Source organism: Pedococcus sp. P5_B7, assembly GCF_054049895.1.
In genome coordinates, this window is record NZ_JBFULM010000002.1 from 1,137,200 (window position 1) to 1,194,870 (window position 57,671).

The 57,671-nt window shown below is 70.9% G+C and carries 50 protein-coding genes (2 of these 50 running past the window's edge); 4 read left to right on the forward strand and 46 right to left on the reverse strand.

Annotated features, from left to right (window positions below):
* The 9 genes from ACXJKD_RS08340 to ACXJKD_RS08380 all read right to left on the reverse strand — a co-directional run.
* Positions 1-672 carry the 5' portion of a carbohydrate ABC transporter permease gene (locus ACXJKD_RS08340; protein ID WP_457254005.1) on the reverse strand. The gene continues 210 nt to the left of window position 1, outside the view, so the window shows 672 of its 882 coding nt (coding positions 1-672); it begins with the start codon at positions 670-672; its stop codon lies beyond the left edge, outside the window.
* A complete protein-coding gene (locus ACXJKD_RS08345) occupies positions 669-1,883 on the reverse strand; it encodes an ROK family protein (protein WP_457254007.1) in 1,215 nt (404 codons plus the stop codon). Before ACXJKD_RS08345 ends, ACXJKD_RS08340 begins: the two co-directional genes overlap by 4 nt.
* A 121-nt stretch (positions 1,884-2,004) precedes the next feature.
* Entirely contained in the window at positions 2,005-2,532 is a 528-nt protein-coding gene (locus ACXJKD_RS08350; protein ID WP_457254008.1) for a DinB family protein, read from the reverse strand.
* A 25-nt stretch (positions 2,533-2,557) separates the two neighbouring features.
* On the reverse strand, positions 2,558-3,202 hold the full coding sequence (locus ACXJKD_RS08355; RefSeq protein WP_457254009.1) for a response regulator transcription factor: 645 nt from the start codon (positions 3,200-3,202) through the stop codon (positions 2,558-2,560).
* Positions 3,190-4,737, reverse strand: coding sequence for a histidine kinase (locus ACXJKD_RS08360; protein ID WP_457254010.1), 1,548 nt, complete (start codon positions 4,735-4,737; stop codon positions 3,190-3,192). Before ACXJKD_RS08360 ends, ACXJKD_RS08355 begins: the two co-directional genes overlap by 13 nt.
* A gap of 59 nt (positions 4,738-4,796) precedes the next feature.
* On the reverse strand, positions 4,797-7,934 hold the full coding sequence (locus ACXJKD_RS08365; protein ID WP_457254011.1) for a hypothetical protein: 3,138 nt from the start codon (positions 7,932-7,934) through the stop codon (positions 4,797-4,799).
* On the reverse strand, positions 7,904-8,263 hold the full coding sequence (locus ACXJKD_RS08370) for a response regulator (protein WP_457254012.1): 360 nt from the start codon (positions 8,261-8,263) through the stop codon (positions 7,904-7,906). The genes ACXJKD_RS08365 and ACXJKD_RS08370 overlap by 31 nt, the downstream gene beginning before the upstream one ends.
* A gap of 144 nt (positions 8,264-8,407) precedes the next feature.
* Positions 8,408-9,709, reverse strand: a complete 1,302-nt coding sequence (locus tag ACXJKD_RS08375; protein ID WP_457254013.1) for a D-arabinono-1,4-lactone oxidase — start codon at positions 9,707-9,709, stop codon at positions 8,408-8,410.
* On the reverse strand, positions 9,706-10,851 hold the full coding sequence (locus ACXJKD_RS08380) for an alanine racemase (protein ID WP_457254014.1): 1,146 nt from the start codon (positions 10,849-10,851) through the stop codon (positions 9,706-9,708). The genes ACXJKD_RS08375 and ACXJKD_RS08380 overlap by 4 nt, the downstream gene beginning before the upstream one ends.
* A gap of 147 nt (positions 10,852-10,998) precedes the next feature.
* On the opposite strand from ACXJKD_RS08380, the gene ACXJKD_RS08385 reads away from it, so the two are divergent.
* Complete coding sequence (locus ACXJKD_RS08385; protein ID WP_457254015.1) at positions 10,999-13,023, forward strand: PhoX family protein; 2,025 nt, start codon at positions 10,999-11,001, stop codon at positions 13,021-13,023.
* A gap of 158 nt (positions 13,024-13,181) precedes the next feature.
* On the opposite strand, the gene ACXJKD_RS08390 is transcribed toward ACXJKD_RS08385, so the two are convergent.
* From ACXJKD_RS08390 to ACXJKD_RS08470, 17 genes are all read right to left on the reverse strand, one after another.
* On the reverse strand, positions 13,182-14,183 hold the full coding sequence (locus tag ACXJKD_RS08390; RefSeq protein ID WP_457254016.1) for a polyprenyl synthetase family protein: 1,002 nt from the start codon (positions 14,181-14,183) through the stop codon (positions 13,182-13,184).
* 116 nt (positions 14,184-14,299) lie between these two features.
* Positions 14,300-15,898 carry an NADH-quinone oxidoreductase subunit NuoN gene (gene nuoN / locus ACXJKD_RS08395; protein WP_457254017.1) on the reverse strand — a complete coding sequence of 533 codons (1,599 nt, stop codon included), beginning with the start codon at positions 15,896-15,898 and terminating at the stop codon, positions 14,300-14,302.
* On the reverse strand, positions 15,898-17,427 hold the full coding sequence (locus tag ACXJKD_RS08400; RefSeq protein ID WP_457254018.1) for an NADH-quinone oxidoreductase subunit M: 1,530 nt from the start codon (positions 17,425-17,427) through the stop codon (positions 15,898-15,900). The genes nuoN and ACXJKD_RS08400 overlap by 1 nt, the downstream gene beginning before the upstream one ends.
* Positions 17,427-19,376: an NADH-quinone oxidoreductase subunit L gene (gene nuoL / locus ACXJKD_RS08405; RefSeq protein ID WP_457254020.1), complete on the reverse strand. Its 1,950-nt coding sequence runs from the start codon at positions 19,374-19,376 to the stop codon at positions 17,427-17,429. The genes ACXJKD_RS08400 and nuoL overlap by 1 nt, the downstream gene beginning before the upstream one ends.
* Before the next feature lie 13 nt (positions 19,377-19,389).
* Positions 19,390-19,689 (reverse strand): NADH-quinone oxidoreductase subunit NuoK, encoded by a 300-nt coding sequence (gene nuoK / locus ACXJKD_RS08410; protein WP_344129611.1) that lies wholly within the window; start codon positions 19,687-19,689, stop codon positions 19,390-19,392.
* On the reverse strand, positions 19,686-20,456 hold the full coding sequence (locus ACXJKD_RS08415) for an NADH-quinone oxidoreductase subunit J (protein ID WP_457254021.1): 771 nt from the start codon (positions 20,454-20,456) through the stop codon (positions 19,686-19,688). Before ACXJKD_RS08415 ends, nuoK begins: the two co-directional genes overlap by 4 nt.
* Complete coding sequence (gene nuoI, locus ACXJKD_RS08420) at positions 20,453-21,145, reverse strand: NADH-quinone oxidoreductase subunit NuoI (RefSeq protein WP_457254022.1); 693 nt, start codon at positions 21,143-21,145, stop codon at positions 20,453-20,455. Before nuoI ends, ACXJKD_RS08415 begins: the two co-directional genes overlap by 4 nt.
* A complete protein-coding gene (gene nuoH, locus ACXJKD_RS08425) occupies positions 21,138-22,508 on the reverse strand; it encodes an NADH-quinone oxidoreductase subunit NuoH (protein ID WP_457254174.1) in 1,371 nt (456 codons plus the stop codon). The genes nuoI and nuoH overlap by 8 nt, the downstream gene beginning before the upstream one ends.
* Positions 22,509-22,543: 35 nt before the next feature.
* Positions 22,544-25,018, reverse strand: coding sequence for an NADH-quinone oxidoreductase subunit G (locus tag ACXJKD_RS08430; RefSeq protein WP_457254024.1), 2,475 nt, complete (start codon positions 25,016-25,018; stop codon positions 22,544-22,546).
* Positions 25,015-26,328: an NADH-quinone oxidoreductase subunit NuoF gene (gene nuoF, locus ACXJKD_RS08435; RefSeq protein ID WP_457254025.1), complete on the reverse strand. Its 1,314-nt coding sequence runs from the start codon at positions 26,326-26,328 to the stop codon at positions 25,015-25,017. Before nuoF ends, ACXJKD_RS08430 begins: the two co-directional genes overlap by 4 nt.
* Complete coding sequence (gene nuoE / locus ACXJKD_RS08440; protein WP_457254026.1) at positions 26,325-27,218, reverse strand: NADH-quinone oxidoreductase subunit NuoE; 894 nt, start codon at positions 27,216-27,218, stop codon at positions 26,325-26,327. The genes nuoF and nuoE overlap by 4 nt, the downstream gene beginning before the upstream one ends.
* A complete protein-coding gene (locus tag ACXJKD_RS08445) occupies positions 27,218-28,576 on the reverse strand; it encodes an NADH-quinone oxidoreductase subunit D (RefSeq protein WP_457254027.1) in 1,359 nt (452 codons plus the stop codon). The genes nuoE and ACXJKD_RS08445 overlap by 1 nt, the downstream gene beginning before the upstream one ends.
* Positions 28,576-29,484: an NADH-quinone oxidoreductase subunit C gene (locus ACXJKD_RS08450; RefSeq protein WP_457254029.1), complete on the reverse strand. Its 909-nt coding sequence runs from the start codon at positions 29,482-29,484 to the stop codon at positions 28,576-28,578. Before ACXJKD_RS08450 ends, ACXJKD_RS08445 begins: the two co-directional genes overlap by 1 nt.
* On the reverse strand, positions 29,481-30,110 hold the full coding sequence (locus tag ACXJKD_RS08455) for a NuoB/complex I 20 kDa subunit family protein (RefSeq protein WP_457254030.1): 630 nt from the start codon (positions 30,108-30,110) through the stop codon (positions 29,481-29,483). Before ACXJKD_RS08455 ends, ACXJKD_RS08450 begins: the two co-directional genes overlap by 4 nt.
* An 18-nt stretch (positions 30,111-30,128) precedes the next feature.
* Positions 30,129-30,491, reverse strand: coding sequence for an NADH-quinone oxidoreductase subunit A (locus ACXJKD_RS08460; protein WP_056924312.1), 363 nt, complete (start codon positions 30,489-30,491; stop codon positions 30,129-30,131).
* A gap of 109 nt (positions 30,492-30,600) precedes the next feature.
* Positions 30,601-31,935, reverse strand: a complete 1,335-nt coding sequence (locus tag ACXJKD_RS08465) for a geranylgeranyl reductase family protein (RefSeq protein WP_457254031.1) — start codon at positions 31,933-31,935, stop codon at positions 30,601-30,603.
* Between the two features lie 156 nt (positions 31,936-32,091).
* A complete protein-coding gene (locus ACXJKD_RS08470) occupies positions 32,092-32,790 on the reverse strand; it encodes a demethylmenaquinone methyltransferase (RefSeq protein ID WP_457254032.1) in 699 nt (232 codons plus the stop codon).
* Positions 32,791-32,866: 76 nt separating this feature from the next.
* Here ACXJKD_RS08470 and ACXJKD_RS08475 point away from each other — a divergent pair, with 76 nt between their 5' ends.
* Both ACXJKD_RS08475 and ACXJKD_RS08480 read left to right on the forward strand, forming a co-directional pair.
* A complete protein-coding gene (locus ACXJKD_RS08475) occupies positions 32,867-34,159 on the forward strand; it encodes an isochorismate synthase (protein ID WP_457254034.1) in 1,293 nt (430 codons plus the stop codon).
* 2 nt (positions 34,160-34,161) lie between these two features.
* Positions 34,162-34,812, forward strand: coding sequence for an HAD family hydrolase (locus ACXJKD_RS08480; protein ID WP_457254035.1), 651 nt, complete (start codon positions 34,162-34,164; stop codon positions 34,810-34,812).
* Positions 34,813-34,878: 66 nt separating this feature from the next.
* On the opposite strand, the gene mmsB is transcribed toward ACXJKD_RS08480, so the two are convergent.
* The 18 genes from mmsB to ACXJKD_RS08570 all read right to left on the reverse strand — a co-directional run bounded on the left by mmsB (position 34,879) and on the right by ACXJKD_RS08570 (position 55,902).
* On the reverse strand, positions 34,879-36,294 hold the full coding sequence (gene mmsB / locus ACXJKD_RS08485) for a multiple monosaccharide ABC transporter permease (RefSeq protein ID WP_457254036.1): 1,416 nt from the start codon (positions 36,292-36,294) through the stop codon (positions 34,879-34,881).
* Between the two features lie 2 nt (positions 36,295-36,296).
* Positions 36,297-37,829 (reverse strand): multiple monosaccharide ABC transporter ATP-binding protein, encoded by a 1,533-nt coding sequence (mmsA, locus tag ACXJKD_RS08490; RefSeq protein ID WP_457254037.1) that lies wholly within the window; start codon positions 37,827-37,829, stop codon positions 36,297-36,299.
* A gap of 98 nt (positions 37,830-37,927) precedes the next feature.
* Positions 37,928-39,016: a multiple monosaccharide ABC transporter substrate-binding protein gene (chvE, locus tag ACXJKD_RS08495; protein ID WP_457254038.1), complete on the reverse strand. Its 1,089-nt coding sequence runs from the start codon at positions 39,014-39,016 to the stop codon at positions 37,928-37,930.
* A gap of 99 nt (positions 39,017-39,115) precedes the next feature.
* Positions 39,116-40,624: an L-arabinose isomerase gene (gene araA, locus ACXJKD_RS08500; protein WP_457254039.1), complete on the reverse strand. Its 1,509-nt coding sequence runs from the start codon at positions 40,622-40,624 to the stop codon at positions 39,116-39,118.
* Positions 40,621-41,316, reverse strand: coding sequence for an L-ribulose-5-phosphate 4-epimerase (locus tag ACXJKD_RS08505; RefSeq protein ID WP_457254040.1), 696 nt, complete (start codon positions 41,314-41,316; stop codon positions 40,621-40,623). The genes araA and ACXJKD_RS08505 overlap by 4 nt, the downstream gene beginning before the upstream one ends.
* A complete protein-coding gene (araB, locus tag ACXJKD_RS08510; protein ID WP_457254041.1) occupies positions 41,313-42,980 on the reverse strand; it encodes a ribulokinase in 1,668 nt (555 codons plus the stop codon). The genes ACXJKD_RS08505 and araB overlap by 4 nt, the downstream gene beginning before the upstream one ends.
* Before the next feature lie 135 nt (positions 42,981-43,115).
* Positions 43,116-44,129, reverse strand: a complete 1,014-nt coding sequence (locus tag ACXJKD_RS08515; RefSeq protein ID WP_457254042.1) for a LacI family DNA-binding transcriptional regulator — start codon at positions 44,127-44,129, stop codon at positions 43,116-43,118.
* 40 nt (positions 44,130-44,169) lie between these two features.
* Positions 44,170-45,957 carry a 2-succinyl-5-enolpyruvyl-6-hydroxy-3-cyclohexene-1-carboxylic-acid synthase gene (menD, locus tag ACXJKD_RS08520; RefSeq protein ID WP_457254043.1) on the reverse strand — a complete coding sequence of 596 codons (1,788 nt, stop codon included), beginning with the start codon at positions 45,955-45,957 and terminating at the stop codon, positions 44,170-44,172.
* Positions 45,958-45,993: 36 nt separating this feature from the next.
* A complete protein-coding gene (locus ACXJKD_RS08525) occupies positions 45,994-47,451 on the reverse strand; it encodes a PGAP1-like alpha/beta domain-containing protein (protein WP_457254044.1) in 1,458 nt (485 codons plus the stop codon).
* Entirely contained in the window at positions 47,448-47,756 is a 309-nt protein-coding gene (locus ACXJKD_RS08530; protein WP_457254045.1) for a hypothetical protein, read from the reverse strand. Before ACXJKD_RS08530 ends, ACXJKD_RS08525 begins: the two co-directional genes overlap by 4 nt.
* A 91-nt stretch (positions 47,757-47,847) precedes the next feature.
* Positions 47,848-48,609, reverse strand: a complete 762-nt coding sequence (locus tag ACXJKD_RS08535; RefSeq protein WP_457254046.1) for a VOC family protein — start codon at positions 48,607-48,609, stop codon at positions 47,848-47,850.
* Positions 48,606-50,069, reverse strand: coding sequence for a M20/M25/M40 family metallo-hydrolase (locus ACXJKD_RS08540; protein ID WP_457254047.1), 1,464 nt, complete (start codon positions 50,067-50,069; stop codon positions 48,606-48,608). The genes ACXJKD_RS08535 and ACXJKD_RS08540 overlap by 4 nt, the downstream gene beginning before the upstream one ends.
* Entirely contained in the window at positions 50,066-50,788 is a 723-nt protein-coding gene (locus tag ACXJKD_RS08545; RefSeq protein WP_457254049.1) for an esterase family protein, read from the reverse strand. The genes ACXJKD_RS08540 and ACXJKD_RS08545 overlap by 4 nt, the downstream gene beginning before the upstream one ends.
* Positions 50,789-50,814: 26 nt before the next feature.
* Positions 50,815-51,963, reverse strand: a complete 1,149-nt coding sequence (locus ACXJKD_RS08550; protein WP_457254050.1) for an alpha/beta hydrolase — start codon at positions 51,961-51,963, stop codon at positions 50,815-50,817.
* Entirely contained in the window at positions 51,960-52,970 is a 1,011-nt protein-coding gene (locus ACXJKD_RS08555; RefSeq protein WP_457254051.1) for a hypothetical protein, read from the reverse strand. Before ACXJKD_RS08555 ends, ACXJKD_RS08550 begins: the two co-directional genes overlap by 4 nt.
* A gap of 12 nt (positions 52,971-52,982) precedes the next feature.
* Positions 52,983-54,206 carry an ATP-grasp domain-containing protein gene (locus tag ACXJKD_RS08560; protein ID WP_457254052.1) on the reverse strand — a complete coding sequence of 408 codons (1,224 nt, stop codon included), beginning with the start codon at positions 54,204-54,206 and terminating at the stop codon, positions 52,983-52,985.
* A 63-nt stretch (positions 54,207-54,269) separates the two neighbouring features.
* Positions 54,270-55,274, reverse strand: a complete 1,005-nt coding sequence (locus ACXJKD_RS08565; RefSeq protein WP_457254053.1) for an o-succinylbenzoate synthase — start codon at positions 55,272-55,274, stop codon at positions 54,270-54,272.
* 61 nt (positions 55,275-55,335) lie between these two features.
* Positions 55,336-55,902 (reverse strand): CHRD domain-containing protein, encoded by a 567-nt coding sequence (locus ACXJKD_RS08570; RefSeq protein ID WP_457254054.1) that lies wholly within the window; start codon positions 55,900-55,902, stop codon positions 55,336-55,338.
* 274 nt (positions 55,903-56,176) lie between these two features.
* On the opposite strand from ACXJKD_RS08570, the gene ACXJKD_RS08575 reads away from it, so the two are divergent.
* Positions 56,177-56,659 carry a glutathione peroxidase gene (locus ACXJKD_RS08575; protein ID WP_457254055.1) on the forward strand — a complete coding sequence of 161 codons (483 nt, stop codon included), beginning with the start codon at positions 56,177-56,179 and terminating at the stop codon, positions 56,657-56,659.
* On the opposite strand, the gene ACXJKD_RS08580 is transcribed toward ACXJKD_RS08575, so the two are convergent.
* A complete protein-coding gene (locus ACXJKD_RS08580; RefSeq protein WP_457254056.1) occupies positions 56,656-57,099 on the reverse strand; it encodes a VOC family protein in 444 nt (147 codons plus the stop codon). The genes ACXJKD_RS08575 and ACXJKD_RS08580 overlap by 4 nt on opposite strands.
* 10 nt (positions 57,100-57,109) lie before the next feature.
* Positions 57,110-57,671, reverse strand: partial view of a hypothetical protein gene (locus ACXJKD_RS08585; protein ID WP_457254057.1) — the 3' portion only. The gene runs 380 nt beyond the window's last position; only the last 562 of its 942 coding nucleotides appear in the window; its start codon lies beyond the right edge, outside the window; it ends in the stop codon at positions 57,110-57,112.

Genomic DNA, 57,671 nt, shown 5'->3' on the forward strand with positions numbered 1-57,671 from the left:
GTTGATCAACGAGATGACGACGACGAAGAAGGTGGACGGGGACAGCAGGGGCAGGGTGATCCGCCAGAAGCGCTGCCACGAGCCGGCGCCATCGGCCCAGGCGGCCTCGAGGACGTCCTGGGGAATCGCCTGGAGCCCGGCCAGCATGATGACCATGACAAAGCCCAGGTCCTTCCACGCCGAGGAGAGGATGACGGCCGGGAGCGCCCAGTTGGGGTCGGTCCACCAGCCCGGCTGCGGGGCGCCCACGGCACCGAGCAACGTGTTGACCAACCCGTTGGTCGGGTTGAGCAGCCACTTCCAGACCAGTGCCACCACGACCCAGCTCGTGACGACGGGCAGGAAGTAGGCGGCCCGGAAGAAGGAGCGGCCGGCCAGCTTCTGGTTGAGGGCCAGGGCCAGCGCCAGGCCGCCGGCGAACACGATCGGCAGGTAGCCGGCGCAGTAGATGAGCGTGTGGAGGAAGACGCTGCGTGTTCCGGGGTCGGTCAGCAGGTTGCGGTAGTTGTCCAGGCCCACCCACTGCATGGGGGAGATGAGGTTCCACTCGTGCAGGCTGACCCAGATCGACGAGGCCATCGGGGTCGCAGTGAACAGGATGAGCGGGATCGCGCTGGGCGCCAGGAAGAACACCACCCAACCCACGTTGCGCCACCCCGCTCGGCTCGTCACGAGGCACCGCCCACGGCGGCCGACTGCATCCGCTCCCGCACCAGCTCACCCTGCGACCCGGCCGTCTCGGCGTCGAAGGGTGCTGCGAGGACGAGTGATGCGGCGCCGACCGCCCACTGGTCCTCGGTCCAGGACTCCACTGCACAACGGATTCCCCGGCGGGTCGGCATCAGGCAGGCCCGGAACGACTCCTCGAACCCGTCCTCCCAGAACTCCCACTCGGTCATGCCCTCGCCCATGAGGAGGACCAGCTCGGGATCGAGGACGTTCACGACGCCGGCGAGCGTGCTGCCGAGCATCCGGCCTGCCTCGCGGTAGACGGCCAGGCCGCCGGCGTTTCCCCCGCGCGCCGCCCCGACGAGGTCGCTGATGGTGCCGCCGACGTCGATCACGCCGCGGTCGATCGCGGCCGCGACCAGCCCGGACTCGCCGATGTGCGCCTCGAGGCAGCCGGTGTTGCCGCAGCCGCAGAGCGGGCCGTCGGCGGTGACCGGGAAGTGGCCGAGCTCCCCCGCGCCACCGTGGGCCCCTCGGCTGACCGAGCCCTGTTGGACGATGCCGAGCCCGACCCCGAAGCCGATGGTCACGACGAGGTAGGACTCGTGCGACCGACCGATGCCGTAGACGCTCTCCGCCGCGGCAAGGGTGTTGACGTCGTTGTCCACGAGGACGGGCACGCCCAACGCCTCACGCAGGCGAGAACCCACTGGCGCGCGGTCCCATCCCAGCGTGGGCGCGTCGACGATGCCCGACGCCTGGGAGTCGACCGCGCCGGGCAACCCGACGCCGACCCCGAGCAGTCGGCCCTCGTGCTGCGCCACGGCCTCACGCAGGATGTCCGCCAAGGCGTCCAGTGCGGCCGGGCGGCCCGCGTCGAAGGGAACCGCCCTGGACGAACGCACCGTGCCATCGAGGTCGACGGACACGAGCGCGACGTGGTTCGGGGTGACCTTGGCGCCGATCGCACCGCCGGCACTGCGCACCAGTCCCAGGAGTGTGGCCGGACGACCACCCTGGCTCGGGACCGACTCCAGCTCGGTCACCAGCTCGCGGGTGAGGAGCTCCTTGATGGTCTGGGTGACCGTCGCGGGGCTGACCCCCAGCACCCGCGCGATGTCGGCCCGTGACGACGGACCACGGGTCCCGAGCAGCCCGAGCACGGCGGCACGCACGAGGTGGCCACGGGTGGCAACTGGTCCGGTCGGAGACATCGTCGGCTCTACCCTTTGTTTGATACTAAATTTAGGGTGAACCTAAGTCTCGGCGGAACTCCTGTCAACCACTTCCGCCCAACTGGTGCGCGAAGTCGGAGAATCGTGACCGCGATCGCTGCTACTTGTCGGGCACGTGGTGGCCGGTGCCCCCGTCGATGAGCTCCCGCAGGATGTCGGCGTGGCCCGCGTGCCGGACGGTGTCCTCGATCATGTGCACGAGCACCCAGCGCAGGCTGACCGGGCGTCCCGTGTATGCCGTGCCGGTCGCATCCAGCGGCAGCTCGAGGATCGCCGCGTCCGCGGCCGCCCAGGCCCGGCGGTAGAACGCCACGATGTCGGCCGTGGCTTCACCGTCGGCCGCCCGCATGTCGGCCTCCAGGTCCTGGGAGATGTCGGTCAGCGGCTCAGTGGGCCGGCCGAACGTCTCGCAGAACCAGCCGTACTCGGCGTTCGCGAGGTGCTTGACCAGCCCGACCAGGTTGGTGCCGCTGGGCACCATCGGGCGCCGGACCTCCTCGTCGGAGAGCCCGTCCAGCTTCCAGACCATGACGTCGCGGTGGCTCTGCAGTGCGGCGAGCAGGGTCGTCTTCTCGTCGGCCTCGTAGGGAGAGGGCACGGCTGCAGAGGTCTGGGTCGGCGTACTCATCCCGCGAGGCTAGCGACGGCGGGTGTCAGCCGGACCCGAGCCAGGCGAGCGCCGACAGCACCCGGCGGTTGACGTACTGGTCGTCCGGCAACCCCAGCTTTGCGAAGACGTGCTGGGCGTGCACCTCGACGGTGCGCATGCTGATGTCCAGGCGGCGGGCGATCCCCGCGTTCGTCAGGCCCTCCGCGATCAGGCCGAGGACGTCCCGCTCGCGATCCGTGAGTCCGCCCGGGCCCCGCGCCGCCACGGCCGGCAGCAGCTCGGCGACGATCGAGGGGTCGACGACGCACTCCCCCGCCGCGATCCGGTCGAGCGCATCGACCAGGGTGCTCGCCTCGAGCACCCGGTCCTTGAGGAGGTAGCCGACCCCTCCGGAGACACCGTCGAGCAGGGGCAGGACGAAGTCCACCTCGACGTGCTGGGACAGGACGAGCACCCCGGTGGCGGGGTACTGCGCCCGGATCGTGGCAGCGGCCCGGAGCCCCTCGTCGGTGAACGTCGGCGGCAACCGGATGTCCAGCACGGCGACGTCGGGACGGTCCACTGCCACCACGGCCATCAGCCGGTCGAGGTCCCCCACGTCGGCGACGACCTCCACGCCCGCGCGGTCGAGGGTGCGGACGATGCCCTCCCGGGTCAGCAGCTGGTCCTCGACGACTACGACGCGCACGGCAGCACCACGGTCAGCACTCCCCCAGAATGACCCAGTCGTCCACCGAGCGCCTCCACCATGTCGGGGAGCACTCCGGCCACGTCCGGGGGGCCGCCGGCGACGCGCAGCGTCACCGCGGTGGCACCGAGAGGCGTTCGGCCCACCCCGTCGACCGGACCGTCGACTGCCACTCCCTCGACCTGGACCTCGACCTCCACCTCGACCTCCACCTCGACCTCCACCTCGACCTCCACCTCGACGGTGACCCCTGCGGACTCGCCCCGCGAGACGGAGTCGGACACCACGGCATACGCGGCTCGCTCGACCGGTGCCGGAAGCCGTCTGTCGGGCACGGCACCGACCACGAGCGGGACCGTGGCCCGGCGGGCCAGGCTGCGCAGGGCCGGGCCGAGCCCGCTGGTCGCGAGCAGAGGGGGGTACAACCCGTGCGACAGCGCACGCAGGTCCTCGAGGGCCTGCCTGGCCTGACTGAGACAGCTCTCGAGGACCGGTCCGTCGGGATGGCCCGGCGGCACGTCGGCCAGGGCGCCACGCAGGTCGAGGCCGAGGGCGAGGAGCTGTTGCTGGACCCCGTCGTGCAGGTCGCGCTCGATGCGCCGACGCTCCCGGTCGCCCAGCTCGACCACCAGCGAGCGGGACGTCGACACCTGACGCACCCGGGCTGCCAGGGCCGCGGAGAGCCGCTCGTTGTCCAGGGTGAGTCGGGCTGGCACGTCAAGCGCACGTTCGAGGTCGGGGTGGCCTTCGCGCGAGCCCTGCTCCACCGCGGCCGTGACGGCGCCCGCCCAGCGCAACCGGGTGGCCCCCGGTGGCGGCGGGCGACGCGGCACGCCCGCAGGCGTGACCCAGCCGCCATCCTCGGGCACCCAGTAGGATACGTCGAGGTCGGCATCGCCCCAGGCCTCACGCAGCAGGTCCGCAAAGGGGCGGCCTGAGCGGAGGGTCTCGACGAGCCCGCGCAACCGACGCTGAGCGATCGCAGCGCGGTAGTCCTCGACCCCGACCACCACGGTGGCTGCCACCAGGGCGACGGCACCGCCGACGTCGACGCTGACGAGGGCGACGACCAGCCCGGCAGCGACGACGACGGTTTCCGCGGCTGCGCCGTTCCGCGCCGCGTGAGCTCCCAGGGCGAGGAGGCCGAGCACCGGTCCCACCGCCGCCAGCCACTCGGCCAGGCCCGGGTGCGCAGCCAGGACGATCCCGCTGGGGCGGCAGTCGACGCAACCCAGCTGAAGGAAGGGGTCGTACACCAGCGCGCGAACCGGTCCAGCGAGGATCGCCCCGGCCAGCGCGACCCACGCACCGCGGCGGGGCATGAGCACGGCGGTCGCCCCCAACAGGCCGGCCATCGGGCCCACCGCGAGGCCGAGGTCACGCGCCGGCAGGACCGAGGTCGGGTCGTCGGCTGCCGACACCGCCACCAGAGCCACTCCACCGAGGACGAGGACGGCATACCGGCGCCGCTGCCGACCGCCGACGAGGCCGAGGGCGATGGCCACCACGACGGCCACGCCCAGACCCGCGCTCACCCCCACGTCAGTGATCAATGGTGCCGCGCACCCCTCGGTTCGGCGCGTGGCCGCGGTCACTAGGGCGCGGCACGGTGCATCCCACCGGCGAAGAACGACTGGTCGAGCGCGACGTCGTAGAACCGCTCCGCCTGCCAGTCGAAGGACACGACGTCACCCGCGCGGCGGAAGGTGCCGGCCATCAGGCCCCAGCACGCGGTGTTGCCGTCGACCCCGAAGCGCAGCGTCACCCTGTCACCAGCGGTGACGAACACCGCGGTGCAGTCGCCACCCTGGGCCTGGTCGACAGCTGCCTCGCCGTTCTTCACCACGAAGGTCCACACGCCGGCGTTAGTGACGGCATCGGCGTCTGACACTCCGGCCGCACGCATGACGTCGGGGTCGACGTCGACGCGCCACGTGCCGTCAAGCAGTGTCTGTGGTCCTTGCGGCGCAAGGGAATAGACATCGGTTGCGGCGCTGTGCAGGTTGTCGCAGGTCGCCCCGGTTGGCGCTGCCTCCGGCCCCCTCAGGGCAAGGATGCGGTCCACGAGGCTCGCGACCCCGGTGTCCCGACGGGCCGCCGCGACGACCGGTGCCAGCGCGGCACCGAACGCCTCGAGCTCGGCGGTCGTCAGCTGCGCCGAGGCCGCCGAGGGTGAGGCGCACCAGCGCTGCAGGCCCCGCGCCTCCGTGTCGCGCCGGGCCACCCCTGCACGTATGCCGTCGCGCACGATGGCTCCGAGCTGTCGCCGTTGCTCGGCGGACAGGGCTGCGTGCACGCTGCGGCGCATGACGACCACGTCGACCTTGGTGTACAGCGTGAGGTTCGACGCGACCACCGCCGGGAGGGTCAGGGCTCCCGGTTGCTGGAACGACGTCTCGATTCCCGCGATCGCGCGCTTCTCCACCTTCCGGGTCCGGACCTCGCCCACGCTGTGGTCGGTCGTCGCTCCGAGGGCGCCAAAGATCGCCTCCACGCCGGGTCCGACGCGAGTGTTCACGACCTCACCCCGGTAGTCCGTCGGAGCGTCGAACGCCTCGGGGCCGTAGGTGAACGGGTGCCGTGCGCCACCTGGCACCAACGCGAGGCCCACGAGACCCAGGCGGTCGACGTCAGCCATCAGGGCGGCTGCCACCGGGTCGGCGGCGACCCGAGCCGCATGCTCGGGAGCCTGGATGAGCAGGGGCAGCTGGAGTGGTGTCAGCGACACCGCCCCTGCCGCGACGAGACGGTCGGCCCGGATCACGCTGAGGTCCGCCTGACCGGCCCGCAGCGCGCCCAGCGTGCCGCCTTCCTCGTCCTCCGACTCTGTCGCCGAGGGAAGCTTGGTCGCCGGGCCCAGCACCACCGACGAGCCGCGCGAGGCGCGGACCAGCTCCTCGAGCACGTCGGCACCGATCCCGCCGGGCCCGTTGCCGTACATGGTTCTGAGCAGGACCGGGTCGGCGTCGCGTCCGCTGCGCGCCAGCGGACCGGCACAGGCCGACAGCACCAGGACCAGGCACAGACCCAACAGCGCGACGACGCTGGGCTGCCCGCTGGACGCATCCTCGCCGGCTGGCTGCCCACCCCGGAACGCAGGACCCGACGGTCCGGACGTCACCGGAAGCCGCAGCTCGAGCTCTGCACCACCCGAGGTTCTCGAGCGCGCAGTGAGGGTGCCGCCCAGCGCGGTCGCGCGCTCCAGCAGGCCACCCAGTCCGTGACCGGTCGGGTCGACCCCGCCCGGCCCGTCGTCGCGGACCACCAGCCGGAGCTCGTCCCCGCTGAGGCGGGCGATGACCACGACCTCGGCACCCGGGGCGTGCTTGGTCGCGTTCGCCAGCCCCTCGGCACAGGTGAACCACGCCGCGCGGGACACCGAGGGCCGCGGCCGCCACCCCTCAGGCAGGTGGCACTCCAGCAACGCACCGGTGCCGCTGCGCGCGACGAGCGCGGCCAGCGCCTCCCGCAGGCTGCTCGCGCCCACCGGATCCACCCCGTGGGCGATCTGCAGCAGCTCGTCCCGTGCGCCGGCGGCTCGCGCCGACAGGCCGGCCGGAACCCCGGAGACGGCTCCGGCACGCTCACACGCTTCCAAGGCGTTGACCACGCTGTCCATCCGCGCCACCGGTCCCCGAGCGAGACTGGCCAGGAACCGCTCCCGCTCCGCTTCTGCCGCGCGGACCAACCGCTCCCTCGAGGCCGCGAGCTCGTCAGCCCGCTCCCTGAGCTCCGCCTGGAGCAGGGCGCCTCGTCGGGCGAGCCGCAGCACCTCGCGCACCGACTCGGCCACACCGGCATCCCGGCCGAGTCCGGGGGCGAGTACCGCCACCAGCCGACCGTCCTGGTCCACCACCTCCTCCCCGTCGGTGGGAGTCGTCGTCACCGCGCCTCCTGAGTCGACGAAGGCACCGGCCAGTGGAAAGGCCACCTGGACCAGGTTCCACCCCAACGTCCTGGCCAGGGCCTCCTCCAACCCAGGTGGCGCCTCGGCGTCCCGCCCCGGGTGCCACTCCCGCGGCTCCGGGCCGGCGGCCACGGCGAGCGCTCCGAGCCCCAGCACCCCTTCGAGCAAGGAGCTCGCGGTCGTCGCGGCGGCACCACCGACCCCAGCCGTCACGAGGCCCGTCAGCGCCAGGGCGCCGGCGACTCCGACTGCGAGGACCGCTTCCCCGCGAAGGTCGTCCGGGCCCGGACGACGCGGGAGGCCACCGCGGCGCAGGACCAGGACGACGTAGACCACCCCGGTCGCACCGGTCGCGGCATACGCCCACCGGCCGTAGCCGAGAGCTGCCACGCACGCAGGCAGCAACACCAGCGCAGGCCCGTACCGCACCCAGCCCCGAGCCGCGGGTGCCATGGGTGCCGCGGTACCCGCGTGCCCGGCCGGGACCCGCAGACCCGCGAGGGCGGCCAGGACGACGAGGCTGCCGGGGAGGAGGCCGAGGCGCAGGACCGGCGACTCCAGAGGCGTGGGAAGCAGGCCCGCGAGGCCCACGACGACCCACACGACGCCAGCCACCACGAGCAGCAGACCCACCCGCAACCGACCCCGCCACGCGGCCCCGGCCCCAGCCGCGAGCAGGGCCCAGCCGGCGAACTGGTCGCCGAACAAGGGCTGCGGCGCGGCGGCGACTCGGGGGACCAGCCACCCCGCCAGGGCGACCGCCCCGGCCAGGCCGCTCATGACGAGCGGCGCGATCAGCCCAGCAGCGCCGTGATCGCGTCGCATGCCAGGTCCTGCTTGGCGATGAACCCGGCCACCGGTGCCGCCACGACCCGGGGGTCGGAGCCGGCATCGGCATCGCTCGAGATGATGATCAGGGTGCTCCGGGGACTGGTCTCGGCCAGGTCCTCCGCGAGCTTCAGACCGGCCTCGGAGTCGGGCAGGTTGAGGTCGAGCAGCACCACCTCGGGATCCAGCCGGCGCACCTGGTCGAGGGCCTCGGCGCTGCTGGCGGCGGCGCCGACGACGGTGAAGCCCTCACGACTCAGCCACGCGCTCGCCGACGCCCGGAACTGGGCGTGGTCGTCGACGAGGAGGACGCGGTGGCCCGTCATGGGGCAACGCTACGCGCGCGGGGACACCCTCACCTCGGTGTTTCCCCGTAGTCGCAGCTGCCGGTGTGGGGCGGCCTCGGTCGCGAGCCCGTGGTGCGAGCCCGTGGTGCGAGCCCGTGGTGTGAGTGCGGGCAGGCCACCTGCTCACTGGCCCAGGACGTGGTCGAGGTAGGCGTTGGCGAACCGGCGACCCGGGTCGAGCTGGTGGCGCACCTCGAGGAAGTCGTCGAACCGGGGGTACAGGCCGTGCAGCTCCTCGGCGCCCAGCCTGTGCAGCTTGCCCCAGTGCGGCCGCCCGGCATGCTCGGCCACGATCGACTCGAACGCCGCGAAGGCGCCGTAGTCGTCCATCCGGTGGTACTGGTGGATCGCGATGTAGGCGTTCTGCCGGTCGTACGCCGTGGACAGCCAGATGTCGTCGGCCCCGGTGAAGCGGAGCTCCAGTGGGAAGGTGAGCGGCGCGCGGTGTCGCTCCAACCAGCTGCGCACCTCCATCACGACGTCGGCCACGGCCGCCCGCGGCACGGCATACTCGCTCTCGCGGAAGCGGACCTTGCGCTCGGCGACGAAGACGCGCCAGGAGTCGTCGGTGTACTCGCGCGCACCCAGCAGCCGCGCGCTCACGCTGTTGAGCCGCGGCACGATCGCCGGCGCGGCGGTCGCCGCCCGGTTGGTGACCTCGAACAGCCGGTTGGACAGCAGCTCGTCGTCGAGCAGCGCACGCCAGCGGGGCAGCGGCGCACCGCCGTGGTCGGCACCGACGCGGTCGTTGTGCTTCACCAGCACCCGGTCGGTCAACGGGAACCAGTGCATGTCGACGTGGTCGTGCGCCTCGACGTCGTCCTGCACGCGCTCGAGCACCTCGTGCAGGTCGGCGCTGAACTCCCTGGCGTGCAACCGGAACGCCGGCACGCACTGCAGCTCCACCTCGGTGATGACGCCCAGTGCACCGAGCCCCACCCGGGCCGCCTGGAAGACGCGCGGCTCGACGTCGGCGGAGCACTCCAGGAGGGTGCCGTCGGCGAGCGCGAGCACTAGCCCCGAGACCGCGGCGGCGATGCCCTGCAACCGCAGGCCAGTGCCGTGCGTGCCGGTCGAGATCGCCCCGGCCAGCGACTGGCGGTCGATGTCACCGAGGTTGGGCAGCGCGAGGCCGAGGGCGTGGAGCGCTGGGTTCAGCACGTGCAGCGGGGTCCCTGCGAGGACCCGGACCCGGCTGCGTCCACGGTCGACGTGGGTGATGCCGGTCAGCTCGTCGAGACGCAGCTGGAGCCCGTCCGTGGCCGCGATCGACGTGAAGGAGTGCCCCGCCCCGACGACCTTGACCGGTATGCCGCGTGCCCCCGCCCGCAGGATCGCCGCCGAGACCTCGTCGGGCCGACGCGCGCTGGCCACCTCCACGGGGTGGCTGGTCTGGTTGCCGGCCCAGTTGGTCCACGTGGTCATCCGAAGTTCTTCCCCTCACCCCGGTAGGTCGGCACCGTCTCGACCAGGTGGTCTCCGCTCACCAGGTGGAGGGCGTCGAACCGCTCACACATCTCCCCCGCCTTGGCGTAGCGGAACCACACCTTGTCGCCGAGCGCCAGACCACGGACTCCGTTGCCCTGCAACGGAGTCTGCACCTCACCCACCGCCTCGGACTTGACCAGCTTCACCCCGTCACGGCCGAACGGAGCGGGCACCCGCGACCAGCCGGGCGGCCCCGACGCGACGTAGCCCCCACCGAAGGCCGTGACGAACCCCGGGCCGGGGTGTCGCACGACGGGGAGCGCGAAGGCGGCTGCCGGTTGGGGGGTGAAGTCGTCGTAGCCGTCGAAGAGCGTCGGCCCGTAGAGCCCGGACCCGGCCGCGAGCTCCGTCACCGCCGGGTCCGGACCGGTCACGTGCAGCGAGCCGGTCCCCCCGCCGTTGACGAACTCCAGGTCGGCGACCTCGCGCACGGCTGCGACCACCTCGCCCCGGCGTCGACCGAGGGAGTCGGCGGAGCGCTTCTTCACCATCCGCACGGCCGGCGAGGAGTCGGGGAGGCCGGCGATCTGGGCGTCGTAGAACATCAGGCCGACGACCGAGAGCCCGGCCGCCGAGGCGGCGCGCGCCAGGGCGGCCGCGTCGGCGGGCTCGCGCAGGGGTGAGCGCCGGACCCCCAGGTGCACGCGCCCCAGGCGCAGCGAGGCGTCGACGTCGAGGGCCACCCGCAGACCGTGCGGCCGGTCCAGCGCGGCGAGGAGCTCCACGTGCTCGAGCGAGTCGACGGTGAGGGTCACCTGCGCCGCCTCCGTCGGGTCGGCGGCGAGGGCAGCCAGCGCGGCCCGGTCGACGCTGGGGTAGGCCACGTAGACGTCCTCGAAGCCGGTGGCGACCAGCCAGCGGGCCTCTGGCACGGCATACGCCATCACTCCGGCGAAACCGGGCAGGGACAGCGCCCTCGCCAGCAGGGTGCGGCACCGCACGGACTTGGAGGCCACCCTGATCGGTTTGCCCGACGCCCTCCGCACGAGGTCGGCGGCGTTCGCGTCGAAGGCGTCGAGGTCGACGACGGCGAGCGGGGGCTGCAGGGAGGCGGTGGCACGATCCCAGTGGAGGGTCACCCGCCCGACCCTACCGAGGGCTTACTGGCTGTTCACCGAAAGTCAGGCGACGTTCATCTCTTCGCCGTCGTCAGCAGGAGGTGCCCTTCCTAGGTTTGAGCGTGACCGCGTCCCGCAGCGCGCGACCCCAGACCTGGAGGAACTTCGATGTCCACAGCTTCACCCGAGCGCACCACCCTGCCCCTGCTCACCGTCCACCAGGGCGGCCGGAGCGCGATGACGTGCCACTTCAAGTGTGACGACGCCTGCAGCAAGCCCATCCCGAACCAGACCGACCACGGCTACTTCGGTGACCTGGTCGCGGCGGGTGCGTCCCGACGCGCGATCCTCAAGGGCAGCGGACTGGTGGCGGCCGTGGTCGGTCTCGGCACCCTGACCGGGGTGCAGTCCGCAGCCGCCGCGACTGGCTCGGCGCCCTCGGGGGCCTCGGCCGCAGCCCGTGGGACGAAGTCCCCGTTCGGGTTCGCCGCCATCGCTCCACAGCCGGCCGGCACCGACAAGGTCGTCATCCCCGACGGCTTCGAGTGGTCGACCATCGTCGCCTGGGGCGACCCGATCCTGGCCGACGCTCCCGCCTTCGACTTCGAGCACCAGAGCGCGGCGGCCCAAGAGGGTCAGTTCGGCTACAACAACGACTACACGACGCTGGTCCGGGGACGCGACGAGACGCGCGGGACCCTGGTGTGCAACAACGAGTACACCAACGACGAGCTGATGTTCCGCGGCTACACGGGGTCAGCATCGCTGACGCCCGAGCAGATCCGGATCACGATGGCTGCGCACGGGATGTCCGTGGTCGAGCTGCGACGCAAGAACGCCACCGCGCCGTGGCGCTACGTCAAGGGCGCCGCAGCGAACCGCCGGGTCACGGCCACCACGCCGTTCGCCTTCGACGGCCCCGCGGCGGGTCACCGGCTGCTGAAGACCACCGCCGACCCCTCCGGCACGCGCGTGCTCGGCACCTTCGGCAACTGCTCCGGTGGACTCACCCCCTGGGGCACCGTGCTGTCGGGTGAGGAGAACTTCAACGGCTACTTCTCCGCCGCGACCGCACCGGCCGACCAGACCGACGCCTACAAGCGCTACGGACTCACGGGCTCGAAGGGCCGCGGCTGGGAGCGGGTCGACAGCCGCTTCGACGCGACGCGGGAACCCAATGAGGTCAACAGGTTCGGCTGGGTCGTCGAGCTCGACCCCTCGGACCCGTCCTCGACGCCGGTCAAGCACACGGCGCTCGGCCGGCTCAAGCACGAGGGCGCCAACGTCACGGTGGCTCCCGACGGTCGCGTGGTCGCCTACCTCGGCGACGACGAACGGTTCGACTACCTCTACAAGTTCGTCTCGCACGGCCGCTTCCGCCCCGGCAGCTCGGACAAGGCCCGCGCGCACAACCTGACGCTGCTGTCCTCGGGCGACCTCTACGTCGCGAAGTTCACCGGGGACGGGTTCGCGGACGGCATCAGCGACGGCTCCGGCCAGTGGCTGCCCCTCGTCGTCGACAACGAGAGCAAGGTCGCCGGGTTCACCCACGAGGAGGTCCTCATCTGGACGCGCCTCGCCGCCGACAAGGTCGGTCCCACCAAGATGGACCGACCCGAGGACGTCGAGCCCAACCTGGTCAACGGCCGCACCTACGTCGTGTGCACCAACAACACCAGCCGCCAGCCCAGCCAGATCGACGAGGCCAACCCCCGCGCCAACAACAAGCACGGGCACATCATCGAGATCACGCCGACCGCGGGTGACGACACGACGGCCAGCTTCACCTGGAAGATCGTCCTCATCGCCGGAGACCCGACCGACCCGACGACCTACTTCAACGGCTACGACCGCACCGAGGTCTCGCCGATCTCGTGCCCGGACAACATCGCCTTCGACCACGACGGCAACATGTGGATCGCCACGGACGGCAACGCCCTCGGCACCTGCGACGGCATGTACCTCTTCCCACTGTCGGGCCCGCACCAGGGTCACCTGCAGCAGTTCCTGTCAGTGCCCGCGTACTCCGAGTGCTGCGGCCCCCTCGTCACCTGGGACCAGCAGACCGTGCTGGCCGCCGTCCAGCACCCGGGTGAGACCACCGGTGCCTCACCCGCCGCCCCGCAGAGCCAGTTCCCCTACCTCGGGGGCGGCCAGCCCCGCCCGGCAGTCATCCAGATCCACCGCACCTGAGCAGGAGGTATGCCGCGGGCTCAGCCCCGCGGCATACCTCACCTCACGTCGCTCCCCCATGCAAAAGGCGAGTTAGCGCCGCCCGACCCGGCGCCAACTCGCCTTGTGCATGAGAACGCGACGGTGGGGCGGTGGGGCGGTGGGGCGGTCGGGTCTCGTCAGCCGACGCGGGAGACGACGCTGGTCGCCAGGGCCCGCAGCGCGGACTTGGCCTCGCCGTCGGGCAGCGGGTCGAGGACATCCTGCGCCGCGGTCGCGACCGCCGACGTGTGCTCGCGGGCGCGCTCCATGGCCGGGTGCCCGCGCAGGAGGCCGAGGGTCTCGTCGAGCGCAGCCTGGTCGCGCAGGTCGGACTGCAGGAGCTCGCGCAGGCGGGCGTCGGCGGGGTCGGTGGAGGCCAGCGCGTAGAGGACGGGCAGCGTCCGCTTGCCCTCGCGCAGGTCGGTGCCCGGAGTCTTGCCGAGGTCGTCGGCGTCCGACGAGACGTCGATGAGGTCGTCGGCGAGCTGGAAGGCCATGCCGAGCCGCTCGCCGTACTCGCGCATGATCTCGACCGTGGCCGCGTCGCAGCCCGAGAACATCGCGCCGTAGCGGGCCGCCGTGGCGATCAGGACGCCGGTCTTGTCGGCCAGCACCTGGAGGTAGTAGTCGACCGGGTCCTCGCCGCTCGCGCTCGGCCGGTCGTCGCGGATCTGACCGGCGCAGAGGCGCACGAACGTCTCGGCCTGGATCTTCACGGCCTCGGGTCCGAGGTCGGCGATGATCTTCGACGCGGTGCCGAAGAGCATGTCGCCGACGAGGATCGCGGTGGAGTTGCCGTACTTCGCGTTCGCGCTGGGTGCCCCGCGCCGCACGTCGGCCTCGTCCATCACGTCGTCATGGCACAGCGACGCGACGTGGGTCAGCTCAACGCCCGCGGCGGCGGCGACCACGTCGGAGTTGGCGCCACTGCCCAGCTCGGAGGCGAGCAGGGTCAGCAGCGGCCGGAACCGCTTGCCCCCGGCCTCGATGAGGTGGTGGTTGGCCTCGGCGATGAACGGGTCGTCGTGGTCGACCTCGATGCGCAGCACCGCGTCGACCGCAGCCAGCCCCTCCCGCAGGCGGTCGGACAGGTCGTCGGAGACATCGGGCAGGACCAGGACCGGTGGGGTCGTGCTCACGTGGCAGTCCGCGTCGTCGAGACGGAGAGCGTCATCGCGCCCGCGGTCATTTCACCAGCCTGTGTCATCGCACCAGCCTGTGTCATCGCACCAGCCTGTGTCATCGCACCAGGGGGTCATCGCACCAGGAACTGCGACGACCGCTCGGCCAGGTCGAGGACCTGGGCCGGGAGGACACCGAGGACGAGCGTCACGAGGGTGCCGATGGTGATCGCGATCGTGGTGAACGGCGACGCCGTCTCGGCCACGACGACCTCACCGGCCGGCGGCTCGGTGAAGTACATGAGCACGATCAGCCGGACGTAGACGAACGCGGTGATGACGCTGCAGAGCACGCCGATGATGACCAGGGCCACCCCGGACCGGCCGCCGAAGGAGATAGCCGGCGAGAACGCGGCATACTTCGCGGCGAAGCCGGAGGTCAGCGGGATGCCCGCAAAGGCCAGCAGCAGGAAAGCGAAGACGCCCGCAACCACGGGGTGGTTGCGGCCGAGCCCGGCCCACTGGGACAGGTGCGAGGCCTCGGACCCACCCTGGCGCACGAGCGACACGACGGCGAAGCCCGCGATCGTCATGAAGCCGTAGGCGACGAGGTAGAACATCGTGCCCGAGACACCGGTGCGGTCGAAGGACAGCACCGCGACGAGGATGAACCCCGCGTGGGCGATGGAGGAGTAGGCGAGCAGCCGCTTCACGTCGGTCTGGGTCACCGACAGCACCGCACCGACGACCATGGTCAGGGCGGCCACGGCGATGACGCCACCACGCCAGTCCCAGCGGTTGGCCTCGACGCCGACGTAGACGACGCGCAGGATCGCGCCGAAGGCGGCGACCTTGGTGCACGCGGCCATGAAGCCGGTCACCGGGGTGGGCGCACCCTGGTAGACGTCAGGGGTCCAGGAGTGGAACGGCACGGCGCCGACCTTGAACAGCAGGCCGACCAGCACCAGCACGACGCCGGGCAGGAGCAGGCCCTCGAGGGCTCCGTTGGCCGCCTTCACCGCCGTGGCGATGTCGGCGATGTAGAGCGAGCCCGCGTAGCCGTAGAGCAGGGCTGCACCGAAGAGGAAGAACGCCGAGCTGAACGCACCGAGCAGGAAGTACTTGAGCGAGGCCTCCTGCGAGAGCAGGCGGCGACGACGCGCGAGCCCACAGAGCAGGTAGAGCGGCAGCGACAGCACCTCGAGCGCGACGAACATGGTCAGCAGGTCACCCGCGGCCGGGAACAGCAGCATGCCGACGACCGAGAAGAGCGTCAGCGGGAAGACCTCGCTGGTCGCCAGCCCGGCCCGCAGCGCGGCGGCCTCGTGGGGCGAACCGGGGACGGCCGCACCCATCGGGGTGAAGGCGTCCGCACCCTGGCCGCCGAACTTCTCGGCCATGGTCAGCACGCCGAGCGCCGCCATCAGCAGGATCGATCCCTGCAGGAAGAGGGCGGGGCCGTCGATGATGACCGCCTGGGCCAGCGTGCCACCGCGGTGCGCCTCGTCGGCGGAGACCGTCACGAGGACCACGAACGCGGCGACGAGCGACACCAGGGCCAGCGAGACCTGGATGACGTGGCGGTGGCGACGCGGCGCGAAGGCCTCGACCAGCACCCCGACGAGCGCGCCGGTGATCACGATCAGCATCGGGGCGATCGCACCGTAGTCGACGTCGGCCGGCTTGAAGGCCGTGACCAGCGCCGGGGCGGACAGAACCGTCATGGCGGGCATTACTTCGTGCTCCCGTCAGCAGCGGAGGTGGGGGCCGGGTCGGTGACGCCGACGTACTGCAGGGTCGTGGACACCGCCGGGTTGAGCATGTCGAGGGCCGGCTTGGGGTAGAACCCGAGCACGAGGAAGGCCGCGATGAGCGGGGCCACGACGAGCTTCTCGCGCCGGGTGATGTCGCGCACCGGCGTCGTCAGCTCCGGCGTGGGCCCGGTCATCATCCGCTTGTACATCAGCAGGATGTAGAGGGCGGCCAGGACGATGCCGGCAGTGGCGATGACCGCCGCGGCCGGGTAACGCTGGAACGTGCCGACCAGCACCATGATCTCGGAGATGAACGAGCTGAGTCCGGGCAGCGCCAGACCCGACAGGCCCGCCACGAGGAACACCCCGGCGAGCCCTGGCGTCACCCGCTGCCAGCCACCGAAGTCGGGGATCCGTTTGCTGCCCCGACGGGCGACCAGCATCGCGCCGATGAGGAACAGCGCCGCGGTCGAGAACCCGTGGTTGAGCATGTAGAGGGTCGAGCCCGCGCCGCCGGTCGTCGTGAGGGCGAAGATGCCCAGCACGATGAAGCCGAAGTGGCTCACCGACGTGTAGGCGATCAGCCGCATGATGTCGGTCTGGCCGATGGCGAGCAGCGCGCCGTAGAGGATCGAGATGACCGCCAGCACCAGCACCACCGGGGTGGCCCACTTCGAGGCCTCCGGGAAGAGCTGCAGGCAGAACCGGATCATCCCGTAGGTGCCGACCTTGTCGAGGACACCGACGAGCAGCACCGCGGTGGCCGGGCGGGCCTCGGTGGCGGCGTCGGGCAGCCAGGTGTGCACCGGCCACATCGGCGCCTTCACCGCGAACGCGAAGAAGAAGGCGACGAACATGAGCCGCTCGGGCGTCACGCCGAGGTCGAGCCCGGTCAGCTTGGTGACGAGGAACCCGTCGGCCCCGCCGGGGCCGTAGCGGTAGAGCGCGATCACGCCGACCAGCATGACCAGCCCACCCGCGAGCGAGAAGAGCAGGAACTTCACCGCGGCATACTGCCGACGCGGCCCACCGAAGGAGCCGATCAGGAAGTAGACCGGGATGAGCATCGCCTCGAAGAAGACGTAGAACAGGAACACGTCCGTCGCCGCGAACACGCCGACCATGAAGGTGGCGAGCACGAGCATCAGCGCGAAGTAGTACTTCTCGCGCTTGCCACCCTCGGGGACGTCACGCCACGCCGCGAGGATGCAGACCGGCGTGAGCACCAGCGCCATGAGGATCATGACCAGCGCGATGCCGTCGACGCCCAGGGCGTAGGACACCCCGAACTGCGGGATCCACTCGTGCTGCTCGGTGAGCTGGAACTGCTGGTCCGAGGTGTTCTCGAACTGCAGCGCGGCGGCGATGCCGAAGACGAGCGTCACCAGCGAGAAGCCGAGGGCGACGTGCTTGGCGCGGTCGGTCAGGCCGGCGGGCAGCCCGGCCACGACGGCAGCGCCGATGAGCGGGATCACCCCGATCACGGTCAGCCAGGGGAAGTTCGTCATCACTGGATCACCCACATGGCACCGAGGATCGCGACGACGCCGGCGAGCATCGTCAGGGCGTAGGAGCGGGCGAAGCCGTTCTGGAGGCGACGCAGTCGACTCGACGTGCCACCGACGAGGGCGGCGAGTCCGCCGACCCCACCGTCGACACCCCGGGTGTCGGCGAACACCAGTGCTCGGGTCAGGTGGAGACCTGGCCGCATGAAGACTCCCTCGTTGACGTCGTCCTGGTAGAGGTCACGGCGTGCGGCGCGGGTGGCCAGGGAACCCGTGGGCTGCACCTGGGGCACCTCGTCGCGCCAGTAGCGCATCCACGCGAGCAGGACACCGCCGGCGACCAGCAGCAGCGTCAGCGTCATGAGCAGCCACACCGGCAGGACCGGGTGCTCGCCCTCCTCGTGGCCACCGACGACCGGCTCGAGCCAGTGCGTGAAGGTGCCGCCGATGGACAGGACGAGGCCGAGCAGACCGGAGCCGACCGCGAGCACCATCATCGGGATGGTCATGGTGCGGGGTGACTCGTGCGGGTGCACGTCCTCGGTCCAGCGCTTCTTGCCGTGGAAGGTCATGAAGAACAGGCGCGACATGTAGAACGCGGTGATGCCAGCGCCGATCAGCGCGGCGCCACCGAACACCCACGGGCGCCAGCCCTCGCCGATGAACGCGGCCTCGATGATCTTGTCCTTGGACCAGAAGCCGGAGAACGGCGGTACACCGAGGATGGCGAGCCAGCCGAGGCCGAAGGTGATCCAGGTGACCTTCATGGCGCCCGACAGCCCACCGAAGCGACGCATGTCGACCTGGTCGTTCATGCCGTGCATGACCGAGCCGGCGCCGAGGAACATCCCGGCCTTGAAGAAGCCGTGGGTCAGCAGGTGGAAGATCGCGAAGGCGTAGCCGACCGGGCCGAGGCCCGCCGCGAGCATCATGTAGCCGATCTGCGACATCGTCGAGGCGGCCAGCGCCTTCTTGATGTCGTCCTTGGCGCAACCGACGATCGCCCCGAAGACCAGGGTGATCGCGCCGACGATGACGACGCACAGCTGCGCGTTGGGCGCGTGGTCGAAGACGAAGCTGCTCCGCACCACGAGGTAGACGCCGGCCGTGACCATGGTCGCCGCGTGGATGAGCGCGGACACCGGGGTCGGGCCGGCCATCGCGTCGCCGAGCCAGCTCTGCAGCGGGAACTGCGCCGACTTCCCGCACGCGCCGAGCAGGAGCATCAGCCCGATCGCGGTGAGGACGCCCTCGCCCGCGCCGCCCTCGGCGGCCTGCTGCACCCCGGCGAAGGTGACGGTGCCGAACGCCGCGAACATGATCATGATGCCGACCGACAGGCCGAAGTCACCGACCCGGTTGACGACGAACGCCTTGTTGGCGGCGGTGGCGTAGGCCGGGTTGTGGTTCCAGAACCCGATGAGCAGGTAGGAGGCGAGACCCACGCCCTCCCAGCCGACGTAGAGCAGCAGGTAGGAGTCGGCCAGCACCAGCAGCAGCATCGCGGCCACGAACAGGTTGAGGTAGGCGAAGAACCGGCGCTTGTCCGGGTCGTGCTCCATGTACCCGATCGAGTAGACGTGGATGAGCGACCCCACGAAGGTCACCAGCAGCACGAACGTCACCGACAGCTGGTCGACGAGCATGCCGGCGTCGAGGTTGAACGAGCCGGCCGGCACCCAGTTGAACAGGTGGAGGTGCGCGGCGCGGTCCTCGCCATCGCGGCCGAGCATGGCCATCCAGACGACGAAGCCGACGACGAAGGCCGCCCACGACATGGCGGTGGCGAACAGCGGCCCCCACTTGTCGGTGGCGCGTCCGCCGAACAGCAGCACGGCGGCACCGAGCAGCGGCAGGGCTACCAGCAGCCAGGCGTATGCCGTGACGCCGGTGGCCGCGGCAACGCTGTCAGACGCTGTGGTGGCGGTGGCGAGGTGGGCGAGGGAGGTCACCTGGTGGCTCCTTCTACAGCTTCAGCAGGTTGGCGTCGTCGACCGAGGCCGACCGGCGGGCACGGAAGATGGCCATGATGATGGCCAGTCCCACGACGACCTCGGCAGCGGCGACCACCATGACGAACAGGGCGATCACCTGGCCGTCGAGGTTGCCGCGCATCCGGGAGAACGTCACGAACATCAGGTTGGTCGCGTTGAGCATCAGCTCGACACCCATGAACACGATGATGGCGTTGCGGCGCATCAGGACGGCCGCGCCACCGATCGCGAACAGCAGGGTCGCGAGGTAGATGTAGTTGACGAGGTTCATCGCTGCGACCCCTCCTCGATCTCGTGCTCGATGTCGTGCTCCGACTCGATGTGGCGGGCCGGCGCGACGTTCTGCTCACGGGCGGTGAGCACGCGCGAGACGGACAGCTCGCTCGGCGTGCCGTCGGGGAGCAGGGCCGGGGTGTCGACCGCGTTGCTGCGGGCGTAGACACCGGGCGCCGGAAGACCGGCGACGTTGCGGTTCTCGAGGATGCGGCGCTCGGACCAGGCGCGCTGGCTCGGCTTGGTGCCGATCCGCTCGCGGTGGGCCAGCACCATCGCGCCGAGCGCGGCGGTGATGAGCAGGGCCGAGGTGATCTCGAAGGTCCAGACGTACTTGCCGAAGATGAGGTCGGCGACGCCGGACACGTTGCCGGTGCTCTCGTTGACGCTGGCCAGACCCTTCATCGGGCCGAACTGCGCCCGGCCGATCGCGGTGAACAGCAGGGTGGCCAGGCCGAGCGTGAGCAGTGCGCCCGCCCACTTCTGGCCCTTGAGCGTCTCGACCAGGGAGTCGGACGAGTCGACGCCGACCAGCATCAGGACGAAGAGGAACAGCATCATGACCGCGCCGGTGTAGACGAAGATCTGGATGATGCCGAGGAAGTCGGCCTCCTGCGCGATGTAGAAGATCCCGAGGTTGATCATCACCAGGGCCATGCCCAGGGCGGCGTGCACCGCCTTCTTGGCGAAGATCAGGCCGAGCGCACCGAGCACGCTGATCGGCGCGAGGATCCAGAACATGATCTGCTCACCCAAGCCGGTCATCGGCGCACCGCCTCGGTCGTGTCGCGGGTGGCCTGTCGCGTGGTCACGGTGTCCACTCCTTCGACGGGGTCGCCGCTGGGCGCGAGACCGTCCTCGGGCTGGGCGTCGTGCTCCTTCACCCAGGCCTCCTGCTCGGGCGTCGCACGGGCGACCTTGCCCTGGTAGTAGTCGCGCTCCTCGAGGCCCTCGACCATGGGGTGCGGCGCGGGCAGCATCCCGTCCTGGAGCGGGGCGAGCAGCTGCTCCTTGGTGAAGATCAGGTCGGCCCGGTTGTTGTCGGCCAGCTCGTAGAAGTTGGTCATCGTCAGGGCGCGCGTCGGGCAGGCCTCGATGCACAGGCCGCAGAAGATGCAGCGCAGGTAGTTGATCTGGTAGACGCGGCCGTAGCGCTCGCCGGGTGAGAACCGGCCGGTGCCACCGTCGGAGTCGTCGTTCGACGCACCCTCGACGAGGATCGCGTCGGCCGGGCAGGCCCACGCGCACAGCTCGCAGCCGACGCACTTCTCGAGGCCGTCGGCGTGCCGGTTGAGCTGGTGCCGGCCGTGGTAGCGCGGCTGGGTCGGCCGCTTCTCCTCGGGGTACTCCTCGGTCTCCAGCTTGCGGAACATGGTGGCGAAGGTGACGCCGAACCCTCCGACCGGGGCGAACAGGTCGGCGAAGAAACCGGGCTGCTTCTGGTCGTCAGCCACGAGTGGCCTCCTTCTCCGTTGCGGTGTCGGGGCCGCTGATCGCCAGGGACGGCTCCTTGAGCCGCTGGCCGGGCAGTGGTGGCACCGGGTAGCCGCCGGCGAATGGGTCGATCTCCTCCGGCGGCGGCGCGTTGCGGATCGCGGCCTTCTCGTTCTTGCGGGTGTCGCGCATCCAGGTCCAGACCAACACCCCTGCGGCGAGCACGATGATGAAGACGATGCTGAGGATCGGGTACTCGCGGCCGCGGACGGTGAGCTTCGGTCCGTCGATGAAGCCGAGCTGGCTCGCCTTCATGAACGCGGCGATGACGACCCACGTCAGGGTGGCGGGAATGAGGAACTTCCAGCCGAAGCGCATGAACTGGTCGTAGCGGACCCGCGGCAGCGAGCCACGCAGCCAGACGAAGAAGAACATGAACAGCCAGAGCTTGATGACGAACCAGAGCAGGCCCCACCAGCCGTGGTTGAACATGCCGTCGTTGATCGCCGCGATGCCGGGAGGGGCCATCCAGCCGCCGAGGAACATCGTGGTGGCCAGCGCCGAGACGGTGAACATGTTGACGTACTCACCGAGGAAGAACATCGCGAACTTCAGCGACGAGTACTCGGTGTGGAAGCCACCGGTCAGCTCGCCCTCGCCCTCGGCGAGGTCGAAGGGCAGGCGGTTGGTCTCGCCGACCATCGTCACGACGTAGACGAGGAAGCTCGGGACCAGCGGCAGGATGTACCAGAGGTCCTTCTGGGCGCCGACGATCTGCGAGGTCGACATCGACCCGGAGTAGAGGAAGACCGCGACCAGCGACAGACCCATGGCGATCTCGTAGGAGATCACCTGGGCGGTCGAGCGCAGGCCACCGAGCAGCGGGTAGGTCGAGCCGGACGACCAGCCAGCCAGGACGATGCCGTAGACACCGACGCCGGCGACTGCGAGCACGAGCAGGACGGCGACGGGGATGTCGGTCAGCTGCAACGGGGTGCGGTGGCCGAACATCGAGACGGTCGGTCCCATGGGGATGATCGCGAACGACACGAACGCCATGGCACCGGCGATGGCCGGGGCCAGCGCGAAGACCACCTTGTCGGCGTTCTTGGGCGTGAGGTCCTCCTTGAGGGCCAGCTTCACGCCGTCGGCCAGGGTCTGCAGGAGCCCGAACGGGCCGGTGCGGTTGGGGCCGGGACGCTGCTGCATCCGGCCGATGACCCGACGCTCGAACCAGATCACGACGAGCGTGTTGACCAGCAGGAAGACGAAGACCAGCAGCGCCTTGACCAGGTGCAGCCACCACGGGGTGTCGCTGAAGTCCGTGCTCGGGTTGTCGGCGAACGGCGCCTGCGCGCCGAGGCCGGATGCGAGGTGCGGTATGCCGGTGAGGGCCTGCGCGGCATACGTCAGGGTGCTCACTGGGCGCCTCCCTTCGTGACGGTCACGACGTCACCGGAGACCGCCCCCAGCGAGGCGCGGACGGTGGAGCCGTCGGAGTTCGTCGGGAGCCAGACGACGTGGTCGACCATGCCCTCGGTGACCGCGACGCGCGCGGACACGGAGCCGCGGCGGTTGGAGACCGTCACGGTGTCGCCGTCGACGAGGCCGAAGAGCTCAGCGGTGGCGGCGGACACCCGGGCGCGGGCCTTGGCCGCGGTGCCGGCCAGGAACGGCTCGCCGTCCTGCAGCGAGCCCCGGTCGAGGAGGTGGTGCCAGGTGGCCAGCACGAGCTGGCCGTCACCGGCACTCGGGACCTCGGCCACCGGCACGGTGGGAGCGTCGCGGCGCTCGCCGGTCCAGGGCCCGAGGGCGGTCATCTCGCGGCGGATCTCGGCGAGCGTGCGGGTGCCGAGGAAGGAGCCCATCTCGTTGGCCAGCATGTCCAGGACGCGGTAGTCCGACAGGGCGGCGGTGTCGAGGGCCGGCTCGAAGGACCGCGGACGGCCCTCCCAGTCGACGAACGTGCCACCCTTCTCGGCCTGCGGGGCGACCGGCAGCACGACGTCGGCGACAGCCGTCACCGACGAGGGCCGGAAGTCCAGCGACACGACGAAGGTCTTGGCCAGGGCCTCCTCGGCACGCGGGTCGGCGAGGTCGGCGGCGTCCACGCCACCGACGACCAAGGCGTTGACCGAGCCGGTCGTGGCCGCCCTGAGGATGCCGGCACCGTCGCGGCCGGGCACGTCGGGCAGCCCGACGACGTCCCAGGCCTCGGCGACCTGCTGGCGAGCGGCCGCGTCGGCGACCGGACGGCCACCGGGCAGCATCGTGGACAGGGCGCCGGCCTCGAGGGCACCACGCTCTCCGGCACGACGGGGCACCCAGGCGACCCGGGCGCCGGCCGAGGACGCGAGGGCCGCGGCTGCCGACAGGGCGCCCGGCACGCTGGCCAGTCGCTCGCCGACGAGCACGATCGCCCCCGGGGTCTCGAGGGCCTGCGCGGCCTTGGCCGCGGCACCGTCACCGGTGACACCGTCGGCGAGGGCGCGCAGCACCTCGGCCTCGGTGCCGGGGGCGGACGGGATGAGCGTGCCGTTGAGCTTGGTGAGGCCGCGCGTCTCGAAGGGCGCCACGGCATACACGGCGGTCTTGCCGCGACGCGCCGACTTGCGCAGCCGCAGGAAGACGATCGGGCTCTCCTCCTCGGGCTCGAAGCCCACGAGGACGACGGTCGCTGCCTGCTCGAGGTCGGCGTACGTGACCGCTCCCCCGTCCGGGCCCGTCGCGACGACGGAGGCGGCCAGGAAGTCGGCCTCCTCGGCGGAGTGGGGGCGGGCACGGAAGTCGATGTCGTTGGTCGCGAGGACCGCACGGGCGAACTTGCCGTAGGCGTAGGCGTCCTCGACGGACACCCGGCCACCGGTCAGGACGCCGACACCCTTGGCCGCCGCGAGGCCGCGAGCCGCGACCTCGAGGGCCTCGGGCCACGACGCGACCTGGAGCTCGCCGAGCTCGTCGCGCACCATCGGGTACTCGAAGCGGTCACCGGTGGAGGCGTACTGGAAGGCCCAGCGGCCCTTGTCGCAGTTCCACTCCTCGTTGACCAGCGGGTCGTTGACGGCCATCCGGCGCAGCACGGCACCGCGACGGTGGTCGGTGCGGATGGAGCAGCCCGAGGCGCAGTGCTCACACACGCTCTTGGTCGACATCAGGTCGAACGGGCGGCTGCGGAACCGGTAGGCCGCACCGGTGAGCGCGCCCACGGGGCAGATCTGCACGGTGTTGCCCGAGAAGTAGGACTCGAACGGCTGCTGCTCGTAGATGCCGACCTGCTGGAGCGCGCCGCGCTCGACCAGCGCGATGAACGGGTCACCGGCGATCTGGTCGGAGAAGCGGGTGCAGCGGGCGCACAGGACGCAGCGCTCCCGGTCGAGCAGCACCTGCGAGGAGATGTTGATCGGCTTGGGGTAGGTGCGCTTGACGTCCTCGAACCGGGACCGGGCGCGGCCGTTGCTCATCGCCTGGTTCTGGAGGGGGCACTCGCCACCCTTGTCGCAGACCGGGCAGTCGAGCGGGTGGTTGATGAGCAGCAGCTCCATCACACCCTGCTGGGCCTTGTCGGCGACCTTCGAGGTCTCCTGCGTCTTGACCTCCATGCCCTCGGACACCGTGATGGTGCACGAGGCCTGCGGCTTGGGCATCGGCCGCAGCTGCCCGTCCGGGCCGGGCGTGGCGATGTCGACGAGGCACTGCCGGCACGCGCCGACCGGCTCGAGCAGCGGGTGGTCGCAGAACCGCGGGATCTGCACGCCGACCTCTTCGGCGGCACGGATCACGAGCGTGTTCTTGGGGACGGCCACGGCCACGCCGTCGATGGTGACGTTCACCAGGTCGGTCGCGGGCGCGGCGCCCTTCTGGCCTGCGTCATTCTTTGCCTGGGTCACAGTCATGCGGTCACGCGGTCCTTGTGGAAGAGCGTCGACTCCCGGGCGTCGAAAGGGCAGCCGCCGTGGGTCAGGTGGTCCAGGAACTCCTGCCGGAAGTACTGGATGCTGCTGGTGATCGGGCTGGTCGCACCGTCACCGAGCGCGCAGAAGCTGCGGCCGAGGATGTTGTCACAGATGTCGAGCAGCTTCTCGAGGTCCTCCTCGGACCCCTGCCCGTGCTCGAGCCGGCCGAGGATCTGCTTGAGCCACCAGGTGCCCTCGCGGCACGGCGTGCACTTGCCGCAGGACTCGTGCTTGTAGAAGTCGGTCCAGCGGTCGACCGCACGGACCACGCAGGTGGTCTCGTCGAAGATCTGCAGCGCCCGGGTGCCGAGCATCGAGCCGGCGGCAGCCACCGACTCGAAGTCGAGCGGGGTGTCGAGGTGCTGGTCGGTGAACAGCGGTGTGGACGAGCCACCCGGGGTCCAGAACTTGAGCTTCTTGTTGGGGTCGCGCATGCCGCCGGCCATGTCGAGCAGCTCGCGCAGGGTGATGCCGAGCGGTGCTTCGTACTGGCCGGGACGCTTGACGTGACCCGAGAGGCTGAAGATGCCGAAGCCCTGCGACTTCTCGGTGCCCATGCCGGAGAACCAGTCGGCGCCGTGCAGCAGGATCGGCGGGACCGAGGCGATCGACTCGACGTTGTTCACGACGGTGGGGCGGGCGTAGAGCCCGGCCACCGCGGGGAACGGCGGCTTGAGGCGCGGTTGTCCGCGACGGCCCTCGAGGCTGTCGAGCAGCGCGGTCTCCTCGCCACAGATGTAGGCGCCGGCGCCCGCGTGCACGGTGATGTCGAGGTCGAAGCCCGAGCCGTGGATGTCCTTGCCGAGGTGGCCCGCGGCATACGCCTCCTCGACCGCCCGCAGCAGGCGGCGGTAGACGTGCACGACCTCACCACGCAGGTAGATGAAGGCGTGGTTGCAGCCGATCGCGAAGGACGTGATGACACAGCCCTCGATGAGGAACTGCGGCGCCGCCATCATCAGCGGGATGTCCTTGCAGGTGCCCGGCTCGGACTCGTCGGCGTTGACGACGAGGTAGCGGGGGCCGCCGTCCGGAGGGGGCAGGAAGCCCCACTTCATGCCGGTCGGGAAGCCGGCGCCACCACGACCGCGCAGACCGGAGTCCTTGGTCATCTGCACCAGGTCGGCCGGCTTCATCGCCAGCGCCTTCTTCAGCGCCTGGTAGCCCTCGTTGCGCTCGTAGGTCTCGAGCGTCCACGACTGGGGGTCGTCCCAGAACTTCGTGAGGATCGGGGTCAGCGTGGTGCTCATGAGTCAGCCTTCCCGTCTGCCTTGCTGTCGCCGTCGAAGAGCGTGGCCGGCTTGTCGTCGACCTTCTCGTCAGGCGCGTTGGCCGCGCTGTCGGTGGAGGTATGCCGCCCTGCCGCCGTCTCGTCGGACGTCGCCGTGGGCTGCTGGTCGTCGTTCGCCGTCTCGCCGGCCGTGCCGTCAGGGGCGGTCCAGCCGCGCTCGTGGGCGAGCCGCAGGCCCTCCAGCGAGGCCGGTCCGGCGCCGACACCCTCGTCCGCGAGGCCGTCGTGGAAACCGGCCAGCACGCGCGAGACCTGCTTGAAGGTGCACACCTTGGCGGGACCGCGGCTGGGACGGACGTCCTTGCCGGCCCGCAGGTCGTCGACGAGCTGCTTGGTCGACTCGGGCGTCTGGTTGTCGAAGAACTCCCAGTTGGCCATCACCACGGGGGCGAAGTCGCAGGCGGCGTTGCACTCGACCCGCTCGAGGGTCACCTTGCCGTCGGGCGTCGTCTCGTCGTGACCGATGCCGAGGTGCTCGGAGACCTCGTCCCAGATCTGGTCACCGCCCATGATCGCGCACAGGGTGTTGGTGCAGATGCCGACCGTGTACTCGCCGTTGGGGTGGCGCTTGTACTGCGTGTAGAACGTCGCGACGCCCGAGACCTCTGCCGTCGTCAGGTCGAGCACGTCGGCGCAGAAGTCGATGCCGCGACCCGTGACGTAGCCGTCGACCGACTGCACGAGGTGCAGCAGCGGCAGCAGCGCGGAGCGCTTCTGCGGGTACTTCGCGACGACCTGGGCAGCGTCCTCGTGCAACGCGGCCAGGACGTCCGCGGCATACGGCTCCTTGGACTCTGGGGCGACGGTCAGGTGTCCCGCCGCCGTCTGGATCCCGTAGTGCTCGGCCATCAGCGGTCCACGCCTCCCATGACGGGGTCGATCGAGGCGACGGCGACGATGACGTCGGCGATCTGGCTGCCTTCGCACATCACGGCCGTGGCCTGCAGGTTGTTGAACGACGGGTCACGGAAGTGCGCGCGGTAGGGGCGCGTGCCGCCGTCGGACACCGCGTGGCAGCCGAGCTCGCCCTTGGGGCTCTCGACCGCGGAATACGCCTGACCCGGAGGCACCCGGAAGCCCTCGGTGACCAGCTTGAAGTGGTGGATCAGGGACTCCATCGAGGTGCCCATGATCTCGCGGATGTGGTCGAGGCTGTTGCCCATGCCGTCGCCGCCGATGGCGAGCTGAGCAGGCCAGGCGATCTTCTTGTCCTCGACCATGACCGGGCCGGGGTTGGCCTGCAGCCGGTCGATGCACTGCTCCGCGATCTTGAGCGACTCGTACATCTCGTCGATGCGGATCCGCAGGCGGGCATAGGCGTCGGACTCGGTGCGGGTGATGACCTCGAAGTCGTAGGTCTCGTAGCCGCAGTAGGGGTCGAGCTTGCGCAGGTCGTGCGGCAGGCCGGTCGAGCGGAGCACGGGGCCGGTGATGCCCAGCGCCATGCAGCCCGACAGGTCGAGGTAGCCGACGTCGACGGTGCGGCCCTTGAGGATGGGGTTCTCGTTGAGGAGGAGCTCGAGCTCGCCAAGTCCCTTGCGCACCAACGGGATCGTGTCGCGGACCTTGTCGATGGCACCGGGCGGCAGGTCTTGCGCGACACCACCGGGGCGGATGAACGCGTTGTTCATGCGCAGGCCGGTGACCATCTCGAAGATCGACAGGATGCGCTCGCGCTCACGGAAGCCGACCGTCATGACGGTGGTGGCGCCCATCTCCATGCCACCGGTCGCGAGGGCGACGAGGTGGGAGGTGATGCGGTTGAGCTCCATCATCAGCACGCGGATCGTGCTCGCGCGCTCGGGGATCTGGTCGGTGATGCCGAGGAGCTTCTCGACCGAGAGGCAGAAGACGGCCTCGTTGAAGAACGGCGTGAGGTAGTCCATCCGGGTGCAGAACGTCACGCCCTGCGTCCAGGTGCGGAACTCCATGTTCTTCTCGATGCCGGTGTGGAGGTAGCCGATGCCCGCGCGGGTCTCGGTCACGGTCTCGCCGTCGAGCTCGAGGATGAGGCGGAGCACGCCGTGCGTCGACGGGTGCTGCGGTCCCATGTTGACGACGATCCGCTCCTCGTGGAGGGCGGCCGCCTCGTCGACGAGCTGGTCCCAGTCGCCGCCGGTGGCGTTGAAGACGTGGGCGCCCTCCGCGGCCGCCGTGTCGGCGCCCGAGGTGGCGTAGATGTCCGTGTGGGTCGAGTTGGTCGTCATCAGCTGTAAGACCTCCGCTGGTCCGGCGGCGGGATGGTGGCGCCCTTGTACTCGACGGGGATGCCGCCGAGGGGGTAGTCCTTCCGCTGCGGGTGGCCCGGCCAGTCGTCGGGCATGAGGATGCGGGTGAGCGACGGGTGGCCGTCGAACTCGATGCCGAACATGTCCCACGTCTCGCGTTCGTGCCAGTCGTTCGCCGGGTAGATCTCGACGATCGACGGGATGTGCGGGTCGGCATCGGGTGCGGTGACCTCGACGCGGACCCGGCGACCGCCGTGGGTGATCGACAGGAAGTGGTAGACGGCGTGCAGCTCGCGGTCGGCCTCGTGCGGGTAGTGCACGCCGGAGACACCGGTGCACATCTCGAAGCGCAGCGCGGGGTCGTCGCGCAGGGCGCGGGCGACGGCCGGGAGGTGCTCGCGTCGCACGAACAACGTCATCTCGCCGCGGTCGACCACGACTCGCTCGACGGCCTCGGTATAGGAGGCGGAGCCACCCAGGAGGCCGCGCTCGAGCTGGTCGGCGATCTCGTCGAAGTAGCCGCCGTACGGGCGGACCGCCGCGCCGGGGAACAGGATGGGACTGACCATGCCGCCGTAGCCCGAGGTGTCACCGGTGTCGGCCGCGCCGAACATGCCGCGCCGCTCACCCACCACGACCGGGTCGGGGGCGGTGCCGGGGGCGGCCGGGAGTCGCTCGTCGGTGTCGCGGTCGACGACCTCACCCGGCTGCACGCCGATGGTCGACGCGGCAGCCACGGGGGCCGGCTGCTCGGGTCCGGCACCCTTGTCGGCGGCGGCGGCGTCGGCCTTGGTGCCGTCGATGTTGCTGTTGGCCGTGGCCTTCTTGGGGTCCTCGGCGGGGGCGTCCTTGGTCTCGTCGGCTGCGTCGTTGGTCGCTTCGCTCATGCCACACCACCGTGGGCCACATCGGTGCCGTGCAGGTGACCGTGCGCGTGGGTGTGGCTGCTGCCGGCACCCTGGGCGAGCAGACCGGTCATCTGGTGGGTCGGGGTCGCGGCCAGCGCTGCGGCCTCGGCGGCGCGTGCGGCGGCGACCCGGTTGACGCCGAGCTTGGAGTTCTGGATCTGCTCGTGCAGCGTGATGATCGCGTTGAGCAGCATCTCGGGGCGAGGCGGACAGCCGGGCAGGTAGACGTCGACCGGGATGATGTGGTCGACCCCCTGGACGATGGCGTAGTTGTTGAACATGCCACCGGAGCTGGCGCAGACACCCATCGAGATGACCCACTTGGGCTCGGGCATCTGGTCATAGACCTGGCGGACGACCGGCGCCATCTTCTGGCTGACGCGGCCGGCGACGATCATCAGGTCGGCCTGGCGCGGGGTCGCGGAGAACCGCTCCATCCCGAACCGGGCGATGTCGTAGTCGGGCGTGCCGACGGCCATCATCTCGATGGCGCAGCAGGCGAGGCCGAACGTGGCCGGCCAGACCGAGCTCTTGCGCATGTAGCCGGCGACCTGCTCGACCGTGGTCAGCAGGAAGCCCGCGGGCAGCTTCTCTTCGATTCCCATTTGGTTCCTAGTCCCTCGTCAGTCCCACTCGAGGCCGCCGCGGCGCCACACGTAGGCGTAGGCCACGAACACGGTCAGGATGAACAGCACCATCTCCACGAGCGCGAAGAGGCCGAGCTGGTTGAAGGCCACCGCGAAGGGATAGAGGAACACCGACTCGATGTCGAAGATGATGAAGAGCATGGCGGTCAGGTAGTACTTGATCGGCACGCGGCCACCGCCCGCGGCCTGGGGGGTCGGCTCGATGCCGCACTCGTAGGCGTCGAGCTTGGCGCGGTTGTAGCGCTTGGGGCCGGAGACCGCCGCTGCGCCGACGGAGAAGACGGCGAACCCGCCACCGATGGCCAACAGGAAAAGCAACGGGACGTAGGGGTTGCTCATCGCGGTGCCACTCCCTTTCTGTCGTCGCTGCGGTTGTCAGGTGTGTCGCCGGTCACATGCTTGCGGTGCGGCCCAATCCTATGGGCGACGCCAGAGAATGCACGCCGGGTCATGCGTCCGGGGCCATCTTCGACAGCGCGGTGATGAGGCGGTCGGACGGGTCGCCTCCGTGGGGCTCGGCGAGGTTGGCCATCACCTTGAGGAGGAACTTCATCAAGGTGGTGCGCGGCAGGCCGTACTTCGTCGCCAGCCGCATGACCTCGGGGTTGCCGATCATCTTCGCGAAGTAGCGACCCAGCGTGTAGTAGCCACCGAGCGCGTCGGCCATGACCTTGGGGTAGGACTGCAGGACCCGCTCGCGCTGCGCGTCGGTGCCACGGGCGAAGGCCTGGGCGATCACCTCCGCGGCGAGGCGCCCGGACTCCATCGCGTAGGCGATGCCCTCGCCGTTGAACGGGTTGACCATGCCCCCCGCGTCGCCGACCAGGAGCAGGCCGTTGTCGTAGTGCGGCTGCCGGTTGAAGCCCATCGGCAGTGCCGCGCCGCGGATCGGGCCGACCATGGTCTCGTCGTTGTACGTCCAGTCCTCGGGCATCGTCGCGACCCAGCGACGCATGACGTCCTTGTAGTCGGTCTTGCCGAAGGCGCTGGAGGTGTTGAGGATGCCGAGGCCGACGTTCGAGGTGCCGTCGCCGACGCCGAAGATCCAGCCGTAGCCGGGCAGGAGCACCTTCTTGCCGCTGTCGTCGGTGGACCACAGCTCGAGCCAGGACTCGAGGTAGTCGTCGTCGTGGCGGGGGCTGGTGTAGTAGGTGCGCACGGCCACGCCCATCGGGCGGTCCTCACGCTTCTCCCGGCCCATCGACAGGGACAACCTCGAGGAGTTGCCGTCCGCGGCGACGACCAGCGGCGCGGCATACCGGAGCTCGGGGCCGGTCGAACGGCCCTTCTCGTCCACCGCCTTGGCGGTGACGCCGACGATGGAGCCTTTGGAGTCGAGGATCGGGCCGGTCACGTTGGTGGACTCGCGCAGCCGCGCGCCGTGCTTCACCGCGTGCTTGGCGAGGATGTCGTCGAAGTCCTGCCGCGTGCGGACCAGGCCGTAGGGCGGGAAGCTGGCGAGGTCGGGCCACGGGAGGGACAGCCGCATGCCGCCGCCGATGATCCGCAGGCCGTGGTTCTTGATCCAGCCGTCTTCCTCGGGCGTGGGGATGCCCAGGGTGATCAGCTCCTTGACCGCGCGCGGCGTCAGCCCGTCGCCACAGACCTTCTCGCGCGGGAACGCCGTCTTCTCCAGGACCAGGACGTCCAGCCCCGCCATGGCGAGGTAGGCCGCCGTGGCCGATCCCGCCGGACCGGCACCGACGACGATCACGTCGGCGGTCTCCGTGGGTGCGCCGGCTGCGGGAGTGGCTCCCGTGGCCTCGCTGATGGTGTCTGTCACGCCTGCCTCACACGCTTGTGAACGTCTTCACGAACTACCGACTGGGGAGTCTATTCCCGACCCGGCTTCCGGTCACCAGTGAGGCGAGCCTTACTGCTGCCCCACTGCCGAGTCGAGTGCCTGACGCGGGGCCCTGCACCCGCCTCAGGCACGGCCTCAGGGGGTGGGCTTGGTCGCCCGGTGCAGCGCCACGATGCCACCGGTCAGGTTGCGCCAGCCCACGTCGCCCCAGCCGGCCGCGGCGATGCGCTCCCCCAGCTCGCGCTGCGCCGGCCAGGCCTGGATCGACTCGGCGAGGTAGACGTAGGACTCGGGGTTGCTGCTGACCTTGCGGGCGATCGGTGGCAGCGAGCGCATGAGGTACTCGCTGTAGACCTTGCGGAACGGGCCGTTGACCGGCTGGCTGAACTCGCAGACCACGAGCCGCCCGCCGGGGCGGGTGACGCGCAGGAACTCCCCGAGCGCCTGCTCGACGCTCGCGACGTTGCGCAGGCCGAACGACATCGTCACCGCGTCGAAGCTGTCGTCCGCGAACGGCAGCCGCATCGCGTCGGCCGCCGTGAACCCGAGGTCGGGACGGCGACGGTTGCCCACCCGCAGCATCCCGAGGGAGAAGTCGGCGGGCACCACGTTGACCCCGTGGTCGGCGAACGGCTCGCTGCTCGTGCCCGTGCCGGCGGCGATGTCGAGCACCGTCTCGCCGCACTGCGCGTCGACCGCCTTCAGGACCGCGCGACGCCACAGCCGGTCCTGCCCGAGGGACAGGACGTCGTTGGTCAGGTCGTACTTCCCGGCCACGTCGTCGAACATCGCGGCGACGTCACGGGGGTCCTTGTCGAGGCTGGCGCGGGTCATGGCGTCATCCTCCCATCCACGCCGGCGGCCACCTCCCGCGGCTGCGCGCAGGCCGCGCCGTAGGCTTTCCCCCGACATGACCAGCCTTCCCACGCCCCAGCAGGCGAGCCGACCCGCGGGTTCGCCCGTGGTCGCCCGCACCGTGGCCCTGCACGACCCGGGCACGCTGCTGGGCCTGCTCCCGGACCGGGCCGACCCCACCGAGCTGTTCAGCTGGGTGCGTCGCGGCGAGGGCCTGGTCGGCTGGGGACGCGCGCTGGAGTTCACCGCCCACGGCCCCGACCGGTTCGAGCAGGCCGAGGCGTGGTGGCGCGAGGTCGTCGAGGGCGCCGTCGTGCGCAACGACGTCTCCCTGCCCGGCACGGGACCGGTCGCCTTCGGCTCCATCTCGTATGCCGCGGGCTCACCTGCCGGCGCGACCCTCGTCGTGCCCGAGGTCGTCGTGGGGGCCCGCGACGGCCAGTGGTGGGTGACCACCATCGGGACCGGCGCCGAGCTGCCCACCCCGGTGGTGCCACAGCAGTCCGAGCCGCGCGAGCCCTCGGGGGTGCGCTTCGCCGACGGTGCGCTCGCACCCGGCGAGTGGGCCGGCGCGGTTGGGCGCGCGGTGGAGCGGATCACCGGCGGCAGCCTCGACAAGGTGGTCCTGGCCCGCGACCTGCGGGTCAGCGCCGAGGAGCCGATCGACGCGCGGTGGCTCCTGGCCCGGCTGGCCGAGCGCTACGACACCACGTGGGTCTTCGCCGTGGACGGTCTCGTGGGGGCGACCCCCGAGATGCTGGTGCGGCTCGAGAAGGGCCTGGTCACCTCACGGGTGCTCGCCGGCACCATCCGCCGCACCGGCGACGACGAGCACGACCTGGCGCTGGCCGCCTCGCTGGCCCGGTCGAGCAAGGACCTCGAGGAGCACGAGTACGCCGTGCGCTCGGTGGCCGACGCGCTGCGGCCGCACTGCTCGTCGACGAACGTCCCCGAGGCGCCGTTCGTCCTGCACCTGTCCAACGTCATGCACCTGGCCACCGACGTCGCCGGCGTGCTGGCCGACCGCACCACGTCGCTGATCCTCGCAGCCTCCCTCCACCCGAGCGCAGCCGTGTGCGGCACGCCGTCGACCGTCGCCGACGAGGTCATCAGCGAGCTGGAGGGCATGGACCGCGGGCGGTATGCCGGACCGGTGGGCTGGATGGACGCCAGTGGTGACGGCGAGTGGGGAATCGCGTTGCGCTGCGGGGCCTTCGAGCCCTCGGACCCGTCCAGCATGCGACTCTTCGCCGGCTGCGGGATCGTCGCCGGGTCCGACCCGGAGTCCGAGGTCGCCGAGTCCGACGCGAAGCTCGTGCCCATGCGTGACGCCCTGACCGTGAGCTGACCATGGCTGACCGTCTCGGGCCCAGACCCGCTGACGCCGTCGTCTTCGACCTCGGCAACGTCCTGATCACCTGGGACCCGGTCGCGGCCGTCGCGGTCGCGGTCGGTCCGGAGCGGGCGCGGGCCTTCGTGACCGACCCCGACTTCGACTTCGCCGCCTGGAACCGCGCCAACGACGCCGGTCGCGGGCTCGACGAGGCCGAGCGGGTCGCCCTGGAGTCGCATCCGCACTTCGCCGAGGAGATCGTCGCCTACCGCGAGCACTTCGGCGCCTCGCTCGTCGGCGAGATCGCGGGCAGCGTCGAGATCCTCCGCGAGCTGCACGCGGCCGACATGCCGCTGTTCGCGCTGACCAACTGGTCGGCCGACCTCTTCCCGGTGGCGCTCGACCGGTTCGACTTCCTCGACCTGTTCGAGGACATCATCGTCTCGGGCGAGGAGGGCGTGGCCAAGCCCGACCCCGAGATCTTCGAGGTGCTGGAGGAGCGGGTCAGCCACCGCGCCGGGCTCGACGACTGCATCTTCATCGACGACAGCCCGGCGAACGTCCAGGCCGCGGCCGAGACAGGTCTGGACGCGGTCCACTTCACCGGTGCCGACCACCTGCGCGAGGACCTCGTCGCCCGCGGCATGCCGCTGCGTCGCCACCCCTGACCGCCCACTACCGGGCTCCGCCGACGACGAACGAACGGTGGCGGCGGCCCGATCCGTGCCAGGTGGCTATCCGGCGCTGGGTTGGGGTGTGGGTGGTGCACTGCTCTCGACCGTCCCGGTGTGGGACCGGCTGGCGTTGCGGAAGCCGGCGCCCTCCGCGCCCTCGGCGACCGGTGTCGATGGACCCGTGCCGCCGCCCGGACCGCCCGAGCCGTCGCCCCCACCTCGTTGCAACCCCTTGAGGATGATCCCGATGAAGCTCGGCTTGCCCTGCGACTTGCTGTAGACGTCGAACGCGACGGCCCCCAGCAGCACCAGGCCCTTGATGATCTGGACGAAGTTCGAGTCCACGCTGAGGTTGGCGAGGCCGAGGTTGAGGACGCCCATCACGAGGCCGCCGATCATCGAGCCGGTGACCGTGCCGACGCCACCCGCGACGGCGGCGCCACCGACGAAGACCGCCGCGATCGCGTCGAGCTCGAAGTTCACCCCGTCCTTGGGGTTGGCGGCGTTGAGGTATGCCGTGAAGACCATGCCCGCGATGGCGGCCAGGAAGCCCATGTTCACCATGACGAACATGTCGACCCGGCGGGTGTCGACGCCGGAGAGGCGTGCGGCGTTGGCGTTGCCGCCGACCGAGTAGATGTGGCGCCCGAGGACGGTCCGCTGCGTGACGAACGTGTAGAAGATGACGAGGCCGCCGAGGATGAGGCCCACGACCGGCACGCCCTTGTAGGAGGCCAGCAGGAGGCCGAAGACCAGGAGCAGACCACCCACGACGACGAGCTTGAGGACTGAGATGACCAGGCGCGGGACCTCGATGCCGTAGCTGCGCAGCTCGGACCGCTTCTTGAGCTCCAGCCAGACGATGACCGCGATGGCCAGCAGGGTGAGGACCAGCGTGGGGTTGTGGTAGCCGGTCACCGGCCCCATCTCGGGGATGTACCCGTTGGCGATCTTCTGGAACGACTCGGGCACCGGGATGCTCTCGGCGTTGAGGATCATCAGGTCGAGCCCGCGGAAGAGCAGCATGCCGGCGAGGGTCACGATGAAGGCGGGGATGCCGACGTACGCCACCCAGAAGCCTTGCCACACGCCGACGAGGCACCCGAGGGCCAGGCCCAGCAGGATCGCGGCCGGCCACGGCAGGTCGAAGCGCTGCATCGACAGCGCGACCGTGGCTCCGACGAAGGCCGACACCGAACCGACCGAGAGGTCGATGTGGCCAGCGATGATGACCATCACCATGCCGATCGCGAGGATCAGGATGTAGCCGTTCTGGACGAGCAGGGACGTGACGTTGCGCGGCTGGAGGAACAGGCCGTCAGTGAGGATCTGGAACATCACGACGAGCAGCAGGAGGGCGATCATCATCCCGTACTGGCGGATGTTGCCACTCATGCTCCGGCGGATCTCGCTCAGCAGCGAGGAGGTGGGGGCGACGGGCTCCTCCACGCGCTCGGGTGCGGTCTGGGTGGCCATGGTCAGTCTGCCTTTCGCTGGGTCATGTAGCGCATGAGCGTTTCCTGGTCCGCGCGCTCGCGGGGTACGTCGGCGGTGATGACACCGGCGGAGAGGGTGTAGATGCGGTCGCACAGGCCGAGCAGCTCGGGGAGCTCGGAGGAGATCACGAGCACGCCCCGCCCGCTGTCCGCGAGCTGGTTGATGATCTCGTAGATCTCGTACTTGGCCCCGACGTCGATGCCACGGGTGGGCTCGTCCAGGATCAGGACGTCGGGCTCGGTGAACATCCACTTCCCGAGGACGACCTTCTGCTGGTTGCCACCGGACAGCTTTCCGACGCCAGACTCGACCGACGGGGTCTTGATGTTCATGCTCGTGCGATAGCGGTTGGCCGCGACGACCTCGGCGCGCTCGTCGACCACCCCGCGTCGCCGGATCTTCTTGAGCCCGGCCGCCGTGATCGACACCTTCACGCTGTCGAGCAGGTTGAGCCCAAGGCTCTTGCGGTCCTCGGTGACGTACGCGAGTCCGGCGTCGATGGCCTGTTGGACGGTGTTCGCCTTGACCGCGCGCCCCTCCTTGACCAGCTCGCCGCTCACCTTGTGACCGTAGGACTGACCGAACACGCTGCGGGCGAGCTCGGTCCGGCCGGCTCCCATCAGCCCTGCGAGGCCGACGATCTCGCCCCGTCGGATGGTCAGTGACGCACCCTTCACGACGAGGCGTCCCGAGTCCTCGGGGTGGCCGACCGACCAGTCGCGGATCTCGAGGAGGGTGTCGCCGATCGAGGGCTCGTGAGGGGGGAAGCGGTGGTCGAGGTCGCGACCCACCATGCCCCGGATGATGCGGTCCTCGTTGATCTCACCGCGGCTGACGTCGAGGGTCTCGATGGTCCGGCCGTCACGGATGATGGTGATCGAGTCCGCGATCTCCTCGATCTCGCCGAGCTTGTGGGAGATCATGATCGACGTGATCCCCTTGGCCTTGAGGCCGAGCAGGAGGTCGAGCAGGTGGCGGGAGTCGGTGTCGTTGAGGGCGGCAGTGGGCTCGTCGAGGATGAGCAGCTTGACGTCCTTGGCGAGCGCCTTGGCGATCTCGACCAGCTGCTGCTTGCCGATGCCGATCGCGCGGACCGGGGTGTCCGGGTCCTCCCGGAGCCCCACCCGCGCCAGCAGCTCGAGCGCTCGCTGCCGCGCGGCATACCAGTTGATGACCCCGCCGCGGCTCTGCTCGTTGCCGAGGAACAGGTTCTCGAGGATCGACAGCTCGGGGATGAGGGCGAGCTCCTGGTGGATGATCACGATGCCGGCACTCTCGCTCTCGCGGATGCCCTTGAACTCGCAGGGCCGGCCCTCGAAGTGGATGTCGCCGGTGTAGCTGCCGTAGGGGTAGACGCCCGAGAGCACCTTCATCAAGGTCGACTTGCCGGCGCCGTTCTCGCCGCAGATCGCGTGGATCTCGCCGCGCGCCACCTCAAGGCTCACGTCCGACAGCGCCTTGACGCCGGGGAACACCTTGGTGATGGAGCGCATCGACAGGATGGGTTCGCTCATCGTCACGCCTCGTTGCATGGGTCTGGGTGGGGGATGGTCCTGGAACCCGGTGGTGGCGGCACGCGAGACGCCGCCACCACCGGGCGTTCATGGGTGTACTACTTCAGCTGGTCCTCGGTGTAGTACTTGGCGTCGAGGAGGACCTGCTTCACGTTCTCCTTGTCGGCCGCCACCGGCTCCAGCAGCTGGGTCGGGACCTTCTTGACGCCGTTGTCGTAGGACTCGGTGTCGTTGACGGTCACGGTCTTCTTGTCGGCGATCTCCTGGATCATCTTCACGGTGGCCTGGGCCAGGTCACGGGTGTTCTTGAAGACCGTGGAGTACTGCTCGCCGGCGAGGATCGACTTGACCGACTCGAGCTCGGCGTCCTGACCGGTCACGACGGGGAGCTTCTTGCCACCGCTGCCGTAGCCGCTGCCCTTGAGGGCAGCGATGATGCCGCGGGACAGGCCGTCGTAGGGCGACAGCACGCCGTTGACGTCGGCCTTCGAGTAGGCCTTGGTCAGGACGTTCTCCATGCGCTTCTTCGCGACGGCAGCGTCCCAGCGCAGGGTCGCCACGGTCTTGAAGTTGGTCTCGCCGGACGCGATCTTGATGTCACCGGCGTCGATCTTGGGCTGGAGGACCTGCATCGCACCATTGAAGAAGAACGTCGCGTTGTTGTCGTCGGGCGAGCCGGCGAACAGCTCGACGTTCCACGGCTTGGGGGCGCCGCTGGCCTCGAGACCCTTCAGCAGGGACTCGGCCTGCAGCTTGCCGACCTTGAGGTTGTCGAAGGTCGTGTAGTAGTCCACCGCGTCGGTGTCACGGAGCAGTCGGTCGTAGGCGATGACCGGGATCCCGGCGTCCTTGGCCTCCTTGAGCGCGCCCTTGAGGGCGGTGCCGTCGATCGAGGCGACGACGAGCACCTGGTTGCCCTTGGTCACCATGTCGTTGACCTGGGTGACCTGGGTCGGGATGTCGTCGTTGGCGTACTGGAGGTTGACCTTGTAACCGGCGGCCTCGAGCTGCTGCTTGATGTAGTCGCCGTCCTTGATCCAGCGCTCGGACGTCTTGGTCGGCATCGCGACCCCGATCGTGCCCTTGGCGGCCGGTCCGTCTCCGCCGGTGCCGGCGTTGGCCTCGGTCTGCCGGCCGCAGGCGCTCAGGCCGACAGCCAGGGCACCGACTGCAAGAGCCGCAATCATTCTGCGCACCACTGTGTGCTCCATTCTGTGCAAGTCAACCTGCGCTTTTGCCGGCTGATCGAGTGTCCTGCGTGTGTTGCTGCGTGCCCGCACCGGCCGTCAGGAGAGTCCCTGGGCCAGTCGGTGGTAGGCGTTGTTCCACCGCAGCTCCTGGGCGAACCCACGAGTCGTGGTGGTCCCGTCGATGAAGGCGAGCTCCACGCCCGCCATCTCGGCGAAGTCATCGAGGTGCTCGCGCCGCAGGGCGGTCGAGAGCACGGTGTGGTGCGGTCCCCCAGCGGTGAGCCACGAGGTCGTGGAGGTCCGCAGGTCGGGAAGGGGGCTCCAGACCGCCCGGGCCACGGGCAGCTTCGGCAGCTCGGCGAGCGGGTGGACGACGTCGATCGCGTTGCCCACCAAGCGGAACCGGTCGCCCATGTCCGCCATGCCGACGGTGAGGCCGGCGCCGGGTGCGGCGTCGAAGACCAACCTGACGGGGTCCTCGCGGCCCCCGATCCCCAGCGGGTGGATCTCGACCCGTGGGCGAGCATTGGCGATGGTCGGGCAGACCTCGAGCATGTGCGCGCCGAGGATCAGCTCGGCACCGGGGGCCAGGTGGTAGGTGTAGTCCTCCATGAACGAGGTGCCGCCGGGCAGGCCCGCCGCCATGGCCTTGAGGGTGTGCAGCAGGACCGAGGTCTTCCAGTCACCCTCTCCGCCGAAGCCGTAGCCGTCGGCCATCAGCCGCTGCACGGCCAGGCCGGGCAGCTGTCGCAGCCCCCCGAGGTCCTCGAAGTTCGTCGTGAACGCGCCGTACCCGCCCTCGACGAGGAACTGGCGCATCCCGAGCTCGATCCGCGCGGCATACCGGAGGGCGTCGTGCCGCTCCCCCGCCGCGGCGAGCTCAGGCACCACGTCGTACTCCTCGGCATACACCTTGACCAGGGCGGTGACGTCCTCGTCGCCGACCGCGTCGACAACGGCCACCAGCTCGTTGACACCGTGGGTGTTGACCGAGACGCCGAAGCGTCGCTCGGCCTCCACCTTGTCGCCGTCGGTCACCGCGACGCCCCGCATGTTGTCGCCGAACCGCACGAGCTTGAGCCTGCGCACCGCAGCCAGTCCGGTCGCCGCACGCGCCCACGTCGCGACACCCTCGACGACCACGGGGTCGGTGACGTGGCCGGCCACGGTCTTGCGCTGGACCCCGAGGCGGGACTGCACGTAGCCGAACTCGCGGTCGCCGTGCGCGGCCTGGTTGAGGTTCATGAAGTCCATGTCGATCGTGGCCCATGGGAGGTCACGGTTGACCTGGGTGTGCAGGTGCAGCAGCGGCTTCTGCAGTCGCTCCAGCCCGGAGATCCACATCTTCGCGGGCGAGAACGTGTGCATCCAGGCGATGACGCCGATGCACTCGTCGGCGCTGTTCGCCTCGAGCATGACCCGCCGGATGGCGTCGGAGTCGGTGAGCACCGGCTTCGCGACCACCTGCGGGACGATGGCCCGCGCCGAGGCGAGGGCGTCCGAGATGGTGCGGGACTGGGTCGCGACCTGGTCGAGGACGTCGTCCCCGTAGAGGCCCTGGCTGCCGGTCAGGAACCAGATCTGGGGGGCAGTCGCGGTGCTCATCGGTTTCCGTCCTGTTGTCCGTACACGTTCTGGTAGCGGTCGTAGAGCCGGTCGATGTCCGCGTCGTCGAGGCGCCACACCTGCCCGAGCTGCTGGGCGACGTGGACGGTCCGCGCGACGTCCTCGAGCATCACGGCCGCCTTGACCGCGTCGCGGGGGTCGCGCCCGATCGTGAACGGTCCGTGCCCGCCCATCAGGACGGCCTTGGAGCGACTGCCCCGCAGGGTCTCGACGATGCCTCGCCCGATCGAGTCGTCCCCGATGAGGGCGAAGGGACCCACGGGGATGTCCCCCCCGAACTCGTCGGCCATCATCGTGAGGACGCAGGGGATGGGCTCACGGCGGGCGCACCACGCCGTCGCGTAGGTCGAATGGGTGTGCACCACGCCGCCGACCTCGGGCATCTGCCGGTACACGTACGCGTGCGCAGCCGTGTCCGAGGACGGCTGGCGCTCTCCCTCGACGAGGCGGCCCTCGAGGTCGCACACCACCATGGACTCCTCCGTCAGGTCGTCGTAGGTCACGCCCGACGGCTTGATGACGAAGAGATCGGCTCCGGGGACCCGGCCCGACACGTTGCCGGCGGTCCAGATCACGAGCTCGTTGCGGGTGAGCTCGGCGTGCAGGTCGGCGACGTCCCGCCTCACCCGGTCGACGGCCTCGCGCACGGCGGCGCTCGTGCTGGCGCTCATGCGTGGGCCCTCCGTCGGATCGCCTTGAGTGTCCGCATCACCGGGTTGGTGCCGCGGCCGAAGTAGTCGTGCAGGGTGCGGTACTCCGCGAACAGCTCGTCGTAGGCGGCAACGCTGGCCGGCACGGGCAGGTAGGCGGCCACCTGTCGTCCACCCATCGCCCCGGCGGCCTTGCGGACGTCGGGGTAGGCACCTGCTGCCACCGCCGCGTGGATCGCCGACCCCAGGGCGGGCCCCTGCTCGGAGGTGACCACTGACAACGGCATGCCCAGCACGTCGGCATAGATCTGCATGAGCAGCGGGTTGCGCAGCAGGCCCCCGGCCACGATGAACTCGGTGACCGGGACCCCGGCCTCGGCGAAGGTCTCGACGATCACCCGCGCGCCGAAGGCCGTCGCTTCGAGCAGCGCACGGTACGTGTCCTCGGGCCGGGTCGCGAGGGTCTGCCCCACGACCAGGCCGGACAGCTCGTGGTCGACCAGGACGGAGCGGTTTCCGCTGTGCCAGTCCAGGGCGACGAGGCCGTGCCCGCCGATCGGCTGCTCCGCGGCGAGCTCGGTGAGGTACTCGTGGACGGTGAGCCCGCGCTCGTCGGCGGCGGCGCGGTACTCCTGCGGGACCGCCCCGTGCACGAACCAGCCGAAGATGTCGCCGACCCCCGACTGCCCGGCTTCGTAGCCCCAGAGACCGGGGACGATGCCGCCCTCGACGGCGCCACACATGCCCGGCACCTCGCGCAGCACCGCGCCGTTCATGACGTGGCAGGTCGACGTGCCCATGATGGCCACCATCTGGCCGGGCTCCACCGCCTGGGCCGCTGCCGCCGACACGTGGGCGTCCACGTTGCCGACCGCGACGGCGATGCCCTCCGGCAGCCCGGTCCAGCGCGCGGCCTCGGCTGTGAGCCGGCCGGCGGCCTCCCCGAGCTGGCCGACGCGGTGGGCGAGCTTGTCGTCGACGAAACCCGCGAATCCCGGGTTCAGCTCGGCGAGGAACTCGCGGGACGGGTACTCCCCTCCCTGGTAGATCCCCTTGTAGCCGGCGGTGCACGCGTTGCGGACGTACTCTCCGCACAGCTGCCACACGATCCAGTCCGCGAGCTCGACCCAGCGTGCCGTCGCGGCATACACCTCAGGGGCCTCCTCCAGGAGCTGGAGGCCCTTGGCGAACTCCCACTCCGAGGAGATGAAGCCGCCGTAACGCGGGAGCCACGACTCCCCACGCCGGGCGGCGAGCTCGTTGATCCGGTCCGCCTGCCCCTGGGCGGCGTGGTGACGCCAGAGCTTGACGTAGGCATGCGGTTCGGAGGCGAACTCGGCGGTCTCACAGAGGGGAGTGCCGTCCTCGAGCGTGGGCAGCATCGTGCAGGCGGTGAAGTCGGTCGCGATCCCGATCACGTCGGCGGCGTCGATGCCCGCGAGCCGGACTGCCTCGGGGACTGCAGTGCGCAGCACGTGCACGTAGTCGGTCGGGACCTGCAGGGCCCACTCGGGCGGGAGCTTCTGGCCGGTGCCGGGCAGGACCGTGTCGACCACTCCGTGGGGGTAGTCGCACGTCGCGGTGGCGAGCTCGGCCCCGTCGCTCACCCGGACGACCAGCGCGCGGCCCGAGAGGGTGCCGAAGTCCACGCCCACGACGTAGGACTCGGTGCGGTCGTTCGGCATTGAACAGCTCCTCGGTGAGCGGGGCGGTGCGACGGTTCGCAGTGGCGTGTTAGCGCTAACCGGTAGTGTTAACGCTAACATTCAGCGCCGTCAAGAGGCACGGCCGAATCTTTTCGGATCGGAGGGTGACGACCCTCAGGTATGCCGCCGGGCCGTGGATGCTCGCACGACCAGCTTCGGTGGGACGACGACAGAGCCCGAGGTGCTCTCGCCCCGGATGCCTTCGGTGAGCAGCTCCAGCGCCCCGCGGCCCAGCGCCACGAAGTTCTGGCGGACCGTCGTCAGGGGCGGGGTGAAGTACTCCGACTCGGGGATGTCGTCGAAGCCCACCACGCTCACGTCCTGTGGCACCCGCAGGCCGGCCTCGGCGAGCGCCCGCAGGAGCCCGATGGACATCTGGTCGTTCGACACGAAGACGGCGGTCGCCCTCCCCTCGGCGGCCAGCTCGCGGCCCAGGGCATACCCGCTCGAGGCACTCCAGTCGCCCACGAGGACCTCCGGCACCTCCAGCCCCGCCTGGACCAGGGTGCGGCGCCATCCGGTCTCGCGAGCCTGTGCCTGGTACCAGTCCCGCGGGCCACTGATGTGCGCGATGTGCTCGTGGCCCAGGTCGACGAGGTGTTGGGTGGCGAGCGCGGCGCCGGCCTCGTGGTCGACGCCGACGGCGAAGCTCGCGCGACCCGGCTCGGCATCGAGCACCACGACCGGAATGGGCAGCCTGGAACCGATCCCGAGGTCGAGCCCGGTGTCGTCAGGGGCGATGAGGACCATCGCCTCGACCGACTCCGACACGAGGTGGTCGATGGCCTCGGAGGTAGCCTCGGGAGTCACCTCCGGGAGGGAGGCGAGCACGATGCTGTAGCCCTGGGCCCGTGCTGCCAGCTCCAGGCCGACCACGGTGCTCGACGGACCGAAGTAGCCCAGCCCCGCGACCACGACCCCGATCACCCCGGACTTCTGAGTCACCAGGGCCCTCGCTGCGTTGTTGCGGCGGTATCCCAGCTCGCGCACCGCCTCGAGCACCCGGTCACGGGTGGCGGGCGCCACCTTCGACGAGCCGTTGATGACCCTGGAGACGGTCTGGTGGGATACCCCCGCGACGCGCGCGACGTCCTCGAGCCGTGGCGCCGACCGAGTCGTGGCACTCATCGGGCCTCCTCCCTCCTGCGTGCGGCCTTCTGCCGCACGACTATCGCAGGTCGCCGAGGACAGACCGAGCGGCACGTCGCATCTCAGCATGGCTGCTGCGGTGCAGGTCGCGGGTGACGGGCACCTCGATGACCGTCACCCCCCGTGGCGGGCTCGCCACGGCGAGGGCCAGCTCCCGCGCTGTCGTGACCCGCTGGTGGACCACGCCGAGCGCGGCACAGAGCATGCCCAAGTCAGCCCCGGTCGGCGTGCCGAAGAGCCGCTCGAAGTCCTCGGCCCGGTCTGGCTCACCGGGCTCGAGCAGGGTGAAGATGCCCCCTCCGTCGTCGTTGCCCACGACGATCGTCAGGTCCGGTCGCCGCTCGAGGGGTCCGACCAGCAAGCCGTTCGCGTCGTGGAGGAACGTCAGGTCTCCCATCCACGCATAGGCCGGCCGTGACCCAGCCAAGGCGATCCCCACGGCCGTCGAGACACAGCCGTCGATGCCGGCCAAGCCGCGGTTGGCCACCACGGTCATCGCGTGGTCGCGCCGACCGGCGGTCAGGTCGAGGTCCCGCACACTGTTGGACGATCCGACGAAGAGCGTTGCGCCAGAAGGGATCTCGTGCCAGAGCAGGCGGGCGATGTCGATGCCGAGCAGCTCCGGATCGAGGGTGCCGAGATGGGCCCGTTCTTCGGATGAGGCACCCGACAGGGTGGCGCCGACCGCATGTCCTGCGTCCACCCAGGCAGTCGCCCAGCTCGACCCGCCTGCGGAGCCCTCGACGGGGTGGTCACCCAGGACGTCGAGCACCTCCGGCTCCCAGATCCGCGCCACCGTCGGGGCCGACTCGATCCACCGGTGCGTGCGGACCGCCTCCAGACGGACCCCGGGTCGGCGCAACAGGGCCGCCACCGGTCGGGACAGCGTGACCCGACCCACCGTGACCACTCGCGCGGGGGCGTGGGCGGCGAGCCACTCCTCGCTCGCGAGGACCAGCGGGGCGTGAGGCGTCACACCGTCACGCGGGTGGGTCCCGAACGGCTCGGCCACGACTGGCCACCCGTGGCTGCGCGCCCAGACGAGCACCCGCCCGAACTGCTCGGGGTCAGGCAGGTCGCCCACCACGACCAGCGTGCCTTCCTCGCGCGTGACCCCCTCGCCTGAGCCGTCGGTGGGGCCACGGCCCCCCGACACCGTGCCCGAGCCGGCCACGTCCTCGCGCTGCTCGGCCCCGAGTGCGGGCACCGGGTCGGCTGCCCCGGCCAGCTCCTCCGGCCGGGCCCGGCCCGGCGTCGGCACCAGGGGCTCACGGAACTGGACGTTGAGGTGGACCGGGCCCGGCTCCCCAGCGCCCCTGCTGCCGGTGGCGTGGCGGACGGCGTCGGCAGCCAGCGAGCGCCAGCGCCCGAGCTCGCCGGCGGCGCCGCGGGGGGCGTCCACGTCGGCGGACCACCGCACCGCCGTGGCGAACATGCCCGGCTGGACCGTGGTCTGGTTGGCACCGGTGCCGCGCAGCTCGACCGGTCGGTCCGCCGAGAGCACGACCAGCGGCACGACTCCGTGGTGCGCCTCGAGCACCGCGGGGTGGAGGTTGGCCACGGCCGTGCCTGACGTCGTCACCACGACCGCGGGCACCCGGGTCAGCTTGGCCAGGCCCAGCGCGAGGAACCCTGCGGACCGCTCGTCGACGCGCACGTGCAGCTCGACCCGACCAGCGCGCTCGGCCTCGCGCAGGGCGTAGGCCAACGGCGCCGACCGTGAGCCCGGGCAGAGGACCGCGTGGCGGACTCCCTGCCGGACCAGCTCGTCCACCAGGACCGTCGCGAGGGCGGTGGACGGGTTCACGGGTCGGATTGTGCCACCACCGCGGGGGCTCGTTGGTCAGGGCCGCACCCGGGTGATCGCGTAGTCGCGGATCACGGGCTCGCCGTGGGTCGCCCCGTCGAAGAACGGGGCGCTGGTCGAGCGCCAGGTGACCAGCGACGGGTCGGTGGATGCGTCGATGAGGGCAGCGGTGTCGACGTATCCGCTCACGTCATGGGTCTGGCTGGCCCGGTCGACCCCGTCACCGTGGGCGTCGCGCGTCACCGTCACCCAGCCCGACCGGTCGGGGTTGCGCTGGCCATCCAGCCGCGGGACGGCGTCACGGGTGTGCTCCAGCGACAGGACCTGGGTGTCGACCGGCACAGGCATGCGACCCACCGGCGCGCCCATGGTCACGACCTGGGTGACCAGGTGCTCTGCGGTGAACCGGGGCGACGAGGCCAGCCCGGCCGCGGCGATGCCTCCGAGGCTGTGTCCCACCAGCATCACCGGAGCGCGGTCGAGCGGCGCCGCCCGGACTGACGACTCCGCCTGGGCCTGCTCGAGTGCCTGCTGCACGCCGTCGGCGAGGACGGTGGCCTCCTGCGCCATCGAGCGGACATCGGTGGTGAGGTCGAACGGGGTGTCCCCCGCCCGGGGGTCCCAGTCCTGGGTGCCACTGATCTCCACCACCCACACGGACCCGCGTGCCTGAGGCACCTCGATGACCCGCACGTGGCCGGGGTAGTGCTCGCCGTCGCCGACGTTGCGCTGGTCGGCGGCGAGGTCGCGGAGGCTGCGCGGGGCCAGAGCGCCGGATCGCGGCACCGGCTCGGCCGTGACCTGTGCCCGACCACGGTCGTCGAGCAGCCCCCACGCCGCGGCGGAGTCCGCCAGCGTCGAGACGGCCAGCTCGTAGTCGCCGCCCGCGCCGTCGTCGCCGTGCGCGCCCCGGCCGAACGATGGCGGTCTGACGGGGACCAGCGGAGCGGTGAGCGGGTTCGACTGCAGGCCCAGCACCAGCCCTTCCGCGCCGCCGGCGAGGTCGGCGACTCCGGGCTGGTCGAACACCACCCGGTCGAGCAGGGTTGCGACGTCCACCCCGAGGGCGTCGAGGGCCAGGACACCGACGAACAACTCCGGAGCCAGCTGTCCCGCTGCGAACAGCACTGCGTCCTGGGCGCGCTCGACCGCCGCGCCGACAGCCGCCTCTCCGGCGCGGTAGGCAGCCGCGGTTGCCCGCACCGTGGTCGCCAGCGTCACCAGTGCCGCGACCTCGCACCCGAGCCCCAGCGGCCCAGCCACCTCGACCAGTGCCTCCTCGACGACCACCCCCGTAGCAGGGCTGAGGAGGGCGCCGGCCACCACGTCAGCGTCGGCGGCACCTGCTGCCACGAGGCCCACGACCACGCCTGCCTCGCGCGCCACCTCCGCGAGAGCGCGGGCGGCCTCGTCGAGCGAGTCCAGCCCCACGGCCAGGCCGCCAGAGCCTCCCCGCACGCGGAGCCCGCTCGAACGGCCCTCACCAGTGCTCACCCCCGCCCCACCACTCGCGCACCCAGCGCCGCGCCCACCGCGACGACCTGGGCCAGCTCCGCGCGGGCGACGGTGACCGCCTCGGCGTGCACCTCGACCAGACGGGCAGCCGTCTCGAGGTCGATCGCGCAGCGCCGCAGGCCATCGGCCCGCTCGGCCACCCGGACGCGGAACAGGGTCGCCGCCGGCGAGCGCCACGCCACGTCGCCGGTCCCGAGGACCCGCGTGGCGAGCCACCGCACCCGGTCCGCCTCGGCCCTCAGCCGGGCGGCCACCACCCTGATCTGTTCCGGCTCCCCCACCATGTCGCAAGGCTGTCGCGCTGGCCCGTCGCGCCCCAGCGACCGACGACCCGCCTGTGGATCGGCGTCCGCGCGGCCCTGCGCTGTGGACGGCCTAGCGCGCTACGAGCCCGGTCAGCGGATCGCGCTCGGTCAGGCAGTAGCGACGCCCGGCCGGGTCGACGAGCACCGTCCAGACCGCCTCGACGCGCTCGACGGCAGCCCCGAGGGCGACGTGCCGCGCCGTCTCGGCCTCTCGGTCACGGCAGGCGAAGTCCACGTGCGCCCGCACGTCTTCGTCACCCTCCACGAGCTGCTGGAGCAGCAACCGCACCGGTATGCCGTCGGGCCGCAGCAGGCTCGTGAAGCCCGGGACGCTTCCTGGCCGGGCCTCCCACCCGGTGAGCGCGGACCAGAAGGCGAGCTCCGCGGCATACCCGGACGCGGGGACGTCCAGGCAGACCTGGTCAAGCAGGGTCTGCGCTCCCGATCGGACCTGGCCCGCAGCGGTCTCGTGGGCCTGCCACCGCGTCAGGCAGAAGACGAAACCGCCGGGCGAGCGGCACACGACGACGCCCAGCACCCCGTCGTCGTCGGGCACCTCGGCGAGCACCTCGGCGCCGAGCCTGAGGGCCTCGTCGCGGGCCCTCTCGAGGGGCTCCTGCACGTCGAGGTCGAGGTGCACCCCGCCGGGGCCGCCCACCCGCTGCACCTTGACCCACGCCGAGCCGTCGGCGGGGAGCAGCGTGGCGAACTCCTCGCGGTCACCGCGCCGCGGCGAGACGACCGTCGCGGTCACCGCGCGCCAGTACTCGACAGCCTCGTCGAAGCGCTGCTCAGGGAGGTCGAGGAAGGTCCAGACCCAGCGGACCCTCATGACCCCTCCTCCGTCAGCCCACCGAGGTCCGCGTGGCTGTCCCAACCTCCCAGCTCCGCCAGGCTGTCCCAACCTCCCAGCCCCGCCAGGCTGTCCCAACCTCCCAGCTCCGCCAGGAAGAGGGCCTGGGTGAGCGCGGTGCGGCGCAGCTCCTCGGGGTCGACGCTCTCGCCCGGCGCGTGGATGCGCGACGCGGGCTCCTCGACACCCAGCAGCATGATCTCGGCGTCGGGCACGAGCTCTGCGAGCGCTGTGGCCAAGGGGATCGAGCCGCCTTGCCCGGTCGTGACGGCGTCCCGACCGAAGGCAGTGCGCATGGCTCGCTGCATCGCCGCGTAGGCCGGTCCATCGGTCCGCGCCCGGAAGCCGTGGCCGAGGGAGACCGGCTTGATCTCGACCTCGCCGTACGGCGTGTGCGCGCGAAGGTGGGTGATGAGCAGCTGCTGCGCGGCCTCGGCGTCGGTGTCTGCGGGCACCCGCAGGTTGACCACGGCGCGCGCCTCCCCCTGTGCCGCAGCCGTCACCTGCGAGATGGGTGGGCAGTCGATGGCCAGGACGGTTGCTGCCGGGCGTGCCCACAGCAGGTCAGCGATGGCGCCCGTCCCGGTCAGCGGCTCGACGCCGTCGAGCAGGCCGGCGTCCTCACGAAAGCGGTTGGTGTCAAAGGGCGCTCCGTCCCATACCCCTTCGTGCGACAACCCGTCGATGGTGGTTTCACCATCGGTGCCACGCAGGCTGGCGAGGGCGGTGAGGAGGGCCTGGAGTGCGTCGGGGGCCGGACCGCCGTACATGCCGGAGTGTGCCGGGTGGGTCATGGTGCGCACCGTCATCAGCACGCTGCCCGTGCCCCGCAGCGAGGTCGTCAGGGTGGGTAGGCCAGCCTCGACGTTGCCGGTGTCCGCAAGGAGCAGGGCGTCGCAGGCGACGAGGTCCGGTCGAGCGCGGGCCAACGCCTCCATCCCACCGCTCGACTGCTCCTCGGAGCCCTCGCAGACGACCGCGACCCCCACGGGCCAGGCGCCGAGCACTTCCCGGAGCGCCCGGAGGGCGAGCAGACTGGCCACGAGGTTGCCCTTGCAGTCGGCAGATCCCCTTCCGTACCAACGCCCGTCACGCTCGGTCAGCTCCCAGGGCGGCGTCTGCCACCCGTCCGCGTCGCCGACCGGCACCACGTCGTAGTGCGAGTAGAGGAGCACCGTGGGCGCGCCAGCCGGGCCGGCTGTGCGGCCGACCACCGCGAGCGAGCCGTCCGGCGTGGGATGCGCCTGTACGCCGTCCACGCCGGCCTGCGTGAACAGGTCACCGACCAGCTCGGCGGCGGCCACGCACTCGCTCTGCGGCTCGATCGCGGGGTTGGCGACCGAGCGCAGCCCGACGAGACGTGCGAGGTCGTCGCGAGCCCGCGGCATACCGGCGTCGACGGCAGCGGCGAGGCGCTCGGCGAGCGAACCCTGCGTCACGGCACCAGGTCGTCGAGGTAGAGCGGCAGCATCTCCCACCAGGTCGGCCAGTCGTGGTCGTAGCGGTCGCCCCAGTCGTCGACGCGGTTGGGGATTCCCTTGCGGCCCAACGCATCAGCCGCTGCCCATGACTCGCCCACGTCCTCCCAGCGGCCACTGCCCGAGGCCAGCACGACGTAGCGGTGGCGCAGCATCTCCAAGGCCGGCCCCTCCAGCCCGGGGAGGAACTGGAGCGGCGAGGAGAAGTACCAGTCCTCGGTGGTGTCGCCGCCGATGAACTGCTCCACGTGGTAGGTGCCGCTCATGCAGATCGCCGCGCTGAAGAGGTGCGGGTAGCGGCAGATCATGGCGAACGAGTTGAAGGCACCGATCGAGGCACCGGCCACGACCACCGACTGGGGGGAGCTGTCGGCGTGGATGGCCGGCACCACCTCCTCGGCGATGGCCTGGTGGTACTGGTTGAACAGCCACATGCGGTGCTCGGGCGAGCCCTCGTTGCGCTGCAGCGCCTGGCCCGCGGCGCTGTCGCACGAGTAGAGCTTGACCCGGCCGGCCTCGATCATCGGGGCCAGGGTGCCCACCAGGTGGTGGCGCTCGACCTCCTCGGCGTCACCACCGGCCGTCGGGAACAGGAGTACGGGCACGCCGTAGTGGCCCCAGCGGACGAGCGAGATGTCTCGCCCCATCCGCTGCGAGTGCCAGCGTTCGGTGACCTTCATGCCGTCCTCCATCTGGTCGGGTGCATCTACTCGTACACGAACTTCTGGGGTCCGGGGAACAGCCAGGACAACCCGTCACGCTGGCGGTCGCGCCAGTCCTCCCAGTTGTGCCCGTCGCGCGCCTCGACGTACTTCACCGTCATGCCCGCGCTGCGGAAGACCGGCACCATGGACCGGTTCGGGGTGATCAGCGGTTCGTAGGTGCCGCAGCTCATGAAGAGCCGCTCCACCGGTGCCGTCGGCTTCGCACGGTAGCGGTTGACGAACTTCACCACCGGGTCGAAGGCCGGCCCACCGCCGTGGTCGGTGCCGATGTCCGTGAAGACCAGCGACGCCGACTGCAGGAACAGGGACCCGAAGACCCCGGGGTAGCGGACGGCCGTGGACAGCGCCGCGATCCCACCGAAGCTCGACCCCATCAGGCAGCGCGCCTCGGGGTCGTCGACCAAGGGCAGTCGCTCGGCCAGCGTGGGCAGCAGCTCGCGGGCGATGAACCGGGCGTGCGGTGCGTGGTTCGGGTACTCCCGCAACCGGTCGCGGGGCGGGACGAACGCCGCGATGAGGGGTGCCACGTCGAGCCGGTGGATGAGGTTGTCCAGCACGGTCTTCATCGCCGCGTAGTTGAGGTAGTCGTCGCCGTCGTGGACGACCAGCAGGGGGTAGCGCAGCGCGGGGTTGTAGCGCGCCGGCAGGTAGAGCTTGACCGGCTGCTCGCGACGCAGCGCCTTCGACGTCAACGTGTCCTCGATGAGCTCGCCAGGCCTGGCCTCCGGGTCGTGGTGCACCCAGTCGGGCACCTCGTAGCCCGTGGCGGCGCAGACCGAGCTCGACCCCATCGGCGAGTGCGCCACGCGGGGGTTGAGCGGGTCGTTGAAGGTCTCGTAGCGGTCGCCGTGGCGGGTCTCGAGCTGGTACTCGACGCGCGAACCGCTGGGCAGCACGGTCGTCGCCGCCCAGAGGTCGGTGTCGGGGAGCCGCTTCATCGGGAGCGGGTCGGGCAGGCCCACGACCCGGTGGCGGACCCGCACCTCGTCGGCCTCGCCCCGGAAGAGGAAGGTCGCCCGCTCGCCCTCGATGATCGGGGCACCGTGCCGGGCGATGAACCGGTCGAGGGTGGCTCCGTCGACGGGCAGGCGCTCCCGGAGCCGGTTGATGACCAGGCGTGCCTCACTCACGAGCCGGCCCCCCGGCCGTCCATGACCTCGTGCGCTCCGCGCGCATCGTCCACCGTCTTCGCCCCGTTCGCCGCGCCGAGCTCGTGGACCGCTCCGTCGATGCCGAGGATCCGGGCACCGCGCGGCAGCCCCCCGTCCTCCGTCAGCTCGAGGGCGGTGCCGTCGTCGAGCAGGACGCAGTGCTGGTCGGTGAACCGGCGGGCCATGACGGCGCAGCGGTCCCGGTCGTCGAGCCGCAGCCGGCGCCGGGCGTGCGGCAGGGCCACGATCCCCTGGACCCGGCCCAGCCCGCGGTCGAACACCTCGGCCTCGGTGTTCCCCTCCGGGCCGTGGTCGTGGAACAGGACGACCCGCTCGGTCAGCGCCATCGCCCCGGCGGACCAGGCGATCACCGGCACGTCGTCGGGGATGCTGATCGCGAAGAGCCGCAGGGTCCGCAGGAGGGTGCCCACGTGGCCACCGGTCAGCACGACCGCCGCCGACTGCCCGAGCAGGTCGGCGAGCTCACCACGGTGCCAGCCGATCACCCCGCTGGAGTCGATCGGCGCTGCCCCGTCGAGGTCGGTGTAGAGCCCCTTGAGCTGGGTGGCGTACCACTGGTCGACGTGCCGGACGACCTCGATCGAGTCGTCCAAGGCAGCGTATGCCGTGGGCTCGCCCCGGACTCGTCCCTCGCCCTCGCGCGTGCGGCGCTGCACGGCATACACACCGTCCATGGCGTTCTGGAGGCGCAGCCGGTAGAGGGACAGGAGCGCGTCGTGGCGGTCGCGGAAGGCGAGCGCGGCGCTGCCGAACGCCTCGTCCTTGGTGATCACGTCGAGGCTGCGGTGGTAGAGCCGCAGGTGGCGGGTGTCGCCGCCGAGGACGGTGTCGAGCTCGTCGACGACGTCCTCGCGCTCCTCCCAGCCGGCGTTGATCGTCGCAACGGGTCCGTCGACACCGAGGGAACGCAAGGCTGTGCCGGCCGTGGTCATGAACCGTTGCGGCCCGAGGAGGACGGTGCGCATCAGGGGCCGGGACTAGCCCGCGTGGACGTGGACGGTGCGCCCCACGTCGTCGAGCATCCCGCGCAGGGTGTCGTAGTCGGGGTGGCGCATCCGCACGTAGGCGTTGGCCATGTAGCCCGCCTCGACCGGCTGGGTGTGGTGGCCCACCGGCGGGAAGTGGCCGTCGATGATCCACTCGCCGTGGCGCCCCTGGATCTCGTCGATGCCGCTGTACCCGGTGATGTGGCCGTCGGCGTCGGGACGCAGGGCCACGATGCCGGCGGAGTAGGGGCGACGCATCGGCGACTCGGGGACGCCGTGCGTGATGATGTGCGCCCACTCCCGGTAGACATCCACGTCGTTGCTCGCGGAGTAGAGGTCCCAGCAGCCGACGCCCGGTGGCCGGCAGCCGATCTCGGAGAACTTCAGGCCCTTGGGTCCGTGGAACCACTCCATGTGGGTCGCGCTGGTCCCGATGCCCAGCGCCTCGATGACCTTGGCACCCATGGCGGCGACCTCGCTGTAGAACGACGAGTCGGTCATCCGGTTGGTGGTGGCGAACTGTGGGGAGATCCAACGGCTGCGCATCGCCTCGAGGACGTTGGGGTAGTAGTGCGTGGTCCAGTCGTGGACGACGTGGCCATCCTTGGCGATGGTGTCGTAGAAGCCCTCGTGCCCCTCGACGAACTCCTCGATCGCGATCGACGCGGCGCCGTGCGAGCCGAACTCGGTGAGCGCGTGGGCCATCTCGGCGTCGTTGTCGACCCGCACCGTGTCCTTGGCGCCGGCGCCGTCGCGGGGCTTGAGGATGAGGGGGTAGCCGACCGCCTCGGCGAACGCCCACGCCTCGTGGGCGTGGTCGATGGCGGCGGACGCGGCCGTGGGGACGCCCACCTCGCGCAGCGCCTGCTTCATCGACGGCTTGTCACGGCACAGCCAGGTGGTGCGCACCGAGGTGCCGGGGACGCCGGTGGCCTCCCTGACCTGGGCGGCCACCATCGTGTGCGCCTCGACCGTGGCCTCGAGCGCATCGACCCAGACCTTGGACTGGATGAACTGCACGGCCTCGGTCATCGCGCGCAGGTCGGTCACCGAGCCGACCTTGTAGTAGCCGCTCATCGCGCTGCGGAGCTCGTCGTCGAGGGTGTACTCGTCGGACTCCCCGATGCCGATGACGTTGGCCCCGACCGACGCGAGCGCGAGGGCGAACCGGCGCTGGTTGGCAGGGAACCCCGGCTCCACGAAGACGATGTTCACGGCCCCGACTCTAGCCACGCGGGGCGATCCGTGCGCGGGCCCGGGGTCGCAGCGAGAGGCTCGTCAGGCCAGGACCGCCCAGGAGTCCCGGACCCGCTGGGTCCACCAGTCGACGCGGTCGGCGGGGGCCGCCCACTGCGTGAGCAGTGCCTCGTCCGCCTCCACCCGGCCGACCGGGAGGACCCCAGCGCGTGGAAGGAGCGGTGCGTGGGTGACGTCGCCCTCCAGCAGGGCCACCGTGCCGAGCCCACAGGCGAATGGAAGCGCGGGCAACGCTGCCGCCAGCGCGACCCCCGCGGCCATGCCCACCGACGTGTCGAGCGCCGACGAGACCACGGCAGGCAGCCCACACTCACCGACCACCTGCAGCGCGCGCCACACCCCGCCGAGCGGCGCGACCTTGACGACCACCAGGTCGGCCGCCTCCTCGCGCGCCACCCGCACCGGGTCCTCGGCCTTGCGGATCGACTCGTCCGCGGCCACCAGCACGTCGGTCCCGTGGCGGGCGAGGGCGAGGCGCAGCTCGCGCAGCTCGCTCACCTGCGCGCACGGCTGCTCCGCATACTCGAGCCGGTATGCCGCGAGGCGGCTCAGTGCGTCCGTCGCCTCGCGCACCGACCAGCCGCCGTTGGCATCCACCCGGATCCGGCCGGCCGGGCCCAGCACGTCGCGCACCGCGGCCACGCGGTCGAGGTCGTCCTCGAGGCGCTGGCCCCGCTCGGCCACCTTGACCTTCGCCGTCGTCGCGCCCTCGAACCTGGCCAGCACCCCTGGCACGTCAGCGGCGGCCACGGCCGGCACGGTCGCGTTGACCGGGACGAGGTCGCGTCGCGGCTGCGGCCACCGGCCCCATCCTGCCTCGACGGCGGCGGCCAGCCAGCGCGCGGACTCAGCCGGCCCGTACTCGAGGAAGGGTGCGAACTCCGCCCACCCGGACGGGCCGCGCAGCAGGGCCGCCTCGCGCACGGTGACCCCGCGGAAGCGGACCCGCAGGGGGATCGACACCACCCGGAGCCCCGCGAGCAGCTCCTCGACCGGAGGCGGCTCGGGCGAGGGCGGCGACGTCATGCGCCCATTGCAGCAGACGCGCCCGGACCGTGGCTGTCGGCCCGGGCGCGACCCCCTGCGCTCAGTGGTCGTCGTGCGCGCTCAGCTGGTTGCGGATCTCACCCGCCGGGTACTTCGTGCTGTGGACGTTGGCATAGGTCGAGTCGGCCCGGATCGCCGACAGCAGCTCGGAGAGCTCACCCGGCGCGATGCCCTGCCCGGTGGGGCCGATCACGTCGGAGGAGTCGAGGACCCCGCTCACCTCGCCCGGGTTGGTCGTCGGGCAGGCCGGCGTGACCACGCCCGGAGGGGACCCGACGTTGCTGCACAGGAAGACGCTGACCCCACCTGTCTGCGACGGTGACCCGAAGTGGATGTGCGACTGGGTGACGGTGCCCTCGAGGTTGGCATAGCGCACCGTGTAGGCGATCGTGCCCGCCACCGGGTCGATGCGCAGCCGGATCGAGCCCTGCCCGCTCGTCGACAGGGCCAGCGGGGTCTCGTGGAAGCCACTGAGGCGTTCGGTGATCGTGAAGGGTTTCTGGCCGCCGCCGCCGTCGGCCGAGGCCGCCACCGCGAGCGCCGCGACGCCCACCGCGCCGAGCCCTGCTGCCGTGGCGAGCACGCCCCACTGCTTGAGTCTGTTCATGCAGTCCTCCTGACAGGTTCCGGGGGCATGGCTGCCCCATCAGGTGGAGACGAGGCAGCGGCTCACGCGGTTCACCCGGGCGGGGACCCCTCTGGCCCGTCATGGACATCGGCGACAATCCCGATGGAATAGGTGTGGACGGGAATCCGCTGCACCAGTGGCTACGAATCCCACCCAAGCAGGTCACTTCGGCCTGCCCGGGGAACAGGCCCAACCACCTTCCGGACCCGCCAGCCGAGTCCGTCCCCCGACCGTCCACCCGAAAGGCGCCCCTGTGCCGACTCTCTCCGACTTCACCGCCACCACCCTCACCGGTGACGAGCAGCCGCTGTCCGACTTTGCCGGCAAGGTCGCCCTCGTCGTCAACACCGCCAGCGAGTGCGGCTTCACCCCCCAGTTCGAGGGCCTGGAGAAGCTGTACGGCGAGTACGAGGAGAAGGGTCTGGTCGTGCTGGGCTTCCCGTGCAACCAGTTCGGTGGCCAGGAGCCCGGTGACGAGGCCCAGATCGGCGAGTTCTGCCAGCGCAACTACGGGGTGAGCTTCCCGATGTTCGCCAAGGTCGACGTGAACGGTGCCGACGCCCACCCGGTCTTCGACTGGCTGAAGTCGGAGAAGGGCGGCCTGCTCGGCAGCAAGATCAAGTGGAACTTCACCAAGTTCCTCGTCGGCCGCGACGGCCAGGTCATCAAGCGCTACGGCTCGACCACGAAGCCCGAGGACATCGCCAAGGACCTCGAGGAAGCCCTCGCGGCCTAGCCCGGCCCCCGGCCCCCGCCCCCTGCCGCGACCGCTCMGCGGTCGCGGCTCGACAGCACGCAGAACTCGTTGCCCTCGGGGTCGGCCAGGACCGTCCACGTGACGTCGTCGTCCTGGCCGACCTCGGCGAGGGTCGCACCGCGCTCGAGGAGCGCCGCGATCTCGGCGTCGCGGTCCTGGCTGGTGTGCGGCGCGAGGTCGAGGTGCAGCCGGTTCTTGACCGTCTTGCCCTCGGGCACCGGCACGAAGACCAGCCCCTGGGCCTGCCGCATCCAGGTCGCGCCGTCCTCGATCACGTCCTCGCTCATGTGCTTCGGAATGACCGCGACCTCGTGCTCGTCCTCGTAGACGATCTGGAAGTCGAGCGTGTCCGCCCACCAGCGAGCCTGCGCCGCGATGTCGTGACAGTCGATGACGACGGTGTACCAGCGAAGTGCCATGGCCCCGAAGCTATCCGGGCGGACCGACAGCGGCGACCGGGTCGACAGGCACGGCCGGCGCGGCCGGCTCGGCGTCGGCGAGGACGCGCTGCCTGATCAGGAAGGCCCTGAACCGGCCGATCAGCAGGTCGGCACAGCCCAGGCTCCACGTCTGGGAGGAGCGGTAGGGGTGGCCCAGGTCGACCTCCACGCCGTCGGGGCCGGCCACGGCGTGCGCGAACCTGCGGGCCCGGTCGTGCGGAGAGGACCGCAGCCCCAGGTGCCGCCACAGGGCGGATGCCGCGACCGCCCGGCCAGCGCCGACCAGGTCGTTGGCCATGGCGACCGCATGCAGCACCGCACCGGCCGACATGTCGTCGCGGTCGTAACCCCGCAGCAGGGCGGGTTCGGCGGCCACGGCGCGCACCAGCAGGCGCCGGCAGGCGGTGCGGCCCTCGACCCCGACCAGGGACAGCGCCACGGCGTCGATCCGGTCGGAGATCGCGGTCACCCGCTCACGCAGGTCGCCCGGCACGCGGCTCACGTCGAGCGGTTCGTCGGGCAGCGGCTGCGCGGTCAGTGCCGCCAGCTCG

What these genes read in the sequence shown, in the direction of transcription:
- ACXJKD_RS08345 (WP_457254007.1), bottom strand. Translation starts at nt 1,883, where the DNA reads ATGTCTCCGACCGGACCAGTTGCCACCCGTGGCCACCTCGTGCGTGCC.
- ACXJKD_RS08350 (WP_457254008.1), bottom strand. Translation starts at nt 2,532, where the DNA reads ATGAGTACGCCGACCCAGACCTCTGCAGCCGTGCCCTCTCCCTACGAG.
- ACXJKD_RS08365 (WP_457254011.1), bottom strand. Translation starts at nt 7,934, where the DNA reads ATGCGACGCGATCACGGCGCTGCTGGGCTGATCGCGCCGCTCGTCATG.
- ACXJKD_RS08370 (WP_457254012.1), bottom strand. Translation starts at nt 8,263, where the DNA reads ATGACGGGCCACCGCGTCCTCCTCGTCGACGACCACGCCCAGTTCCGG.
- ACXJKD_RS08375 (WP_457254013.1), bottom strand. Translation starts at nt 9,709, where the DNA reads ATGACCACGTGGACCAACTGGGCCGGCAACCAGACCAGCCACCCCGTG.
- ACXJKD_RS08385 (WP_457254015.1), top strand. Translation starts at nt 10,999, where the DNA reads ATGTCCACAGCTTCACCCGAGCGCACCACCCTGCCCCTGCTCACCGTC.
- nuoN (WP_457254017.1), bottom strand. Translation starts at nt 15,898, where the DNA reads ATGCCCGCCATGACGGTTCTGTCCGCCCCGGCGCTGGTCACGGCCTTC.
- ACXJKD_RS08400 (WP_457254018.1), bottom strand. Translation starts at nt 17,427, where the DNA reads ATGACGAACTTCCCCTGGCTGACCGTGATCGGGGTGATCCCGCTCATC.
- nuoK (WP_344129611.1), bottom strand. Translation starts at nt 19,689, where the DNA reads ATGAACCTCGTCAACTACATCTACCTCGCGACCCTGCTGTTCGCGATC.
- ACXJKD_RS08415 (WP_457254021.1), bottom strand. Translation starts at nt 20,456, where the DNA reads ATGACCGGCTTGGGTGAGCAGATCATGTTCTGGATCCTCGCGCCGATC.
- ACXJKD_RS08430 (WP_457254024.1), bottom strand. Translation starts at nt 25,018, where the DNA reads ATGACTGTGACCCAGGCAAAGAATGACGCAGGCCAGAAGGGCGCCGCG.
- nuoF (WP_457254025.1), bottom strand. Translation starts at nt 26,328, where the DNA reads ATGAGCACCACGCTGACCCCGATCCTCACGAAGTTCTGGGACGACCCC.
- nuoE (WP_457254026.1), bottom strand. Translation starts at nt 27,218, where the DNA reads ATGGCCGAGCACTACGGGATCCAGACGGCGGCGGGACACCTGACCGTC.
- ACXJKD_RS08445 (WP_457254027.1), bottom strand. Translation starts at nt 28,576, where the DNA reads ATGACGACCAACTCGACCCACACGGACATCTACGCCACCTCGGGCGCC.
- ACXJKD_RS08450 (WP_457254029.1), bottom strand. Translation starts at nt 29,484, where the DNA reads ATGAGCGAAGCGACCAACGACGCAGCCGACGAGACCAAGGACGCCCCC.
- ACXJKD_RS08455 (WP_457254030.1), bottom strand. Translation starts at nt 30,110, where the DNA reads ATGGGAATCGAAGAGAAGCTGCCCGCGGGCTTCCTGCTGACCACGGTC.
- ACXJKD_RS08460 (WP_056924312.1), bottom strand. Translation starts at nt 30,491, where the DNA reads ATGAGCAACCCCTACGTCCCGTTGCTTTTCCTGTTGGCCATCGGTGGC.
- ACXJKD_RS08470 (WP_457254032.1), bottom strand. Translation starts at nt 32,790, where the DNA reads ATGACCCGCGCCAGCCTCGACAAGGACCCCCGTGACGTCGCCGCGATG.
- ACXJKD_RS08475 (WP_457254034.1), top strand. Translation starts at nt 32,867, where the DNA reads ATGACCAGCCTTCCCACGCCCCAGCAGGCGAGCCGACCCGCGGGTTCG.
- ACXJKD_RS08480 (WP_457254035.1), top strand. Translation starts at nt 34,162, where the DNA reads ATGGCTGACCGTCTCGGGCCCAGACCCGCTGACGCCGTCGTCTTCGAC.
- mmsB (WP_457254036.1), bottom strand. Translation starts at nt 36,294, where the DNA reads ATGGCCACCCAGACCGCACCCGAGCGCGTGGAGGAGCCCGTCGCCCCC.
- mmsA (WP_457254037.1), bottom strand. Translation starts at nt 37,829, where the DNA reads ATGAGCGAACCCATCCTGTCGATGCGCTCCATCACCAAGGTGTTCCCC.
- chvE (WP_457254038.1), bottom strand. Translation starts at nt 39,016, where the DNA reads ATGATTGCGGCTCTTGCAGTCGGTGCCCTGGCTGTCGGCCTGAGCGCC.
- araA (WP_457254039.1), bottom strand. Translation starts at nt 40,624, where the DNA reads ATGAGCACCGCGACTGCCCCCCAGATCTGGTTCCTGACCGGCAGCCAG.
- ACXJKD_RS08505 (WP_457254040.1), bottom strand. Translation starts at nt 41,316, where the DNA reads ATGAGCGCCAGCACGAGCGCCGCCGTGCGCGAGGCCGTCGACCGGGTG.
- araB (WP_457254041.1), bottom strand. Translation starts at nt 42,980, where the DNA reads ATGCCGAACGACCGCACCGAGTCCTACGTCGTGGGCGTGGACTTCGGC.
- ACXJKD_RS08515 (WP_457254042.1), bottom strand. Translation starts at nt 44,129, where the DNA reads ATGAGTGCCACGACTCGGTCGGCGCCACGGCTCGAGGACGTCGCGCGC.
- ACXJKD_RS08530 (WP_457254045.1), bottom strand. Translation starts at nt 47,756, where the DNA reads ATGGTGGGGGAGCCGGAACAGATCAGGGTGGTGGCCGCCCGGCTGAGG.
- ACXJKD_RS08535 (WP_457254046.1), bottom strand. Translation starts at nt 48,609, where the DNA reads ATGAGGGTCCGCTGGGTCTGGACCTTCCTCGACCTCCCTGAGCAGCGC.
- ACXJKD_RS08545 (WP_457254049.1), bottom strand. Translation starts at nt 50,788, where the DNA reads ATGAAGGTCACCGAACGCTGGCACTCGCAGCGGATGGGGCGAGACATC.
- ACXJKD_RS08555 (WP_457254051.1), bottom strand. Translation starts at nt 52,970, where the DNA reads ATGCGCACCGTCCTCCTCGGGCCGCAACGGTTCATGACCACGGCCGGC.
- ACXJKD_RS08565 (WP_457254053.1), bottom strand. Translation starts at nt 55,274, where the DNA reads ATGACGTCGCCGCCCTCGCCCGAGCCGCCTCCGGTCGAGGAGCTGCTC.
- ACXJKD_RS08570 (WP_457254054.1), bottom strand. Translation starts at nt 55,902, where the DNA reads ATGAACAGACTCAAGCAGTGGGGCGTGCTCGCCACGGCAGCAGGGCTC.